General features: G+C 71.4%; 51 protein-coding genes and 1 pseudogene (2 of these 52 cut by a window edge). 26 read left to right on the top strand and 26 right to left on the bottom strand.

What is annotated here, in order from left to right:
• The 6 genes from E4T13_RS22390 to E4T13_RS22365 all read right to left on the bottom strand — a co-directional run.
• A protein-coding gene (locus tag E4T13_RS22390) for an Ig-like domain-containing protein (protein ID WP_137180563.1) crosses the window boundary here: on the bottom strand, positions 1-727 show its 5' end (the start). The gene continues 5,555 nt to the left of window position 1, outside the view; 727 of the gene's 6,282 nt are visible here — the first part of the coding sequence; it begins with the start codon at positions 725-727; the stop codon falls past the left edge of the window.
• Positions 728-959: 232 nt separating this feature from the next.
• Positions 960-1,934, bottom strand: a complete 975-nt coding sequence (locus E4T13_RS22385; protein ID WP_137180562.1) for a tripartite tricarboxylate transporter substrate binding protein — start codon at positions 1,932-1,934, stop codon at positions 960-962.
• A gap of 60 nt (positions 1,935-1,994) precedes the next feature.
• A complete protein-coding gene (locus E4T13_RS22380) occupies positions 1,995-3,071 on the bottom strand; it encodes a BMP family ABC transporter substrate-binding protein (protein WP_240791242.1) in 1,077 nt (358 codons plus the stop codon).
• A 79-nt stretch (positions 3,072-3,150) separates the two neighbouring features.
• Complete coding sequence (locus E4T13_RS22375; RefSeq protein WP_137180561.1) at positions 3,151-4,068, bottom strand: ABC transporter permease; 918 nt, start codon at positions 4,066-4,068, stop codon at positions 3,151-3,153.
• A gap of 250 nt (positions 4,069-4,318) precedes the next feature.
• A complete protein-coding gene (locus tag E4T13_RS22370; protein WP_137180560.1) occupies positions 4,319-5,392 on the bottom strand; it encodes an ABC transporter permease in 1,074 nt (357 codons plus the stop codon).
• Positions 5,392-6,906: an ABC transporter ATP-binding protein gene (locus E4T13_RS22365; RefSeq protein WP_240791241.1), complete on the bottom strand. Its 1,515-nt coding sequence runs from the start codon at positions 6,904-6,906 to the stop codon at positions 5,392-5,394. The genes E4T13_RS22370 and E4T13_RS22365 overlap by 1 nt, the downstream gene beginning before the upstream one ends.
• Before the next feature lie 79 nt (positions 6,907-6,985).
• Between E4T13_RS22365 and E4T13_RS22360 the strand changes: the two are divergent.
• Positions 6,986-7,303 (top strand): annotated as a pseudogene (locus E4T13_RS22360) (YkvA family protein); the annotation flags it as partial.
• A 60-nt stretch (positions 7,304-7,363) separates the two neighbouring features.
• On the opposite strand, the gene E4T13_RS22355 reads toward E4T13_RS22360, so the two are convergent.
• The 6 genes from E4T13_RS22355 to E4T13_RS22330 all read right to left on the bottom strand — a co-directional run bounded on the left by E4T13_RS22355 (position 7,364) and on the right by E4T13_RS22330 (position 12,658).
• Positions 7,364-8,932 carry a TRAP transporter large permease subunit gene (locus E4T13_RS22355; RefSeq protein WP_170985158.1) on the bottom strand — a complete coding sequence of 523 codons (1,569 nt, stop codon included), beginning with the start codon at positions 8,930-8,932 and terminating at the stop codon, positions 7,364-7,366.
• The gene (locus E4T13_RS22350; RefSeq protein ID WP_137180557.1) at positions 8,929-9,411 is read right to left on the bottom strand and encodes a TRAP transporter small permease subunit; all 483 of its coding nucleotides are present in this window, start codon (positions 9,409-9,411) and stop codon (positions 8,929-8,931) included. The genes E4T13_RS22355 and E4T13_RS22350 overlap by 4 nt, the downstream gene beginning before the upstream one ends.
• A 69-nt stretch (positions 9,412-9,480) precedes the next feature.
• Positions 9,481-10,572, bottom strand: a complete 1,092-nt coding sequence (locus E4T13_RS22345; RefSeq protein WP_137180556.1) for a TRAP transporter substrate-binding protein — start codon at positions 10,570-10,572, stop codon at positions 9,481-9,483.
• A gap of 72 nt (positions 10,573-10,644) precedes the next feature.
• Complete coding sequence (locus tag E4T13_RS22340) at positions 10,645-11,406, bottom strand: SDR family NAD(P)-dependent oxidoreductase (RefSeq protein WP_137180555.1); 762 nt, start codon at positions 11,404-11,406, stop codon at positions 10,645-10,647.
• Positions 11,403-12,179, bottom strand: a complete 777-nt coding sequence (locus tag E4T13_RS22335; protein ID WP_137180554.1) for a crotonase/enoyl-CoA hydratase family protein — start codon at positions 12,177-12,179, stop codon at positions 11,403-11,405. The genes E4T13_RS22340 and E4T13_RS22335 overlap by 4 nt, the downstream gene beginning before the upstream one ends.
• Positions 12,176-12,658 carry a MarR family winged helix-turn-helix transcriptional regulator gene (locus E4T13_RS22330; protein WP_170985157.1) on the bottom strand — a complete coding sequence of 161 codons (483 nt, stop codon included), beginning with the start codon at positions 12,656-12,658 and terminating at the stop codon, positions 12,176-12,178. The genes E4T13_RS22335 and E4T13_RS22330 overlap by 4 nt, the downstream gene beginning before the upstream one ends.
• Before the next feature lie 97 nt (positions 12,659-12,755).
• Between E4T13_RS22330 and E4T13_RS22325 the strand changes: the two genes are divergently transcribed.
• From E4T13_RS22325 to E4T13_RS22310, 4 genes are all read left to right on the top strand, one after another.
• Positions 12,756-14,582, top strand: coding sequence for a feruloyl-CoA synthase (locus tag E4T13_RS22325; protein ID WP_170985156.1), 1,827 nt, complete (start codon positions 12,756-12,758; stop codon positions 14,580-14,582).
• Positions 14,579-15,817: a thiolase family protein gene (locus E4T13_RS22320; RefSeq protein ID WP_137180551.1), complete on the top strand. Its 1,239-nt coding sequence runs from the start codon at positions 14,579-14,581 to the stop codon at positions 15,815-15,817. The genes E4T13_RS22325 and E4T13_RS22320 overlap by 4 nt, the downstream gene beginning before the upstream one ends.
• The gene (locus E4T13_RS22315; RefSeq protein ID WP_137180550.1) at positions 15,804-16,238 is read left to right on the top strand and encodes a thioesterase family protein; all 435 of its coding nucleotides are present in this window, start codon (positions 15,804-15,806) and stop codon (positions 16,236-16,238) included. Before E4T13_RS22320 ends, E4T13_RS22315 begins: the two co-directional genes overlap by 14 nt.
• Before the next feature lie 74 nt (positions 16,239-16,312).
• Positions 16,313-16,882, top strand: coding sequence for a hypothetical protein (locus E4T13_RS22310; RefSeq protein WP_137180549.1), 570 nt, complete (start codon positions 16,313-16,315; stop codon positions 16,880-16,882).
• Here the strand turns inward: E4T13_RS22310 and E4T13_RS22305 are convergent.
• Positions 16,879-17,730 carry an amidohydrolase family protein gene (locus E4T13_RS22305; RefSeq protein WP_137180548.1) on the bottom strand — a complete coding sequence of 284 codons (852 nt, stop codon included), beginning with the start codon at positions 17,728-17,730 and terminating at the stop codon, positions 16,879-16,881. The genes E4T13_RS22310 and E4T13_RS22305 overlap by 4 nt on opposite strands.
• A 157-nt stretch (positions 17,731-17,887) precedes the next feature.
• On the opposite strand from E4T13_RS22305, the gene E4T13_RS22300 reads away from it, so the two are divergent.
• Both E4T13_RS22300 and E4T13_RS22295 read left to right on the top strand, forming a co-directional pair.
• The gene (locus tag E4T13_RS22300; protein ID WP_137180547.1) at positions 17,888-18,745 is read left to right on the top strand and encodes an amidohydrolase family protein; all 858 of its coding nucleotides are present in this window, start codon (positions 17,888-17,890) and stop codon (positions 18,743-18,745) included.
• A gap of 29 nt (positions 18,746-18,774) precedes the next feature.
• Entirely contained in the window at positions 18,775-19,785 is a 1,011-nt protein-coding gene (locus tag E4T13_RS22295) for a tripartite tricarboxylate transporter substrate binding protein (protein WP_137180546.1), read from the top strand.
• A 69-nt stretch (positions 19,786-19,854) separates the two neighbouring features.
• On the opposite strand, the gene E4T13_RS22290 is transcribed toward E4T13_RS22295, so the two are convergent.
• The 4 genes from E4T13_RS22290 to E4T13_RS30925 form a co-directional block, all read right to left on the bottom strand.
• Positions 19,855-20,610, bottom strand: a complete 756-nt coding sequence (locus E4T13_RS22290; RefSeq protein WP_137180545.1) for an HpcH/HpaI aldolase/citrate lyase family protein — start codon at positions 20,608-20,610, stop codon at positions 19,855-19,857.
• Between the two features lie 79 nt (positions 20,611-20,689).
• A complete protein-coding gene (locus E4T13_RS22285) occupies positions 20,690-22,483 on the bottom strand; it encodes a hypothetical protein (RefSeq protein ID WP_137180544.1) in 1,794 nt (597 codons plus the stop codon).
• A gap of 119 nt (positions 22,484-22,602) precedes the next feature.
• Entirely contained in the window at positions 22,603-23,724 is a 1,122-nt protein-coding gene (locus tag E4T13_RS22280; RefSeq protein ID WP_137180543.1) for a Hint domain-containing protein, read from the bottom strand.
• Between the two features lie 258 nt (positions 23,725-23,982).
• Entirely contained in the window at positions 23,983-25,533 is a 1,551-nt protein-coding gene (locus E4T13_RS30925; RefSeq protein WP_137180542.1) for a Hint domain-containing protein, read from the bottom strand.
• Positions 25,534-25,680: 147 nt separating this feature from the next.
• Here E4T13_RS30925 and E4T13_RS22270 point away from each other — a divergent pair, with 147 nt between their 5' ends.
• The 5 genes from E4T13_RS22270 to E4T13_RS22250 all read left to right on the top strand — a co-directional run bounded on the left by E4T13_RS22270 (position 25,681) and on the right by E4T13_RS22250 (position 30,550).
• On the top strand, positions 25,681-26,553 hold the full coding sequence (locus E4T13_RS22270; protein ID WP_137180541.1) for a dimethylarginine dimethylaminohydrolase family protein: 873 nt from the start codon (positions 25,681-25,683) through the stop codon (positions 26,551-26,553).
• A complete protein-coding gene (locus E4T13_RS22265; RefSeq protein WP_170985155.1) occupies positions 26,553-27,947 on the top strand; it encodes an FAD-binding oxidoreductase in 1,395 nt (464 codons plus the stop codon). Before E4T13_RS22270 ends, E4T13_RS22265 begins: the two co-directional genes overlap by 1 nt.
• Positions 27,948-28,077: 130 nt before the next feature.
• Positions 28,078-29,289, top strand: a complete 1,212-nt coding sequence (locus E4T13_RS22260) for an MFS transporter (protein WP_170985154.1) — start codon at positions 28,078-28,080, stop codon at positions 29,287-29,289.
• Positions 29,290-29,462: 173 nt separating this feature from the next.
• Positions 29,463-30,293: a universal stress protein gene (locus tag E4T13_RS22255; protein ID WP_137180539.1), complete on the top strand. Its 831-nt coding sequence runs from the start codon at positions 29,463-29,465 to the stop codon at positions 30,291-30,293.
• A gap of 23 nt (positions 30,294-30,316) precedes the next feature.
• Positions 30,317-30,550, top strand: a complete 234-nt coding sequence (locus E4T13_RS22250) for a hypothetical protein (RefSeq protein ID WP_137180538.1) — start codon at positions 30,317-30,319, stop codon at positions 30,548-30,550.
• Between the two features lie 6 nt (positions 30,551-30,556).
• Here E4T13_RS22250 and E4T13_RS22245 read toward each other — a convergent pair whose 3' ends face one another.
• The 3 genes from E4T13_RS22245 to E4T13_RS22235 are packed head-to-tail and all read right to left on the bottom strand — an operon-like array spanning position 30,557 to position 33,449.
• The gene (locus E4T13_RS22245; protein ID WP_137180537.1) at positions 30,557-31,741 is read right to left on the bottom strand and encodes a CaiB/BaiF CoA-transferase family protein; all 1,185 of its coding nucleotides are present in this window, start codon (positions 31,739-31,741) and stop codon (positions 30,557-30,559) included.
• Entirely contained in the window at positions 31,738-32,418 is a 681-nt protein-coding gene (locus tag E4T13_RS22240; RefSeq protein ID WP_137180536.1) for an IclR family transcriptional regulator, read from the bottom strand. The genes E4T13_RS22245 and E4T13_RS22240 overlap by 4 nt, the downstream gene beginning before the upstream one ends.
• Positions 32,400-33,449: a tripartite tricarboxylate transporter substrate binding protein gene (locus tag E4T13_RS22235; protein WP_137180535.1), complete on the bottom strand. Its 1,050-nt coding sequence runs from the start codon at positions 33,447-33,449 to the stop codon at positions 32,400-32,402. The genes E4T13_RS22240 and E4T13_RS22235 overlap by 19 nt, the downstream gene beginning before the upstream one ends.
• 139 nt (positions 33,450-33,588) lie before the next feature.
• On the opposite strand from E4T13_RS22235, the gene E4T13_RS22230 reads away from it, so the two are divergent.
• Genes E4T13_RS22230 through E4T13_RS22215 form a run of 4 tightly spaced genes read left to right on the top strand, consistent with a single transcriptional unit; the run spans position 33,589 to position 38,202 of the window.
• Complete coding sequence (locus E4T13_RS22230; protein ID WP_170985153.1) at positions 33,589-35,112, top strand: ABC transporter substrate-binding protein; 1,524 nt, start codon at positions 33,589-33,591, stop codon at positions 35,110-35,112.
• The gene (locus E4T13_RS22225) at positions 35,100-36,047 is read left to right on the top strand and encodes an ABC transporter permease (protein WP_137180533.1); all 948 of its coding nucleotides are present in this window, start codon (positions 35,100-35,102) and stop codon (positions 36,045-36,047) included. Before E4T13_RS22230 ends, E4T13_RS22225 begins: the two co-directional genes overlap by 13 nt.
• A complete protein-coding gene (locus E4T13_RS22220) occupies positions 36,044-36,814 on the top strand; it encodes an ABC transporter permease (RefSeq protein ID WP_137180532.1) in 771 nt (256 codons plus the stop codon). The genes E4T13_RS22225 and E4T13_RS22220 overlap by 4 nt, the downstream gene beginning before the upstream one ends.
• A complete protein-coding gene (locus tag E4T13_RS22215; protein WP_137180531.1) occupies positions 36,811-38,202 on the top strand; it encodes an ABC transporter ATP-binding protein in 1,392 nt (463 codons plus the stop codon). The genes E4T13_RS22220 and E4T13_RS22215 overlap by 4 nt, the downstream gene beginning before the upstream one ends.
• A gap of 17 nt (positions 38,203-38,219) precedes the next feature.
• Here E4T13_RS22215 and E4T13_RS22210 read toward each other — a convergent pair whose 3' ends face one another.
• Positions 38,220-39,107, bottom strand: coding sequence for an SMP-30/gluconolactonase/LRE family protein (locus E4T13_RS22210; RefSeq protein WP_137180530.1), 888 nt, complete (start codon positions 39,105-39,107; stop codon positions 38,220-38,222).
• 48 nt (positions 39,108-39,155) lie between these two features.
• Between E4T13_RS22210 and leuC the strand changes: the two genes are divergently transcribed.
• The 4 genes from leuC (at position 39,156) to E4T13_RS22190 (ending at position 45,550) form a co-directional block, all read left to right on the top strand.
• Positions 39,156-40,520 (top strand): 3-isopropylmalate dehydratase large subunit, encoded by a 1,365-nt coding sequence (gene leuC / locus E4T13_RS22205; protein ID WP_137180529.1) that lies wholly within the window; start codon positions 39,156-39,158, stop codon positions 40,518-40,520.
• A 3-nt stretch (positions 40,521-40,523) separates the two neighbouring features.
• The gene (leuD, locus tag E4T13_RS22200; protein WP_137180528.1) at positions 40,524-41,114 is read left to right on the top strand and encodes a 3-isopropylmalate dehydratase small subunit; all 591 of its coding nucleotides are present in this window, start codon (positions 40,524-40,526) and stop codon (positions 41,112-41,114) included.
• A 91-nt stretch (positions 41,115-41,205) separates the two neighbouring features.
• Entirely contained in the window at positions 41,206-42,396 is a 1,191-nt protein-coding gene (locus E4T13_RS22195) for an efflux RND transporter periplasmic adaptor subunit (protein ID WP_240791240.1), read from the top strand.
• Positions 42,397-42,406: 10 nt separating this feature from the next.
• A complete protein-coding gene (locus tag E4T13_RS22190) occupies positions 42,407-45,550 on the top strand; it encodes an efflux RND transporter permease subunit (protein ID WP_137180526.1) in 3,144 nt (1,047 codons plus the stop codon).
• Between the two features lie 17 nt (positions 45,551-45,567).
• Here the strand turns inward: E4T13_RS22190 and E4T13_RS22185 are convergent, their stop codons facing one another.
• A complete protein-coding gene (locus tag E4T13_RS22185) occupies positions 45,568-45,966 on the bottom strand; it encodes a hypothetical protein (protein WP_137180525.1) in 399 nt (132 codons plus the stop codon).
• Positions 45,967-46,085: 119 nt separating this feature from the next.
• Between E4T13_RS22185 and E4T13_RS22180 the strand changes: the two genes are divergently transcribed.
• Positions 46,086-48,395 carry a xanthine dehydrogenase family protein molybdopterin-binding subunit gene (locus E4T13_RS22180; RefSeq protein ID WP_137180524.1) on the top strand — a complete coding sequence of 770 codons (2,310 nt, stop codon included), beginning with the start codon at positions 46,086-46,088 and terminating at the stop codon, positions 48,393-48,395.
• A 79-nt stretch (positions 48,396-48,474) separates the two neighbouring features.
• Here the strand turns inward: E4T13_RS22180 and E4T13_RS22175 are convergent, their stop codons facing one another.
• Positions 48,475-48,732, bottom strand: a complete 258-nt coding sequence (locus E4T13_RS22175) for a DUF1127 domain-containing protein (RefSeq protein WP_137180523.1) — start codon at positions 48,730-48,732, stop codon at positions 48,475-48,477.
• Between the two features lie 159 nt (positions 48,733-48,891).
• Between E4T13_RS22175 and E4T13_RS22170 the strand changes: the two genes are divergently transcribed.
• Positions 48,892-50,862: a BTAD domain-containing putative transcriptional regulator gene (locus E4T13_RS22170; RefSeq protein ID WP_137180522.1), complete on the top strand. Its 1,971-nt coding sequence runs from the start codon at positions 48,892-48,894 to the stop codon at positions 50,860-50,862.
• A 114-nt stretch (positions 50,863-50,976) separates the two neighbouring features.
• Here the strand turns inward: E4T13_RS22170 and E4T13_RS22165 are convergent, their stop codons facing one another.
• From E4T13_RS22165 to E4T13_RS22155, 3 genes are all read right to left on the bottom strand, one after another.
• On the bottom strand, positions 50,977-51,855 hold the full coding sequence (locus E4T13_RS22165; protein WP_137180521.1) for a hypothetical protein: 879 nt from the start codon (positions 51,853-51,855) through the stop codon (positions 50,977-50,979).
• Between the two features lie 89 nt (positions 51,856-51,944).
• Positions 51,945-52,550: a hypothetical protein gene (locus E4T13_RS22160; protein WP_137180520.1), complete on the bottom strand. Its 606-nt coding sequence runs from the start codon at positions 52,548-52,550 to the stop codon at positions 51,945-51,947.
• 69 nt (positions 52,551-52,619) lie between these two features.
• Positions 52,620-53,360, bottom strand: coding sequence for a Crp/Fnr family transcriptional regulator (locus E4T13_RS22155; RefSeq protein ID WP_137180519.1), 741 nt, complete (start codon positions 53,358-53,360; stop codon positions 52,620-52,622).
• Positions 53,361-53,583: 223 nt separating this feature from the next.
• On the opposite strand from E4T13_RS22155, the gene E4T13_RS22150 reads away from it, so the two are divergent.
• The 4 genes from E4T13_RS22150 to E4T13_RS22135 form a co-directional block, all read left to right on the top strand.
• Complete coding sequence (locus E4T13_RS22150; RefSeq protein WP_137180518.1) at positions 53,584-54,564, top strand: MBL fold metallo-hydrolase; 981 nt, start codon at positions 53,584-53,586, stop codon at positions 54,562-54,564.
• 91 nt (positions 54,565-54,655) lie between these two features.
• A complete protein-coding gene (locus E4T13_RS22145) occupies positions 54,656-54,901 on the top strand; it encodes a type II toxin-antitoxin system ParD family antitoxin (protein ID WP_137180517.1) in 246 nt (81 codons plus the stop codon).
• The gene (locus E4T13_RS22140; protein ID WP_137180516.1) at positions 54,888-55,208 is read left to right on the top strand and encodes a type II toxin-antitoxin system RelE/ParE family toxin; all 321 of its coding nucleotides are present in this window, start codon (positions 54,888-54,890) and stop codon (positions 55,206-55,208) included. Before E4T13_RS22145 ends, E4T13_RS22140 begins: the two co-directional genes overlap by 14 nt.
• Before the next feature lie 54 nt (positions 55,209-55,262).
• Positions 55,263-55,507 carry the 5' end (the start) of an FAD-dependent oxidoreductase gene (locus E4T13_RS22135; protein WP_137180515.1) on the top strand. The gene runs 1,384 nt beyond the window's last position, so 245 of the gene's 1,629 nt are visible here — the first part of the coding sequence; the start codon lies at positions 55,263-55,265; the stop codon falls past the right edge of the window.

Genomic DNA, 55,507 nt, shown 5'->3' with positions numbered 1-55,507 from the left:
AGTAGGGCGTGTCAGTCGCGCGGCTGAGAAGGTTGCCGTCCGCGTCGTAGATGTTGAAGGACGATGTCAGCCGCAGGATGCCGCCGTCCACGTCCTCGAAGACGGCGAAGCGGCCGTGCAGCTCGGCGAAGGTGCTGCTGATGACGTAACCGCCGCCGGGCAGCGCATCCACCTCCGCCGCGCCGTCCCAGCCGCCGGTGGTGTCCTCGACGCTCACCGGGTCCACCAGCCGCGTGCCGTCGGGGGCGATCTGCACGCGGAAGACCAGCAGGTTGGAGGTGCCGGCAGTGCTGCCATCGGAGTAGCGATTGACGGCGAAGACGATCTCGCCGTTGTCCAGCACGTCGGCGCTGACGCCGGTGTAGTTGCGGTTCGGCGTGGGCGAGGCGGAGGCGACGACCGTGCCCTCGGCGAAGACGCCGTCGCGGGTGATCGGCTTGTAGAACAGCGTGTCGGTGTTGGTGTCCTGGTTGTTCCGGACATACCACATGCCGACATTGCCGTCCTTCAGGGCGACAAGGCCGAATTCGGTGAACACGCGGTCCGTGGGCGCCGTGGCGACGACGAGGTCGTTCTGCAGCTGCGTGCCGTCGGCGGCGTAGATGTCGATGGCCAGGCGATCGTTCTGCCCGGTCGCACGCAGCAGCTTCACCTCGGCGAAGCCGCCGCCTTCCAGGCCGATGGGCCAGCCTTCGACGATCAGGCCGGTGTCGCGCAGGATGCTCATACGTCGTCCCTCTCCACCGTCGGGCGGCGGCTGGCCCGGGAAGAGGGGCGCGGTGACGTCCTGTCCTGCATGCCGCAACGGATGATCGGTGCGGCACCCTTGGCCCGGCCAGCGAAACGATTAAGCGGGAATCGCTGGGCCGTTGCAATCAGTGCGGATGCGTTTTCGTTTTGGGTTGCCGTTCACAACCGATGGTGGCGGATCGCGCGCCGGCGGACGCGTGTACTGGCTGTCAGCCGTCCACCTTGGCGCCGGACACACGCACCACTTCCCGCCACTTCGCGATCTCCTCCGCCAGGAAGGCGCGGAAGCGATCCGTCGGGCGGAAATCCGGCGTGAAGGACTGGCTGCGCAGCCGAGCGGCGAAGGCCTCCTCGGCCACCACCTCGCCGATGGCGCGCGCGGCGGCATTGGCGATCTCCGGCAGCAGGGCGCGCGGGCCGACCACGCTGATCCAGCCGACCGATTCGTAGTTCGCCACCCCCTGCTCCGCGATGGTCGGCACGTCCGGGAAGAAGGGCGAGCGCTGCGCGGAGGTGACGCCGATGGCGCGCACCTTGCCGTCGCGGATCTGCGGGCCGGCCGCAGCGAGCGTGTCGGACATGAAGGCCACGCGCCCGCCCAGCAGGTCGGCCAGCGCGGGCGCGGAGCCGCGATAGGGCACATGCGCCACGCGGACGCCGGCGAGTGCGGCGAACATCTCCACATTCAGGTGCTGCGTCGTGCCGTTGCCGGAGGAGGCGTAGAACACCTCGCCGGGCTTCGCCTTCGCCGCGGCGATCAGGTCGGCGATGCTGCGGATCGGCGAATCCGCGCGCACGATGAAAAGCTGCGGCACGGTCGCCACCAGCGCCACCGGCGTCAGGTCCTTCAGCGGGTCATAGGGCAGGTTCGGGAACAGCGAGGGCGCGATGCCCAGCGGGCCGCTCGCGCCCATGCCGAAGGTGGTGCCGTCCGGTGTCGCGGAGGCGATCTGCTCCGTGCCGACGGTGCCGCCGGCGCCGGCGCGGTTGTCCACCACGAAGGGCTGGCCGAGCTTCTGCTGCAGGCGTTCCGACAGCATGCGGATCAGCAGGTCCGCGCCCTGGCCGGCGGGGAAGGGCACGATCATGCGCGTGGGTCGCGTGGGCCAGGCCTGCGCGGCGGCGGGGCGCGCCAGCGCGGCGGCGAGCGGTGCGGCCAGCAGGATGCGGCGGCGGATCGGCATGATCGTCTTCCCTTCATTCGAAGCCCTCTCTCCCGCGGATGGGGGAGAGGGTTCCTGGTGTCAGCCTGGGATGGTGGCGTCGATCCCGCGATAGAAGAAATTCATCGACTTGATCTGCGCGTCGGTCAGCACCTGGCCGGCGGGGATCACCTCCGTGCCGTCCTGCTTCACGATCGGGCCGGCGAAGGGCTTGATCGCGCCGGACTTGATGCCGGCGACGATGCGCTCGGCCTCCGCGGCTTCCTCGGGCGTCATGTTGGTGAAGGCGGGCAGCCGCAGCATGCCGCCCGCCAGGCCTTCCCAGGTGTCGGTCGGCTGCCAGGTATTGTCGAGCAGGGCACGCGCGCGCGCGATGTAGTAGTCGTTCCAGTCGTCGATGCTGCTGAACAGATGCGCGCGCGGGGCGAAGCGCGTCATGTCGCTGGCCTGGCCGAAGCCGAAGATGCCGCGCTGCTCGGCAAGCTGCAGCGGCGCGGGGCTGTCGGTGTGCTGGCACAGCACGTCGCAGCCCTGGTCGATCAGCGCGCGCGCGGCATCGGCTTCCTTCGGCGGGTCGAACCAGGTGTTGGCCCAGACCACGCGCACCTTCATCGCGGGATCCACGCTCCAGGCGCCGCGCATCAGCGTGTTGATGCCGTGGATCACCTCGGGGATCGGGAAGGCGGCGACATAGCCGATCTGCTTCGTCTTCGACTTGCGCGCGGCGACCACGCCCTGGATGTAGCGGCCTTCGTAGAAGCGCCCGTCATACACCGCGACATTCGGGGCGCGCGGCGCCGTGCCGGTGCAGCTTTCGAAGCGGATGTTGCCCATGCGCTGGGCGGCCCGAAGCGTCGGCTGGAAATAGGTGAAGCTGGTGGTGAAGATCAGCCGCGCGCCGTTGCGCGAGAGCTGCGTCACCACGCGGTCGAAATCCGGCGGCGCCACGGATTCCACCACGGTGGAGGAGATCCGGTCCTCGCCGACGGCGCGCATCATCGCCTGGCGGCCCTGGTCGTGCTGGTAGGACCAGCCGAAATCGCCGACGGGGCCGACGAGGATGAAGCCGATATTGGGCTTCGGCGCCTGCGCCTGCGCGGCGGGGACAAGCGCCGCGGTGCCGGCGGCGCCGAGGAGATGGCGGCGGGTGAGCATCATGCGGGCGGGCTCCTCTTCGGGCGTCGGTGCTGGGCAACCGGCTAAGCGAAACGCGTGCCAGAGTCTACGGGTTGGGTGTCTAGCGGTCCGGCACGAAGGGCGTTGCCAGCGAGGCCGGCGCCGCGGAGCCGCCGCGGCGCGCCCGCATGATCAGCACCAGCACCAGGATCGTGACGAGATAGGGCATCGCCGCCAGGAGCTGGGAGGGCAGTCGCACGCCCATGCCCTGCGCATGCAACTGCAGGATGGTGATGCCGCCGAACAGATACGCGCCGAGCACGGCGCGCCAGGGCTTCCAGCTTGCGAAGACCACGATGGCCAGCGCGATCCAGCCGCGGCCGCCGGTCATTCCGCTGCTCCAGAACGGCGTCAGCACGAGCGAAATATAGGCGCCCGCCAGCCCCGCGCAGGCGCCGCCGAACAGCACGGCCAGCAGGCGGATGCGCAGCACGGGATAGCCCAGCGCATGCGCCGCCGCGTGGTTCTCGCCGCAGGCGCGCAGCACGAGGCCCGTGCGCGTGCGGGAGAGGAACCAGGCGACGCCGATCACCAGCGCGAAGGCGGCGTACACGAAGGGGTCCTGGCGGAACAGGATGGGGCCGAGGACGGGGATCTCGGAGAGGAACGGGACTTCCAGCTTTCCGATGCCGGCGCGCTGCACGCCGACGAAGCCCGATCCGATCACGCCGGACAGCCCCGTGCCGAAGATCGCGAGCGCGAGGCCGGAGGCCACCTGGTTCGCCGCGAGGCCGAGGGTCAGCGCGGCGAAGAGCGCGGCCATCGCCATGCCCGCGGCGACGGCGGCGGCGACGCCGATGGCGCTCGATCCGGTGGTGATCGCGGCGGCGATGCCGCAGGCCGCGCCCATGATCATCATGCCCTCGACGCCGAGGTTCAGCACGCCTGACCGTTCGACAACGAGCTCGCCGATCGCGGCGAGCAGCAGCGGTGTGGAGGCGGTGATGATGGTGAGCAGGATGGCTTCGGCGAGGGTCATGGGGCGGGTGCGCCCTTGCCTGTGCACGCGGAGCGATTCGGCGTCAGATGGGCGCGGTGGGTCGCGCCCCCACCCACCCTCGCTGCGCGAGGGTCCCCTCTCTCCCGCTGTCGCGGGAGAGGGCATGACGCGCGCCGAATGGCCCTCTCCCGCGACAGCGGGAGAGGGAGGGGCCCGGCCGGAGGCCGGGAGGGTGAGGGCGCGACCGACCTGCGAGACCGTGATGCGATAGCGCCGCCTGCACCGGACATCACGCCGCCGCCCCCCGCACGATCCGCGGCCGGTAGGTCAGCAGCGTGTCGCAGGCGAGCACGTAGAACAGCAGCATGCCCTGGAACACGCGCGTCACGTCCAGCGGCAGTCCCAGCACGATCTGCGCGTTCTCGCCGCCTATGAAGGTGACGGCGATGAACAGCCCCGCCACCAGGCAGCCCACCGGGGTCAGACGGCCGAGAAAGGCGACGATGATCGCGGTGAAGCCGTAGCCGGGCGACAGGCCGGGTTGCAGCATCTGCACCGTGCCCGCGGCCTCCAGTATCCCTGCCAGCCCCGCCAGCCCGCCGGAGATGGCGAACACCGCCCAGGTCATGCGTCGCGTGCTGAATCCGGCGAAGCGCGCGGCGCGCGGCGCCTCGCCCACCAGGCGGATGCGGAAGCCGGCCAGCGTGTGGCGCAGCACCAGCGTCATCAGCAGCACGACCAGCAGCGCGATCGGCGCGCCGATGCCGAGCCGCCCGCCCTCGATCAGCGGCGGCACCAGCGCCTCCGGCTCGAAGCCGACCGTCACCGGCATGTTGAAGCCCTGCGGGTCGCGCCAGGGGCCGCGCACCAGCCAATCCAGCAGCAGCTCCGCGACATAGACCAGCATCAGCGAGGTCAGGATCTCGTTGGCGCCAAAGCGCGTCTTCAGCGCCGCGGGGATCAGCGCATAGAGCGCGCCGCCCAGCGCGCCGAGCAGCAGCATCGCCGGCAGCAGCCACGGCCCGTCCGGCGCGCCATGCGTCGCGATGGCCAGCCAGCCGCCGGCCATCGCGCCCGCCAGGAACTGGCCTTCGGCGCCGATGTTCCAGTTGTTCGAGCGGTAGCAGAGCGACAATCCGCAGGCGATCAGCACCAGCGGCGTCGCCTTCACCGCGACTTCCTGCAGCCCGTACGCATCCGACACCGGCGCGACGAAATAGACGCGCAGCGCCTCCAGCGGATCGAGGCCGAGCGCGAGAAAGACCAGCACGGCGGAGACCACCGTCAGCGCCACCGCAAGCAGCGGCGCGGCGAGCCGCAGGACGAGGCCGGTGCGTTCGCGCGCTTCCAGCACCAGGCGCATCAGGCGGCGTCCTGCGCGAAGCCGGCGCCACCCATCAGCAGGCCGAGCGATTCGCGCGTCATCCCCCGGACCGGCTGCGCGGGAGAGAGGCGGCCGTGGAACATCACGGCGATGCGGTCGGCAATTTCCAGCAGCTCGTCGAGGTCCTGGCTGATCGCCAGAACCGCCGCGCCTTCCTTGGCCAGGTCCACCAGCGCCTGGCGGATCAGCCGCGCCGCGCCGGCATCCACGCCCCAGCTCGGCTGCGCCACCACCAGCACGCCGGGCCGGCGCAGCACCTCCCGCCCCACCACGAATTTCTGCAGGTTGCCGCCGGACAAAGCGCGCGCCTGCGGATCGCGCGTGCCCTTGCGCAGGTCGAAGCGCGCGGCGACGGCATCGACCTGCGCGAGCATGCGCCGGCGGTCGAGCAGCAGCCGGCGCACGAGCCCGCCCGTGGCATGGCCGGAGACCAGCAGGTTCTCCGACAGGCTGAGGCGCGGCGCGGTGGCGTGGCCGAGGCGTTCCTCCGGCACGAAGGCCGCGCGGCGGCGCCTGCGCGCCGTAATGCCCTCATGCCCCACCGGCGCGCCATCCAGCAGGACGTGGTCGGCGCGCGGCGCACGACGCTCGCCGGAGAGCACGGCGAACAGCTCGTCCTGCCCGTTGCCGGCGACGCCGGCGATGCCCAGCACCTCGCCGCCATGCAGGCGCAGCGTGATGTCCTTCAGCGCGACGCCATGCGGTTCGGCCGGCGGCAGGGAGAGGCCGGCGACCTTCAGGCGCAGGGGCCCGCCGCCGGCCGCCTCGGCATGGCGCACCGCGCCGACATCGGCGCCGACCATCATGCGCGCGAGGCTCGCAGCACTTTCCGCACGCGGATCGCAGCGCGCCACGACCTTGCCGTGGCGCAGGATGGTCGCAGCCTCGCAGATACGGCGGACTTCCTCGAGCTTGTGCGAGATGTACAGCACCGCCCGGCCCTCGGCGCGAATCTGCGCGAGCGTGGCGAACAGCCCCTCGGCCTCCTGCGGCGTCAGCACGGAAGTCGGCTCGTCCAGGATCAGCAGGCGCGGGTCCTGCATCAGGCAGCGCACGATCTCCACGCGCTGCCGCTCGCCGACGGAGAGCTGCCAGACCTCCCGCCGCGGATCGAGCGGCAGGCCATAGGCGCGGCTTGTCTCCGCCAACCGGGCGGCGACGCGCGGCAGCGTCTCGGCGGTGTCGAGCGCGAGGGCGACGTTCTCCGCCACCGTCATCGCCTCGAACAGGGAGAAGTGCTGGAACACCATGCCGATGCCGAGATGCCGCGCCTCCCGCGGGCCATGCAGCGCCACCGGCGCGCCCTGCCACAGGATCTGCCCGGCATCCGGCTGCAGCAGGCCGTAGAGCATCTTCACCAGCGTGGACTTGCCTGCGCCGTTCTCGCCCAGCAGCGCGTGGATCTCGCCTTGCATGACCGCAAGGTCCACCTGATCGTTCGCGACCAGCGCGCCGAAGCGCCTGGTGACGCGCCTGGTCTCGATCAGGGGCATGGGCGGGGGCATCCGTGTGGCATGCTCAGCGAAGTCGCCCGGGCTGACAAGGCACGGGAGGAGCGGAACGATGTGGCGTCGAGCGCGGGCCTGGGCGCGCAATCTGAAGCGGGATGTCCATGCGGTGTGGCTGGCCGCGCGGCATCCCGGCACGCCCTGGCATGCGAAGGCGCTGGCGCTGGCCGTGGCGGCCTATGCGCTCTCGCCGATCGACCTGATCCCGGACTTCGTGCCGGTGCTTGGCTATCTCGACGACCTGCTCATCGTGCCGCTCGGCATCCTGGCCGTGCGGCGGCTGATCCCGCCGGATGTGCTGGCGGAGTGCCGCGCAGACGCGGACGCGGCGGCGCGCCGCCCGCGGAGCCTCGCCGGCGCCACGGCGATCATCCTGCTCTGGCTCGGCGCGGCGGCGCTTATGCTGTGGTGGCTGTGGCCCGCTGGCGGCTGGTAGGGCGGATCAGAACAGCACGCCGGGCAGCCAGGTGGCCAGCGCCGGGAAGGTCATCACCAGCCCGAGCGCCAGCAACTGCAGCAGCACGAAGGGAATGACGCCGCGATAGATGTCGCCCGTGCCGACCCATTTCTGCGCGACGCCGCCGAGATAGAACAATGAGAAGCCGAAGGGCGGCGTCAGGAAGCTGGTCTGCAGGTTCAGCGCGATCAGCACCGCCAGCCAGATGGGATCGATGCCCATAGCCAGCAGCACGGGCCCGACGATGGGGACGACGATGATGGTGATCTCCACGAAGTCCAGGAAGAAGCCCATCACGAACATCACCGCCATCACCGCGATCAGCGCGCCCCATTGCCCGCCGGGGATCGCCGAGAGCAGCTCCTTCACCGTCTCCTCCCCGCCCAGGCCGCGGAAGACCAGGCTGAACAGGGTCGCGGCGATCAGGGTGGCGAAGATCATGGCAGTGATCGTCATCGTGGTGTGCGACACGGCCGAGAGCACGCCGGCGCCGTAGCAGCGCCACAGCGCGACGATCACGCCGAAGGCCAGCCCCAGGCACAGCACCGCCGCGCCCGCCAGCGCGATGCGGTCCGCCAGCGGCGGCTGCGCGCGGCCCAGCCGCAGATCGAACAGCATGCCCAGCAGCACCACGCCGACGGCGCAGAGCGCGCCGAGATGGATCGGCCAGGCGCGGCCCTTCTGGCGCAGCCCGGCCAGCATCGTCGCGCCGATGGCGCCGACCGCCGCGGCCTCGGTCGGCGTGGCGACGCCGCCGAGGATCGAGCCGAGCACGGCGACGATCAGCACGATGGGCGGGACCAGGGCGTTCAGCAGCTCCCGCGTCGAAATCCGCGCCGCTTCCTCGCGCGGGATGGCGGGCGCGAGTTCGGGGCGGAGGAAGGCGATGACGAGCTGGTAGAGGATGTAGAGGCCGACCAGCATCAGCCCCGGGATCATCGATCCCGCGAAGAGCTGGCCGACCGAGACCGTCTCCACCGAGAACTTGCCCTGCGCGAGCTGCGCCTGCTGGTAGGCGGCGGCGATCACCTCGCCCAGGATCACCATCACGGTGGAAGGTGGGATGATCTGGCCGAGTGTGCCGGCCGCGCAGATGGTGCCGCAGGCGAAGCGCTTGTCGTAGCCGCGGCGCAGCATCGCCGGCAGCGCCATCAGCCCCATCGTCACCACCGTCGCGCCGACGATGCCGGTGGAGGCGGCCAGCATCGCGCCGACCACCGAGACGCTGATGGCAAGCCCGCCGCGGACCGTGCCGAACAGCCGGCCCATCGCCTCCAGCAGCTCCTCTGCGATGCGGGAGCGTTCGAGCATGATGCCCATGAAGACGAAGAGCGGGATGGCGACCAGCGTCTCCGTCGTCATCGTGCCGAAGATGCGCTGCGCCAGCGCGGCGAGCAGGAAGCTGTCGAAGACGCCGAAGAGGATGCCGAGCCCGCCGAAGACGATGGCGCAGCCGGTCAGGATGAAGGTGACGGGCACGCCGGTGAGGATCAGCAGGCAGAGCGTGCCGAACATCAGCAGGTCCAGCGCCTGCCCGATCGCCAGGTTACTCATGCGCTGCCCGTGTGGGCGCGCTGCGGGAAATGCGTCTCCGCCGCGCCGGTCAGCACCGCGACGCAGCGGATCGCGATGGAGACGGCCTGCAGGGCGAGCAGGATCGCCATCAGCGGGATCAGCGACTTGAGCGCGGGCACCAGCGGCACGCCGCCATAGGCCATCGGCCCCTCATCCTGCCACCAGGACGCCGCCGCATAGCCCCAGGACGCCCAGACCACCAGCGCGCAGAAGGGCAGCACGGCGACGATGATGGAAACCAGGTCCACCGCCGCCTTCTTCCGCATGGACCAATGCGCGTAGAGCACGTCCACCCGCACATGCTGGTCCACCAAGTAGGTGTAGCCGATCGCCAGCATGAAGAGCGTGGCGTGCAGGTAGATCACGCTCTCCTGGATCCACACGAAGGAGGAGCCGAAGGCGTAGCGCAGCACGACCACGACGAACTGCACCAGCACCACGGCCAGCGCCAGCCACATGACGCGGCGCGCGAGCCAGGTGCTCGCCGCGTCATGGGCGTCCGCGATCTTGAGGAGGAGGTGCAGCGCCTAGCCCCAGCGGATCGGCAGCGCGCGCGCCTGGAAGTTGGCGCCGTAGGACATCATCATGTAGCCCTGGCTGCGGTTGCGGAACTCCGCGTAGCTGTCGGCCACCTTCTTCACCTGCGGGTCCTGGTGCGCGCGGAACTCCGCCAGGATCTCGCCGGCGGAATTGCCGAGCGCGATCAGCACGTCGCGCGGCACCTCCTTCGGCGTCACCCCATGGCGGGAAACCAGTTCGGCCAGCGCGCGCGGATGGTTCGCGTCGTATTCGGTGGTGATCTCCTCCGCCACCGACTGGCAGGCGAAGCGCACGGCGGCCTTGAGGTCGTTCGGCAGCGCGTTCCACTTGCCCATGTTGATGCCGATCTCCTCGGCGGAGGAAGGCTCCTGCACGCCGGGCCAGTAGTAGTTCTTGGTGACCTGGTAGAGGCCGAGCGGCGCATCGCTGAAGGGGCCGAGGAATTCCGCGGCGTCGATCGTGCCCGATTGCAGCGCGGCGAAGATCTGGCCCGCCGGCAGCGTGACGACGGACGCGCCGGCGCGGCGGAACATCTCGCCGCCGAGGCCGGCGGTGCGGAAGCGCAGGCCGCGGAAATCCTCGATGGAGTTGATGTCCTTGCGGAACCAGCCGAACCATTGCGGGCCGCTGTCGCCGGTGTTGAAGGGCTTCACGCCGAACTTGCCGTAGACCTCGTCATACAGCGCCTGGCCGCCGCCATGCATCATCCAGGCCTGCCGTTCATACACGGTCATGCCGAAGGGGAAGCTGCCGAAGAAGCCGATGGCCGGCGACTTGGAGATCCAGAAGGCGGGGACGCCGTGGTAGAGATCGGCCGTGCCGGCCGCCACCGCATCGAAGGCGCCGGGGGCGGGCACCACCTCGCCGGCGGCGAAGAGGCGGACATTGATGCGGCCGGCAGTGACGGCGCCGATGCGGTCGGCGACCTTCTGCGCCGCGACACCCGGGCCGGGCAGGTTGCGCGGCCAGAGGGTGACCATGCGCCACTCGATGCGGCCCTGGGACAGGGCCGGGGTGGCCAGGGTTGCGGTGGCGAGCCCGCCCGCGGCGGCACCCCCGATCAGTCCACGGCGATTCATGCGCCTGCCTCTCCCGTTCGTGTTCGGAAGGGGGTCTTGTCGCAAGCGGCGTGTCGCCGCGCAAGCGGCCCGTCAGGCCGGCGGCAGCCGCAGCGCGCCGTCGAGGCGGATGGTCTCGCCATTCAGCAGCGGGTTCCCGGCGACGGCCAGCACCATCGAAGCGAACTCGTCCGGGCGGCCGAGGCGCTGCGGGAAGAGCGGCTGCTTCCCCAGGCTCTCCCGCGCTTCCGGCGTCAGCCCGTCCATCAGCGGCGTGTGGATCAGGCCGGGGGCGATGGTGACGACGCGCACGCCGAAGCGGGCCAGCTCCCGCGCCGCCGGCAGCGTCAGCCCGACGACGCCGCCCTTGGAGGCCGAATAGGCCGCCTGGCCGATCTGGCCTTCATAGGCGGCGATGGAGGCGGTGTTCACCACCAGCCCGCGCTCGCCATCCTCCAGCGGGTCGTTCGTGGTCATCCGTGCCGCGGCCAGGCGCAACAGGTTGAAGGTGCCGACCAGGTTCACCCGGATGACGCGTGCGAACAGGTCGAGGTCGTGCGGCCCGTTGCGGCCCGCCACGCGCGCGGCCGGCGCGATGCCGGCGCAGGAGACGGCGATGCGCAGCGGCGCCAGCGCGGCCGCCTGTTCCACGGCCGCGGCCACGGGCGCGTCCTCCGCCACGTCGCCCACCGCCGCGACGCCACCGATGCGCGCGGCGACGGCCTGCGCATTGGCCGCGTTGATGTCGAGCACCACCACCTTCGCGCCGGAAGCGGCCAGCGCCTCCGCGGTCGCGGCGCCCAGGCCGGAACCGCCACCCGAGACGACGGCGGATGCGCCGTGCAGTGACTTCATCGGTCCTCTCCCGCCTTGGGCGCGCGCTTCTCGAGGAAGGCGGCGAGGCGCGCCTGCGCTTCCGGCCCGGTCTGCGCCAGCGCCGCCACCAGGCTCTCCACGAACAGACCGTCGGCTTCCGCCATGTCCTGGATGCGCGGCAGCGCCTGCAGCACGCCGAGCACGGTCAGCGGCGCCGCCTGCGCGACCTTGGCGGCAAGCGCCTGCGCCTTCGCCAGCGCGGCGCCCTCGGCCTCGACATAGGTGACGAGGCCGGCGCGTTCCGCCGCCGCGGCATCCAGCGCGCGGCCCGTCAGCATCATGTCCGTCATCCGCGCCGCGCCGAGCAGCCGCGCGACATGCACGCTGGCGCCGCCGCCGACGAAGATGCCGCGCGTGCCCTCCGGCAGGGCGAAGAAGGCGGTGCTGTCGGCCACGCGGATGTGGCAGGCGGCGGCAAGCTCCAGCCCGCCGCCGACGCAGGCGCCGTGGATCGCCGCGATGGCGGGCACGTCGCCCTCGCGGATCCTGCGGAACACGCGATGCCAGCCGCGGGAATGGCGGAAGACCTCCTCGGCGCTGCGGGCCTTGTGCTCGGCGAGGTCGAGGCCGGCCGAGAAGCAGGGGCCGATGCCGTGGATGACGAGCGCGCGCGCCTCGCGCTGCGCCTGCACCACCGCATCCTCCAGCGCGGCGAGCAGCGCGTCGCTGATCGCGTTGCGCTTGGCGGGGCGGTTCAGCGCAATGGTGGTGATGGCGCCGTCGCGCGCGACGGTGAGCAGCGGCTCGGTCATCCGCCGGCGATCCGTCGCAGCGCGGCCAGCAGCGCGGTGCGGTCCTGCGCGTCCATGCCGTCGCAGAGCTCGGCTTCCACCAGCGCCTCCTGCGCCTTGGCGCGCCTGAGCAGGGCGCGGCCGGCCGGCGTCAGGCGCAGCAGGTTGACGCGGCGGTTCTGCGTGTCCTCGACGCGGCGGATCAGGCCCTCGGCCTCCATGCCCGCCAGCAGCACCGCCAGATTGGGCGGCTTCACGCGCAGCGCCTCCGCCAGCGCCGACTGGCGCATCGCCGGATGGGCTTCCAGCAGCAGCAGCGCGCCGAGCCGGCCCGGCGTCAGGCCGAGCGGCGCCATGGCGCGGTGGAAGGCGTCGAAGGCGGTCTGCTGCGCCAGGCGGAGCCAGAAGCCCAGCCGGTCGTCGAGCGGCGGCGGCACCGGGGTGGCGGCGACGCCGGCGGCAGGGGGCAGGGTCTCGGCGCGGCGACGGAGCGTGGACATCCGTGGCAGTATGCGAAGCGCCGCGTGCTCTTGGAAGGGGGGCGCGCCCATATTATTATGCCCCATAACGATTGCGCTCGCCGCGCCGGAGGGATGGATGTCCGCGCTGACCAAGCCTGACGCGACCCGCAAGCCGCTCGGGCCGGGGCCGGTGCGCTTCGAGCGGCGGGCGGATGGCGCGCTGCTGGTCACGCCGCTCGGCACGCTCGGCGCCTATCCGCGGCGGCTGACGGAGCGGCTGGAGCATTGGGCGGCGGTGGCGCCGGACCGCACGCTGATCGCAAAGCGCGACAAGGCGCTGGGCGGCGACTGGCGGCGCATCTCCTACGCGGAGATGCTGGGCAAGGTGCGTGCGGCGGGGCAGGCGCTGCTGGACCGCGGCCTGTCGGCGGAACGGCCGCTGGCCATCCTATCCGGCAATTGCCTCGACCAGTTCGTGCTGACGCTCGCCGCGCTGCATGTCGGCGTGCCGGTGGCACCGGTCTCGCCCTCCTACGCGCTGCTCGCCACCGACTACGCCAAGCTGCGGCATTGCCTGTCGCTGCTGACGCCGGGCCTGGTCTTCGCCAATGACGGCGCGCGCTTCGCGAAGGCGATCGCGGCGGTGGTGCCGGCGGGGACGGAGGTGGTGGATTCGCGAGGCTTCGCCAATCTCCTCGCCACGACGCCGACCGAGGCCGTGGACCGCGCCGCCGCCGCGGTGGACCCGGATGCGCCCGCAAAGATCCTGTTCACCTCCGGCTCGACCGGGCTGCCCAAGGGCGTGATCAACACGCAGCGCATGATCTGCTCCAACCAGCAGATGATCCGCGAGGCCTTCCCCTTCATGGCGGAGGAGCCGCCGGTGCTGCTGGACTGGCTGCCCTGGCACCACACCTTCGGCGGCAACCACAACACCGGCATCGCGCTCTACAACGGCGGCACGCTCTACATGGATGATGGCCGCCCGGTGCCCGGCGGCTTCGACGAGTCGCTGCGCAACCTGCGGGAGATCGCGACCACCATCTACTTCAACGTCCCCCGCGGCTTCGAGGAGGTGGTGCACCACCTGCAATCCGACGCCGCGCTGCGCCGCATCTTCTTCTCGCGCGTGCGGATGATGTTCTACTCGGCGGCGGGGCTGCCGCAGCACATCTGGGACGCGCTCGACCGGATGGCGCTGGCGGAACGCGGCGAAAAGATCCCGATGATCACCGGGCTCGGCGCGACGGAGACGGCGCCCTTCGCGCTCTGCGTGCGGGAGGATTTTTCGGCGTCCGGTGTCGTCGGCCTCCCGGTGCCCGGCGTGGAACTCAAGCTCGCGCCGGTGGGCGAGAAGATGGAGGCGCGGGTGCGCGGCCCCTCCATCACGCCGGGCTACTGGCGCAACCCCGATGCCACGCGCGCCGCCTTCGACGAGGAAGGCTTCTACCGCTTCGGCGATGCGCTGGTGCCGCTCGATGCCGCCGACCTGCACAAGGGTTTTCGGTTCGACGGTCGGATCAACGAGGATTTCAAGCTCTCGACCGGCACCTGGGTCAGCGTCGGCCCGCTGCGCGCGAAGCTGGTCGCGGGTCTCGCCCCCTATGTGAAGGACGTGGTGATCGCCGCGCCCGACCGGGACGAGCTCGCCGCCATCCTGCTGCCGGAGCCCGAGGCCGTCGCGCGCATCGTGCCACAAGGCGAGGATGCCGCGACGCATCCGGGCCTGCGCGCGGAGATTGCGGCGAAGCTGGCGGCGCTGGCGAAATCGGCGACCGGGAGCAGCCAGCATGTCGCGCGCGCCACGCTGCTGACCGCGCCACTGTCGCTCGATGCCGGCGAGATCACCGACAAGGGCAGCGTGAACCAGCGCGCCGTGCTGGCGCGCCGCGCCGCGCTGGTCGAGGAACTCTTCTCGAACGAACCGCCGCCGCACGTCATCACCATCGGAATTACGCCATGACCGCGCTGCACACGTCCTGGGACGATGCCTGGCTGCTCGCCGGGGCGCGCACGCCCTTCGCGGACCTCTCCGGGCCGCTCGCACAGATCTCGCCGATCGATCTCGGCATCAAGGCGGCGCGGGCGGCGCTGGAGAAGGCGGGGGCGACGGGCGCGGAGATCGGCTACATCGCCGCGGGCTCCGTCGCGCAGGCCAGCTTCGATGCCTACATGTTGCCGCGCCATATCGGGCTGTATGCGGGGGCGCCGGTGGAGGTGCCGGCGCTGCTCGTGCAGCGCGTCTGCGGCACCGGGATCGAGGCGATCATCCAGGCGGCGAATGCGGTGGACCGGCAGGGCGCGGGCCTCGCGCTCGCCGTCGGCGCGGAGAGCATGAGCCGCAACCCGATCGCCGCCTACACGCATCGCAGCGGCTTCGGCCTCGGCGCGCCCGTGGAGTTCAAGGATTTCCTGTGGGAGGCGCTGCTCGATCCCGGCTGCGGCCTGACCATGGGCGGCACGGCGGAGGAACTGGCAAAGCGCGGCAACATCAGCCGTGCCGAGGTGGACGCCTTCGCCAGCCGCAGCTTTGCGCGCGCGCTGGCGGCGCGCGAGGCGCGCTTCTTCGACGACGAGATTTCTCCGGTCGTGACTGAAATCTTCGCACGCGAAGGCATGCAGGACCGCGGCATCGTCCTGCCGCGCAAGGTCGAGAGCGTGGCCGCCGACACGCATCCGCGGCCGTCTCCGGTGGAGGCGTTGGCCCGGATCAGGCCGGCCTTCGGCGGGGTGCAGACTGGCGGCAATTCCTCGGCCGTGGTCGATGGCGCGGCCGCTGCCATCATCGCTTCCCGTGCCGGGGCGAACGGAAGAAAACCGCTGGCGCGCCTCGTCGCCGGCTGCGCGGTGGGCTGCCCGCCGGAGATCATGGGCATCGGCCCCGTCCCCGCGATCCGCGCGCTGCTGGACCGCACCGGCCTTGCCCTGCACGACATCGCGCTGGTCGAGATCAACGAGGCCTTCGGCGCGCAGGTGATGGCCTGCGCCCGCGCGCTCGACCTCGACGAGGCGCGGCTGAACGTGAATGGCGGCGCCATCGCCATCGGCCATCCGCTGGCGGCGACGGGCGTGCGGCTCTCCGTCACCTGCGCGCGGGAATTGCGCCGGCGCGGCGCGCGCTACGGCATCGCCTCGGCCTGCATCGGCGGCGGGCAGGGCATCGCGCTGCTGCTGGAGAATCCCGATGCCGCTGCCTGAGCCCAGGCTGGTGCACCGCCGCCCGGTCACCATCGAATGGGGCGATTGCGACCCCGCCGGCATCGTCTTCTACCCGCGCTACTTCGCGATGTTCGATGCCTCCACGGCCTTCCTGTTCCAGGCCGCGCTGGGGATGCCGAAGATCGCCTGGACGCGGAAATTCGGCATGCTCGGCATTCCCATGGTGGACACCCGCGCGACCTTCAGCATCCCCAGCGCCTATGGCGACGAGGTTATCATCGAAAGCCGCGTCACCGCCTTCCGCCGCTCCGCCTTCGATGTGCAGCACCGGCTGCTGAAGGCGGATGGCGCGCTAGGCGTGGAAGGCTTCGAGACGCGCGTCTGGACGGTGCGCGACCCGGAGAGCGGGCGCATCCGCTCCGCGCCGATCCCGGAGGCGGTGATCGCGGCATTCGCATGAAACTGCCCGCCGCATGACTGGAATCGCGCGCCGCGCGACGCCATCATGGCCGTGACGGCAGAGGAGGTTCCGACATGTCCGACGGCATACTGAGGGGGCGCGAGCGCGCGCTCGAGGAAGCGTTCTTCGCCCAGCAGGAGGAGGCGCTTGTGCGCCGCCTGCGCGAGGCGGACCGCAACAAGTCCCGCAAGGAGGCCATCGCCGCCGCGCTGCCGATCCGCGACGAGGCGCTGCTCGACCGCCTGGTGGAGCTGGAGCTTGGCCCGCAGAGCGTGGCGGCGCTGGCGCTGGCGCCGCTGGTCTTCGTCGCCTGGGCCGACGGCTCGCTGGAACCTTCCGAGAAGGAAGCGGTGCTGCGCGCCGCGCGGGAAGCCGGCGTTGCCGACCAGCCGGAGGCGATGGCGCTGCTGGAGCACTGGCTGAAGACGCCGCCTTCGCCGAAGCTGCACGACGCTTGGCGGAACTACGCCACGGCGATCGTCGCCACGCTGCCGGCGGAATCGCGCGCGACGATGGCGCGCAACACGATCGGCCGCGCCCGCACGGTCGCCGAAGCCGCCGGCGGCTTCCTCGGCCTCAGCAGCCGCATCTCGGACGCCGAGAAGCGCGTGCTGGCGGAGCTGGAGAAGGTGCTCGCCGGCTAGGCTGCCGCCAGGCCGAGGCCGAGCAGCGCATCGGCGTTGCGCCAGAGGATGCGCTCGCGTGCCTCGGCCTTCAGCGGCAGGCGCATGAACCGCTCGACATAGGGCTCGAGCGGGCAGAACGGATAGGCGGTGCCGAACAGCAACTGCTCCGCCAGGAAGCTGTTCGCCGCGCGCAGGTAGTCGTCCATCCCCGGCAGGTCGATCAGATACATGTCCGGGCAGAGGAACAGGTTCGGCCGGCGGAACGCGACGGAGACCATCTCCTGCACCCATGGCCAGCCGCCATGCGAGCAGATGACGGTGAGCTTCGGGAAATCCGCCAGCATCCGGTCCAGGCATTCCGGCGCGGTGTAGGTGATGTCCGGCCCGGCGCCGCCGCCGGCCATGATCACCAGCGGCATCGCCGTGTCCTCGCAATGCGCGTAGATCGGATAGAGCCGCCGGTCGTCGGCGCGGAGCGGCGGGTCCATCACGCCCGGCTCGAGATTGACCATCGCAAGGCCGAGCCGCCTGCATTCCTCGATCATCGCCACGGCGCGGTGCCGGTCCGTGGTGTCGGCGGAACCGACACCGACGAAAAGGCCGGGATGATCCGCGACGATCGCGGCGACATCCTCGTTCGGCACGCTGCCGAGCGTCGCCGTGGTGCGGCCGACGACGACGCCGCGCGTCACCCCCGCCGCCTGCATCTCCGCCACCAGCATGTCCATCGACTGCGCCTGCACCGATGGCGCGGGGTCGAAGCCGAGGCGGCGGGTGTAGCGGTCGCGGTTCGCGGCGTTGGCGTAGATCTTGGTGCCCAGGAAGCCGCGCGCCGGCGGGCGCAGCCGGAAGTCGATGATCGGCATGCGATACGCTCCTTCACTCTGCGATGTGTTCGGCGACAGGCCGTACAGGTCAATCACCTAGCGATCATGCCGGTTGACACGCCCTGCGAACAGGTGTGCGATCCGCGTACAAGAAAGATCATGTCGCAGCGATGCGCGACGGGGCAGGAGAGCGTGCATGATCATCGACTTCCGGGTGCGTCCACCCTTCGGCGCCTTCACCTCCACCGCCATCTACAATCCGCGCCCGGCCAATCCCGACCCCGCCGCGGCGCGCCCGCTGCAGATGAACATGCCCTACTACCGCTCCTTCGCGGAGCGTTCGATGGACGCCTTCATCCAGGAGATGGATGCCGCCGGCATCGGGCTTGCCGTGGTGATGGGCCGGCAGTCGCCGCCGCAATACGGCTCCGTGCCGAACGAGGACATCGTCGAGCTGCTGAAGCAGCATCCGAAGCGCTTCCTGGCTTTCGGCGGCATCAATGGCAGCGACCCCGCGGCTGCGATGGCCGAGATCGAGAAGTGCATCGGCTGGGGCTTTCGCGGCGTCGCCTTCGACAATGGCTGGTGCGACCCGCCGCTCTATGACGACGACGAAAAGCTGATGCCTCTGTATGCGCGCTGCGCCGAGGCCGGGCTGATCGCGTCCTTCACCTCCTCCATCTTCGTCGGGCCGGACCTGACCTATTGCGATCCGGTGCACATCCAGCGCGTGGCGCGGCGCTTCCCGAACCTGAAGATCGTCGTGCCGCACGCGGCCTGGCCCTACACGGTGCAGATCTGCGCCGTCGCCTTCCAATGCGCGAACGTCTACCTCGTGCCGGATTTCTACGGCCACATCCCGAACACGCCGGGCGCCGATGAATACGTGAAGGCGGCCAACTACTATCTCGGGCATCGCCTGCTGTTCGCCAGCAGCTATCCCGTGCGCCCGCTCGGCCAGAGCGTCGAGCAGTTCCGCGCGCTGCCCTTCGACTCCGAGGAGATCCGCTCGCGTTGCCTGGGCGGCAACGCGGCCAGGCTGCTCGGCCTGTAGCGTCCGTCACGAGAGAGGGGGATCACCGCATGACCACCAGCGATTCATCCCGGCGGTTCGGCCGGCGCGATGCGATGGCGCTCGGCCTTGCCGCGGGCCTCGGCGGGTTGGCGGCGCCGGCCCTGGCGCAGGGGAGCTTTCCGACGCGACCGATCCGCCTCGTCGTGCCCTTCCCACCGGGCGGATCGAGCGACCTGCTCGGTCGCCGCGTCGCCGCGCAGCTCTCCCAGCGCCTCGGCCAGCCGGTGGTGGTGGAGAACCGGGCCGGCGCCGGCGGCACGGTGGGCATCCAGTACGTCGCGCGCGAGCCGGCGGATGGCTACACCATCGCGCAGGGCGCCATCGCGAGCTTCGCCTTCTCGCCGCAGCTGATGAGCCCGCCGCCCTACGATCCGAACACGGTGCTGACGCCGGTCGCCTTCGTCGGCAGCGACTACAACGCGCTGTTCATCAACGCGTCGATCCCCGCGCGGACCATGGCGGAGCTCGAAGCCTGGATCAGGGCGCAGCCGAACCCGGTGCCGTACGCCTCCGCCGGCATCGGCACGCCCGCGCATCTCGGCATCGCGATGTGGGCGAAGGCCCGCAACCTGCCGATGACGCATGTGCCCTATCGCGGCGCGGCGCCGGCCATCACCGATGTCGCGGCGGGCAATGCGGCGATGATCTTCACCGGCGCCATCGCCGGCCGCAGCCTGGTGGAAGGCGGCAAGCTGCGCATGCTGACCGTCAGCGCGCGGCAGCGCATGCCGGACACGCCGGACGTGCCGACGGTGCAGGAAGCCGGCGTGGCGGAGATGGAGCTGCTGGTCTGGTACGGCTACTTCGTGCATCCGCAGACGCCGCGCCCGATCCTGCAGCGCTACCACGCCGTCTTCATGGACATGCTGCGCGACCCGGCCTTCCTGGCGGAGCTGCGCGCGGGAATGATGGAGCCCTTCCCGGCAGACCAGAAGCTGGAGGACGGGCCGAAGCTTGTGGCGGATTCGGTCGCCGATGTGCGCCGCCGAATCGAGGCGGCGGGCGTGAAGATCGAGTAGCGCGTGGTCGTCGCGTGACCCGCGCGCGGTGACCTGCCGGGCATCGGCAGGTCACGGTACGCAGTCAGGTCAGCCGCGCGCGATGCCGACCTGCGCGCGGGCGGCCGTCAGCATCAGGCCGCTGTCGTTCATGATCGTGGCCAGGTTGAAGCCGCGCTCGAACATCTCCTTGGTGTACTGGCCGGTCATGGTGTGGATGCCGACCTTCACGCCGTGCTTCTGCGCCGTGGTGCGGATCTGGTCGAGCACCTTCAGGAACTCCGGCTCGCGCCGGTCCTGCAGCGGGGCCATGCCGAGCGAGAGCGAGAGGTCCGACGGGCCGATATAGATCGCGTCCACGCCCGGAACGCTGACGATGGCTTCCAGGTTGTCGAGCGCGGTCTTGGTCTCGATCATCGGGATCACCAGCACGTCGTCATTCGCGGCCGCGGTGTCGGCGGCGGCGCCGTAGATGCCGCTGCGGATCGGGCCGAAGCTGCGCGCGCCCTTCGGCGGATAGCGGCAGAAGGAGACCAGGTCGCGGGCTTCCTTCTCGGTGTTGACCATCGGGCAGATCACGCCCTTGGCGCCGCCATCCAGCACCTTGCCGATGATGCCCGGCTCGTTCCAGGGAACGCGCACCATCGGCGTCACGCCATGTGGCTGCATGCCCTGGAAGCAGGCGACCATGGACATGTAGTCCTGCACGCCATGCTGGATGTCCACGGTGAGGCTGTCGAAGCCTGCCTGGGCCATGACCTCGGCGCTGAAGCCGTTGGGGATGGCGAGCCATCCGTTCACCACGGGCTTGCCTGCAGCCCAGGCAGCCTTCACGCCGTTCGCCATCGCGTTCCCTTCCCATCGCTTCTGCGGGATGGCTGGACGCTAGGCGTGGCGCCGGGGAGCGTCAACGCGCGCGCGGCCGCTATTGTTCGGCGGCTGCCATGAGGTCCGCGGTGCTCGCCGGGCGGTCCGTGACGTTCGCGCGGGCGAGGATGAAGCCGATGACCGTGTCCTCCAGCGCGCGGGCGCTCACCGTCTCCTCCGCGGCGCCGGGACCGAGCGCGGTGGCGGCGGCGCGCAGCGCGGCGGCGTCGGGCGACAGCGCGTGCCGGCGTGCCAGCGCCGCGACCAGCAGGCCGATGCGCAGCCGGCGCGCGGCCAGCGCGGCGGCCGCGGCGCGGTCCGGCGTCTCGTTGCGCTGCGCTGCGGCGGCGGCGAAGCCTGGCCAGAGTGCCGCGATCTCCGTGGCGATGGCTTCCTCGGGCAGGGGGATCTCGCCGGCTTCCTGCAACAGGGCCTGCAGCGCGGCGCGGCGAAGCTGCGCGCGCTGCAGCCGCGCGACGCGGTCGGCCAGGCGGGCAGCGATGCCGGCGCGCAGCGCGGCGAGGTCGGCGAAGCCTGCGGCCCGGGCCAGCGCATCGTCCACCGGCGGCACGGCGCGGCGCAGCACCGCCTTGGCGCGGACCAGGAAGCGCGCTTCCCGCCCCACCAGGGCGCGGTCGGCCATGCTGTCCGGCAGGCGCAGCGTGATGTCCCGCGCCTGCCCAGCCTCCAGCCCCACAAGCCGCGCATTCAGCCCCGCGCGATCCGCGCTGCCGGCGCCGAGAAGCTGCGCGGGGCCGGTGAGCGCGGCCAGCGGCGCCGTGCCCTGCTCGCCCAGATCCAGCCCCTCCACCAGGCGCGGCGCGCCGATGTCGCAGGTGAAGTCCACCGCGCCGGCGGCGTGGTCGAACAGCAGCGGCATGCGGAGGAAGGCGGTCGCGGCCTCCGGGAATTTCTCCGAGACGTAGCAGCGGACGAAGCCGCCATCGCCGGCGAGCAGCGCGGCGTCCTTGCGGCGCAGCCGGCCATCCGCGGTGGCGTCCTGGCTCTCCAGCCGCAGCTTGGCGCCGCGCAGGCCGATGGGCGTGCCGACGGGGCGCAGCGCGACGGAGCCGACCCAGCTGCTGTCGGGCTGCGCGGCGATGCGGCCGGGCAGGTGGAAGATGACGTAGCTCTGCCCGTCCTGCGTGGTCGTGCCGTGCACGCGCAGCCGGATATGCGGCGGGCTGGCGCCGGGCTCGATGGCCAGCACCTCGATCGCCAGGCCGGCGCCGTTGTCGCCGAAGGTCCAGTCCTGCGGCAGGTGGCCCGGGCGGCCAGGGCGGGCGCCGATCACGTCGGGCTGGGGGATGTGGTTGCGCGCGGGCAGCAGCGTGGCGGTCACGTCGCAGACCAGCCGGTCCTCCGCCGTTGCCGGCGTGCCGGGCGGCAGCGGCTGCCAGGTGCCGCGGCGCTGCGCCAGCGCCTCGAGCTCCGCATCGATCTCGGTTTCGGCCGGCGTGGCGACCAGACGGTCGAGGCGCAGCCTCGCGGGATCGGGCGGGGCGATCTCGGGCAGCGTCGGGATGTCCGCGCGCAGGATCAGGTCGCTGGCGGGCGGGCTGGCCAGCGCCTCGATCCGCGCCGGGCCGACCGGGGCGAGGCCGAGGCTGCGCAGCATCGCCGCCACGGCATCGCGCCCGGCAAGCTCGATGCATTCGGCCAGGCTGGAATCGAGGATGCGGGCGAGCGCGGGGCGGCTGCGGCCGGCTTCCTCGGCCACGGCGGAGAGGCCGATCGCCTGCAGCCGTTCGGCATGCTGGCGCATCACCTCGTCGCGCGGCACGACGAGGAGGAAGCCGCGGCGCAGCCGGTCCGGCGTCAGGGCGATAAAGCGCGGCTGCGCCTGCGACATTGCGCCTTCGGGTCGGAGTGGGTCGGGAATGGATTGGTGCCGGGCCGGGCGGAAAAGACAAGCCCGGCTGCCTCCACGGAGGCAGCCGGGCTCGGCAGGCGCGGTTCGGCGCGCGCCGGTCAGGCGGCGGCGCGGTTCTCTTCGGCGGCGGCGCGTGCGGCGATGGCCTGGCGGATGGCGGCCAGCTTCTCGCCGCCATGCAGAAGCGGCGCGCAGGCGCGGTTGGCGTCCCAGCCGGTGCCGGCTTCGGCGAGCGTGCCGGCGACGGCGAGCTGCGCCACCGGCGCATTCTCGAACCAGCCGCGGTTGTCGCAGTCGAGCCAGCTTTCCGCGGCCGCGCCCTCGGCCAGCAGCACGTCGTGCTGCTCGAGCTCGACATGGAAGTAGGTGACCTCCGGCATCCCGTGCTCGACGGCGATGCTGCTGCCGTTCACCAGCAGGCGGGCGGGGACCAGCGCGCCGTCGAGGAACATGCAGTGGTCGGGCGAGACCAGCAGGTCGCGGCTCGGCGTGTTCTCGGCCAGGGCGCCGGCGCGGATGCGGATCGGCGCGATGGCGTCGGCGTTCGGATGGCCGGCGAGCACCACGCGGCGGCGGCCCATCCACAGCACCGGCTTGAAGGGCGCGCCCTGGCCGGAGACGGTGGCGACGCGGTCGCCGGCGCGGAGATCCTCCACCGCGACCTCGCCGCGGTCGGTGCGGATGCGCGTGCCGGTCGCGAAGCAGACCAGGAAGCTGCCCGCGCCAAACACGCTGTCGCCGCCCGCGCCGCTGATGTAGTCCATCGTCTGGACGGTCGTGGTTTCGCCATTCGGCCCCGTGACGGTGTAGAAGCCGCTGTTGCCCTCGGTGATCGTGTAGGTGCCGGCCGTGCCGAAGGTGATGCCGTCATTGCCGCCGCCGCCGATGACGGTGTTGTTCGACCCGCTGACGAGGAAGAAGTCGTCGCCGGCATCGCCGTTCAGGCGGTCGCCGCCATCGCCGATGAGCGTGTCGTTGCCCGAGCCGGCTTCGAGCCGGTCGGCGCCGGGGCCGCCATCCATCGAATCGCTGCCGGGGCCACCGAGCAGCGTGTCACCGTTGTCGCCGCCGAGAAGGGTATCGTTGCCGCTCGCGCCGCTGAGCGAATCTGCGCCGCCCAGGCCGACGAGGCTGTCGGCCCCGCCCAGGCCGGCAGCGGTGTCGTTGCCCCCCGTGCCAGGGAAGGTATCGGGACCGGAAGTGCCGACATAGCTCGACATGAGTACCCCCTGTGCACGCCTGCAAAGGCCCGGCGGGCTCTATGCCTGCCAGGCTGGAATGCGCATCCTGCGCGAAAATGGCGGGCCTGCGCGCGACCTACCGCGCTGCCAACTCACCCGGCCTCCCCATCGCGAAGGTTGATAGTATATTCGCCGTATGTCCCGCAAGTCTTGTTCAAGTAGCTTGACTCTGAGGCATGACGACACCAACGCCGTTCAACACGGAAATGTGAGCGCAATGCCCTGAGCCGCCGCCGCTCAGGCGGCGGCGCGGGTCTCTTCGGCGGCGGCGCGTGCGGCGATGGCCTGGCGGATGGCGGCCAGCTTCTCGCCGCCATGCAGCAGCGGCGCGCAGGCGCGGTTGGCGTCCCAGCCGGTGCCGGCATCGGCGAGCGTGCCGGCAACGGCGAGCTGCGCCACCGGCGCATTCTCGAACCAGCCGCGGTTGTCGCAGTCGAGCCAGCTTTCCGCGGCCGCGCCCTCGGCCAGCAGCACGTCGTGCTGCTCGAGCTCGACATGGAAGTAGGTGACCTCCGGCATCCCGTGCTCGACGGTGATGCTGCTGCCGTTCACCAGCAGGCGGGCGGGGACCAGCGCGCCGTCGAGGAACATGCAGTGGTCGGGCGAGACCAGCAGGTCGCGGCTCGGCGTGTTCTCGGCCAGGGCGCCGGCGCGGATGCGGATCGGCGCGATGGCGTCGGCGTTCGGATGGCCGGCGAGCACCACGCGGCGGCGGCCCATCCACAGCACCGGCTTGAAGGGCGCGCCCTGGCCGGAGACGGTGGCGACGCGGTCGCCGGCGCGGAGATCCTCCACCGCGACCTCGCCGCGGTCGGTGCGGATGCGCGTGCCGGTCGCGAAGCAGACCAGGAAGCTGCCCGCGCCAAACACGCTGTCGCCGCCCGCGCCGCTGATGAACTCGATGTTGCTGACCGTATTGGTCTCGGAGCCCGGGCCGGTGATCGTGTAGGAGCCCGGTCCACCGGTCACCACATAGGTGCCGCTGGTGGCGAAGGTGATGACGTCGCCGGTCCCGTCGCCGCCATCCACCAGGTTGTTGCCGCCGGTCAGCACGAAGCTGTCGCTGCCCGCGCCGCCGTTCAGCGTGTCGTCGCCGCTGCCGATCAGCACGTCGTTGTCGTTGCCGCCCGACAGCGAATCCGCGCCGCCCAGGCCATCCAGCGTATCGTTGCCGACGCCGCCCGAGAGCACATCGTCGCCCGCGGCGCCGCTGATGGACTGGTCGCCCAGGCTGCCGGTGAGGGTGACGTCGTTGGTGAGGCTCGGGTCGAGCACGCCGATGCGCTCGATCGAGGCGAAGAGGCTCTGCGAATAGGAGGTGGTCTGGTCGGAGGCGACGAGGACGGTGTCCGTGCCCTGGCCCGCGGTTTCCTGGATGACGTCGGAGCCGGAGGTGACGACATAGGTGTCGTTGCCGTCGCCGCCCACCAGCGTGTCGGCGGAGGTGCCGTCATTGGTCGCGGTGACCGTGACGTTGCCGGTGGTCAGCGAGCCCGTGACGGTGGCGTTGCCGCCGATGAGCGTATCGGCCCCGGCTTCGCCGAGCAGGTAGTCGCGGCCGGTGCCGCCGACCAGCACGTCATTGCCGTCCCGGCCTTCCAGCGTGTCGTTGCCGCCACGGCCATTGCCGAAATCGTTCTGGTCGCCGAGCGCGAAGGTGACGCCCGTGCTGCCCCCGTAATAGGCGATGTTGGTGTCGGCGATAGGCGTTGTGACCCAGGCCGAGCCATTCCAGTACTGCGTGTTAGCCCCGGTGCCGAGCGAACCGGGAATAGTCGCGTCGCTCATGGAATCCCTCGCCAGTGCATCGCCAGGTTGTGATCATAATAAAAAATACGTGTTTCGCAAGAGCAAGGGTTAAATCATAGGTTGAGATGATCCGGAGCCTTTTGGGCGAGCCTTGCCTCGCTCCTGCGCCCGGCGCAGGGTGGCCGCATGCCGCGCTTCGCCGTGGCGAGCGAGACGGGCCGGCTGCGCGAGGTGCTCGTCTGCCCGCCCGATCATTACCGCTGGATCCCGACCAATGCCGTGGCGCGCCGCACCCTGGCGGAAGGCGCGGCGCCGGACGCCGCCGCCTTCGCGGCGCAGCACCGCGAACTGGTCGCGGCGCTGGAACAGGGCGGCGCCAGGGTGCATGCGCTGCCCGCCGCCCCCCATCTGCCGTACATGGCCTATACCCGCGACCAGGCGGTCACGACGCCCTGGGGGCCGGTGCTCTGCCAGCTCGAACGGCCGCAGCGCCGCGGTGAATACGCCGCCGTGCTGGATTGGCACGCCGCCCAAGTGGCGGATGGCGGCAGCGCCTTCTGGCGCAAATCCAGCGCCGGCACGCTGGAAGGCGGCGACATCCACCTGATCCGTCCCGGCCTCGCCGTGATCGGAGTCTCCGGCGGCCGCACCGACGAGGCCGGCGCCGCGCAGCTTGCTGCCTGGCTCGAGGCCGAAGGCTGGGAATGCCGCCTGCAGCCCTTCGACGAGCATTTCCTGCATCTCGACCTGCTGTTCTGCATGGCGGCCCCGGGCCTGGCGCTGGCTTGCCCGGAGGCGCTGGACGACGGCTTCCTGGCCTGGCTGCGCGGGCATGGCATCCGCTGGATCCCCTTCGGCTACCGCGAGGCGATGGCGCTTTCCGGCAACATCCTGGCGCTGGGCGACGGACGCGTGATCTCGTCGCGCGGCAGCACGCGGATCAACGCGGCGCTGCGCGCGGAGGGGCTTGCGGTCCTCGACCCGGATCTATCGCTTTTCGCAGCTGGCGGCGGCGGCCCGCACTGCCTCACCTGTCCGCTCCTGCGGGAGGACCCCTGATGGATACGCCTACGATGCGTCCGGTGGACGTGGTGATCGCCGCGGCGCGCGGCTTCCTCGGCGACCGCCTGTCCACCAACGCCACGGTGCGCGAGCAGCACAGCCATGGCGAGGACAGCTCCCCGCCGACCCTGCCCGATGCCGTCGCCTTCGTGGAGACGACGGAGGAGGTGTCGCGCCTGCTCGCCCTCTGCAACCGCCACGGCGTGCCGGTGGTGCCCTTCGGCGCGGGCACCTCGCTCGAGGGCCATGTGAACCCGGTGCGGCAGGGGATCAGCCTGGATCTCTCGCGCATGACGGCGATCCTGGAGGTGCACGCCGAGGACATGGACTGCCTCGTGGAGCCGGGCGTCACGCGCCAGCAGTTGAACGACCATCTGCGTGACCAGGGGCTGTTCTTCCCGGTGGATCCCGGCAGCCATTGCACGCTCGGCGGCATGGTCGCCACGCGCGCCTCCGGCACCAATGCGGTGCGCTACGGCACGATGCGCGAGAACGTGCTGGGGCTGGAGGTGGTGCTGGCCGATGGCCGCGTGATCGAGACCGGCGGCCGCACCCGCAAGGCGGCCAATGGCTACGACCTGACGCGGCTGTTCATCGGCAGCGAGGGCACGCTCGGCGTCGTCACCAGGGTGCGTCTGCGCCTGCACGGCATCCCCGAGGCGATGAGCAGCGCCGTGGTGCAGTTCGAGACGCTGGAAGGCGCGGTGCGCAGCACCATCGAGGTGATGCAGATGGGCATCCCCGTCGCCCGCATCGAGCTGCTGGACGATGACATGATGGAAGCCGCCATCGCCTATTCGAAACTGGAGCACCTGCAGCCGCGCACCACGCTGTTCCTGGAATTCCACGGCACCGAAGCCGGCGTGCAGGAACAGGCGGCGACGGTGGAGGCGATCACCGCCGGCCATGGCGGCGCCGGCTTCCGCTGGGCGACCGATCCGTCCGAGCGGGCGAAGCTGTGGAAGGCGCGGCATGACAGCTACTGGGCAGGCGTCGCCTGGAAGCCCGGCCACAAGGCGCTGACCACCGATGTCTGCGTGCCGATCTCCCGCCTCGCCGAGGCGATCCTCGGCGCGAAATCCGACGCGAAGGAACTCGGCCACGCGACCTGCATCGTCGGCCATGTCGGGGACGGGAACTTCCACCAGATGGTGCTGTACGATCCGTCCGTGCCGGGCGCGCTGGAGCGCGCCTGGGACATGGACAAGCGCATCGTCGCGCGCGGGCTGGATCTTGGCGGCACCTGCTCGGGCGAGCATGGCATCGGCCTCGGCAAGCGCGAGTTCCTGGAACGCGAGCATGGGCCGGAGGCGCTGGCGGTGATGCGCAGTCTGAAGGCGACGCTCGATCCGAACGGGATTCTGAATCCGGGGAAGATGTTCAGGAATTAGGGCTGGTGTTTCCCCCACCCAACCCTCCCCCGCAACAGCGGGGGAGGGCTTCGCGAGCGCGTCCACTCCTCCCTCCCCCGCTGTTGCGGGGGAGGGTCGGGGTGGGGGCACGCCCGCCCGAGCCATTCACGTGAACCCCGTCACCACCGCCATCCTCGTCCTCTGCCTCGGCCATGTGTTCTCGAACGCCGTGCGCACCATTCCCGCCATTGCCGCGGATGTGCTGCAGCGGGACCTCGGCGTGACGGCCGAAGGGCTTGCGCAGATCACCAGCGCCTTTCCCTTCGCCTTCGCCGCCGTGATGATCCCCGTGGGCATCGGGCTCGACCGCTACGGCGTGAAGGCCGTCTCGCTCACGCTGCTGACGGTCGCGGGCTGCGGCGCGGCGCTCGGCGCCATGGCGACCGGGCCCTATTCCATGCTCGCGGCGCAGATCGTGCTCGGGGCCGGCTGCTCGGGCATGCTGATGTGCCCGATCACCTTTGCCGCCCGCGCGCTCTCCACCAGCCGCTTCGCCTTGTGGTCCGGCATCATCCAGGCGGTCGGCAACACCGGCATGCTGCTCTCCGCCAGTCCCCTCGCGCTGCTGGTGGAGGTGACGGATTGGCGCGCCGGCTACTGGTCCTGCCTGATGCTCGCCCTCTTCGCCATCGCCGCCGTCGCGCTGCTGGTCCCGGCGGCACGGCCGGAGGCGCCGCCCTCCCGCGGGCTGCTCGCCGACATGCGGGAGGTGCTGGGCATGACGCGGCTGCCGCGGCTGCGCGCGGTGATGGTCTTCGTCTTCGCCTCCTTCGCCGCGGTGCTCGGCGTGCGCGGCCTCTGGGGCGGGCCGTGGCTGATGGAGGTGAAGGGGCTGGACCGCATCGCCGCCGGCAACATCCTGCTGGCCTGCACGGTCGCGCTGACCATCGGGCCGGCGCTGGCTGGGTGGGTGCTGCGCCGCTTCGGCCATGGCGCGATGCTGCTGGCCGGCAGCCACCTGCTCTCCGCGCTGCTGATCCTGCTGCTGGTCGCGGGCGGCCCGGGGGGCCTCGCCTCGCGCGCCTTCGGCGTGGCGATGCTGCCGCCTTCCTGGGACGTGGCGCTGCTGGTGCTGTTCGGCCTGCTGATCTCATTCCAGATCATCGCCTTCTCCCTGGTGCGGGAGGCGGTGCCGCCGGCCCAGGCCGGGCGGGCGCTCTCGGCCGCCAACCTGTTCTACTTCCTGGGCGCGGCGGTGCTGCAGATGGTCTCCGGCGCGATGGCATCGGTCGGCGGCGTCTCGGCGGCGCTGGCCAGCTTCGCGGCGGGGCTGGCGATCTGCACCACGGGCTTCCTGCTGCTGCTGCCGAGGCGGGGCTGACCCCGGCGGCCCGGCTGGGCTAGAGCACGTTCCGATCGACTGGAATCAGTCGATCGGAAGGTCGTGCTCTAGGAAACTCGATTCTAGAGCAGCTTATGCCCGTTCGGCGGAACCGCGGAGCGGTTCCACGCGAACGGGCGCTGCTCTAGGCTGTCCGCCGAGGAGGAGGCCCCATGCTCCGCAGCATCCTGGTGGCGCTGGACGACGCGCCGAGCGCCGTCGCCGCGCGCGACCTGGCGATTTCCTACGCGCGCCGCACCGGCGCGAAGCTGACCGTCGCCGTCGTGCTCGACCGTCCCCACACGCGAAGCGACCACGAGGCGGTGCCGCTCGGCGCCGGCGCGTTCAAGGAGCATCGCGACGCGATGCTCACCGCCCAGGCCGAGGCCGAGGCGCAGAAGGCACTGGCCGACTGCGCCGCGGCGGCGCATGGGCTGGACTACACGGTGCTGCGGCTGGAGGACGCGCCGGCGCCCGCGTTGGCAAAGGCCGGTGCCGCGCATGACCTGATCGTGCTGGGACGCGACTGCACGCTGGGGCGGGAGCAGGCCGATGGCGGCGTCGCGCCGGTGATCGAGGACCTGCTGCGCGACGGCGCGCGGCCGCTCGTGGTGGTGCCCGCGGGCTGGCAGGCGCCGGGCACCGGGCCGGTGATCTGCGCCTATGACGGCTCCGCCCCGGCGCGCGAGGCGTTCCACCTGTTCGCGCTGCTGGACCTCGCCGGCGATGCGCCGGTGCGCGTGGCGGCGCTGGGCGGGTCCGAGGCCGATGCGCGCAAGCTGGCGGAGGAAGGCGTGACCTGCCTGCGCGGCCTGAAGGCCGAGGCCGTGCCGCTGACCGGCAACGACGTGGCGGAGGCGGTGCTGGGCGAGGTGCGGCGCAGCGGTGCGCGCGCGCTGGTGATGGGCGCCTTCGGCGGATCGAGCTTCATCCGGATGCTGGTCGGCAGCACCACGGATGTGCTGCTGCGCGACTGCCCCGTGCCGATCTTCGTTGCCCGCTGAGCGGCCGAAGGGGGAGGCGTGGCATGGCCTGGTGGCTGAACGTCTTCTTCCTGATCAACGGCATCTGGGTGCCCGGTTACGAGCTGCAGGGCTGGGCGCCGCGCGAATACCCCACCGAGGCCGCCTGCATGGAACGCCGCGCCTTTGCCGAGCGCGAATGCCGCGCCTATCCGCTGGCGCATGAATCCCGCTGGATCTGCTCCGAGGGCGAGCCGCTGCGCACGATGCCGGCCGAGATCGGCGAGCGCGCCTGCTGAGGCCGGCTATCCCGTGATCACGCCCTTCTCCCGCAGCGCCGCGATCTCTGCCTCGGAATAGCCGAGCTCGGCCGCCACCGAGGCGCCATCCGCGCCCGGCGCGCGCAGGTCGCCGGTGCCGCCGGGGCGCGCGCCGTCGAGCGAGACCGGCAGCGCCGGCAGCGCGATCTGGCGCCCGTCCGGCAAGGTCATCGGCACCAGTCCGCCGGAGCCGTTGAGATGCGGGTCGTCGAACAGGTCGGCGGGCTTGCCGATGGGTGCGAAGGGCAGGCCGAGCGCCTCGCATTTCGCCATCAGGTCGGGCTTGGTCCAGCGCTTCAGCACGGCGGCGATGCGCGGCAGGGTGCGCTCCCGCGCCTCCACCCGCTGCTGCTTGGTCGCGAGCGTCGGGTCGCTCGCCATATCCGCAAGATCGAAAGCGTTGCAGAAGGCCGGCCATTGCGTGTCGGTCACCACGCCGACGAAGACCTGGCCGCCATCGGCGGTGTCGAAGATGTCGTAGACCGGCCAGGCCGGCAGCCGCACCGACATCGGCCGCGGCGCGGTGCCGGTGATGCGCGTCTGCGCCATGTGCTGCGCCATCAGCAGCGCCACCGTCTCGAACAGCCCGGCCTGCACCTCGCCGCCCTGGCCGGTGGTGTCGCGCTCGCGCAGCGCGGCGAGGATGCCGATCACGGCGGAAAGCCCGCCCATGATGTCGATCACGCTGGACCCGGCGCGCAGCGGCCGTCCCTCCAGCCCGGTCATGTAGGCGAGTCCGCCCATCATCTGCACGACCTCGTCGAGCGCCGTGCGATGCTCGTACGGCCCTGGAAGAAAACCCTTGCAGGAGCAGTACACCAGCCGCGGATGTCGTTCCGAAAGCTCCGCATAGCCGAGCCCGAGCTTCGCCATCGCGCCCGGCCGGAAATTCTCGACCAGCACATCGGCCCGCGCGACCAGGCGCTGCACCAGCGCCATGCCCTCGGCCGTCTTCATGTTCACCGCGAGACTGCGACGCCCGCGCCCGAAGGCGGCGTAGAAGCCGGTGCCGGAGCCTGTCAGCCGGCGCGTCGTGTCGCCCTCCGGCGCGGGCTCCACCTTCACCACCTCGGCGCCGAGATCGGCCAGCGTCATCCCCACGGTCGGCCCCATGACCATGTGGGTGAACTCGACGACGCGGATGCCCTTGAGCGGCGTGGGCGATGTCATGCAAGCACTCCCAGATCGCCGCCGAGACGTCGGGTAAGGTCGGCGGCGGCCGACGCCACGGTGGCACGATGCGCGTCTTCGCGCGAGGCAACGCGCTCCCGCGGCCCCGAAATGCCGAGCGCGCCGGCCAGCCCCTGCGTGCCGAACACCGCGCAGGCGATCGCGGCCGTCTCCGGATTGCGCTCCCCGAAGGTCGCGACCACGCCGAGCGCGCGCGGATCGGGCGCCACCAGCACGCGACCGCCGGCGCCGGCGGGCAGCGCCAGCAGCACGCCCTCCGCCAGGTCGTCGCGGATGGGGGAGGGGGCGCGCACGCGGGCGAGGCAGAGCCGCTGCTCGCCATGCCGCACCCAGAAGCTCGCCGTCTCCCCGCTTTCCGTCGCCAGCGCCTGCAGCGCGGCGGGCAGCAGGCGCTCCACCGGCTGCGCGCGGGCATAGAGGCTGCCCCAGTGGAACAGCATCGGCCCCAGCGCCCAGCGCGCATCCGCCTGCCGCTCCACGCAGCGCCCCTGCTCCAGCGTGCCGAGCAGCCGCAGGATGGTGGATTTGTAGAGGCCGGTGCGCGCGGCGAGCTCCGCCAGAGACAGCGCCGCCTCGCCCTCGCGGAAGGCGCCGAGGATCGCCAGCGCCCGCCCGACCGCGGCGACGCCGTTCTCCATCAGCCGGCGCGGAGCCATTCGTCTTGCGCGATGCCGCCCGCCAACCCATCGCGCCGGTGCGGTTTCGCGTTGCTCAACCGCACGCCCGCCTCGCGCAGGATCACCGCCCATTTCGCCATCTCGGCCGCGACGAAGGCCTGCGCCTCGGTCGGCGTGTTGCCGACGATCCGCTCCGCGCCGAGCTCGGCCAGGCGCGTGCGCGTGGCGGGCTCGGCCAGCACCGCCGCGACCTCGCGCTGGATGCGCGCGACGAGCGGGTCTGGCGTGGTGCCCGGCGCGAAGATCGCCTGCCACACCATGAAGGTGGCGTCCCGAAAACCGAGCTCCGCCATGGTCGGCACATCCGGCATCACCGGGCTGCGCTGCGGGCCGGAGATCGCGAGCGCCCGCGCCCGCCCGCCCTGCGCCAGGCCGAAGCCGGTCAGCCCCGCATCGTAGAGCATGTCGAGCGACCCGTTCGCGAGATCGAGCGCCGCCGGCGCGCCGCCGCGATAGGGCACCTCCGTCATGCGGATGCCGGCGGCGCGGAGGAACAGCAGCGAGACGAGTTGCAGGGCGCCGCCGCCGCCCGTGCTGCCATAGGTCAGCCGTTCGGGGTTCGCCTTCGCGAAGGCGACGAAGTCGGCGAGGGTGCGGTGCGGCGAATTCGGCGGCACCAGCAGCACCATCGGGCTTTCCGCCACGACCGTGACGGCCTTCAGGTCCGTGGCGGGATCGTAGTCGATCTGCGGATAGAGCGCCTTCGTCACCGCATGGCCGATGTTGTGGAACAGCAGGCTGTAGCCGTCGCCCGGCGACTTCGCGACGTTCGACGCGCCGATGGAGCCGCCCGCCCCGGTCCGGTTCTCCACCACCACGCGCTGCGGCAGGCGCTGGGACATGCGGTCCGCAATCAGCCGGCAGATCACGTCGGTCGCGCCGCCAGCGGCATAGGGCAGCACCATGCGGACCGGCCGCGTGGGCCAGTCGCCCTGGGCGCGGGCAGGCGCGGCGGCGAGCAGGGCAGGAGCGAGCGGGGCGGCGGCGAGCAGGGCGCGGCGGGGCAACATGACGGGACCTCCCTTTGTTCTGTCAGATAGAACGATGTTCTATTCTGCCACCGATTAGCGCCGTTGGCCATCGCCCTGATCAAGTCGCGCGCCCCTCGTCGGGATGGTCGGGCGCATTGGAATGTTATACTATCGCCTCATGCAGAGACGCCCCCTCCTCGCCTTCGCCCTCGCGGCCCCCGCCCTGGCGCGCGGCGCCAATGCCCAGCCCGCCCGCGTGCTGCGCGTCGTCGCGCCCTGGGAGATCGGCGGCCTCGACCCGGCCCGCTCTGGCTACGTCTTCCAGCGCATGCAGATCGCCGAGACGCTGGTCGGCACCGACGAGCGCGGCGCCCTCGTGCCGTCCCTCGCCCGGGGCTGGCGGCTGCTGGACGACCGGGTGACCTGGCGCATCGCGCTCCGCGCCGGCGCCACCTTCCACGACGGCACGCCCGTCACCGCAGCGGCCGTGGCCGAGTCGCTGCGCCGCGCCCGCGGCGGTCCCGGCCCGCTGGCGCAGGTGCCGATCGAGGGCATCGCGGCGGAGGCCGGCGAGGTCGTGCTGCGCACCGCGCGGCCCTTCCTCTCGCTGCCCGCCTTCCTGGCGCACAGCAGCACGGTCATCCTCGCCCCGGCGGCCTACGATGCGGGCGGGGCGGTCCGCGCGATCATCGGCACCGGACCCTACCGCCTGACCGACCTGCTCGCCCCGCAGCGCCTGGATGCCGAGCGTTTCGCGGGCTGGTGGGGCGTGGCGCCCGCCATCGAGCGCGTCTCCTACCTGGCCGTCACACGCGGCGAGACGCGGGCGGCCATGGCCGAGGCCGGACAGGCCGAGATCGTGACGACGCTGGCACCCGAGACCGTCGCGCGGCTCCGGCGCAATGCGCGGCTGAGTGTGGAGGTCGTGCCGATCCCGCGCACCCGCGCCGTCAAGCTGAACGCCAGCCTGCCGATGTTCGCGGATGTCCGCACGCGCCGCGCCTTCAGCCTGGCGATCGACCGCGCGGGCATCGCGACGGCGCTGCTGCGCAGCCCCGAATCCGCGGCGACGCAGCTCTTCCCGCCCGGCCTCGGCGACTGGTACGACGCCGACCTGCCGCCGCTGCGGCGCGACCTGGCCGAGGCGCGGCGGCTCCTGGACGAGGCCGGCTGGCGGCCCGGCCCGGACGGCATCCGCGCCAAGGATGGCAAGACCTTCCGCGCCACGCTCCGCACCTTCTCGGATCGCCCGGAACTGCCCGGCGTCGCAACCGCCATGCAAGCGCAGCTGCGCGAGGCCGGCATCGACCTGCAGGTCGCGGTCATGAACAGCGGCGAAATCCCGGCCGGCCACCGCGACGGCACGCTGGAAGCCGCTCTCTTCGCCCGCAACTTCTCCCTCGTGCCCGACCCGATCGGGACGCTGCTGCAGGATTTCGGCCCGCAGGGCGGCGATTGGGGCGCCATGGGCTGGTCCGACCCGGCGTTGGTCGCGGCCATGGAGCGCCTGACCGCGGAGCCCGACCCGGCGACGCAGACGCAGCTGCGCCGGCGGATCGCCGCGATCCTGCAGGCCGAACTGCCGGTGATCCCGGTCGCCTGGTACGACTACCCTGTCGCCTTCAGCCGCCGCGTCGCCGGCGGCAGCGTGGATCCGCTGGAACTCTCCTACCGCATCGCCGGCATGCGATGGGCGGACTGACCCGCGCGCTGGCCGCCCGTGCGGTCCAGGCGCTGCTGGTCGCCCTCGTCGTCGGCATCGCGTGCTTCGCCATGGTCCGGCTGCTGCCGGGCGACATGGCCTTCCGGATTGCCGCAGGTCGCTACGGCATCGACCTCGTCTCCGGCGCGGCGGCCGACGCGGTGCGGGTGGAACTCGGCCTCGACAGGCCGTGGTGGCAGCAGCTCGGCGCGTGGCTGGGCGGCCTGATCCGGTTCGACCTCGGCGTGTCGCTCGTCAGCGGTGATCCCGTGGTGGACGAACTGAAGACCTATCTCGGCCATACCATCCTGCTGGCGGTGGTCGCGCTCGGCATCTCCGTGCTGGTCGGGCCGCCGCTCGGCGCCTGGCTCGGCGCGCGGGCGGGGTCTGCGGCGGACCGGGCGGGGCTCGTCGCTTCCGCCGTGCTGCGCGCGCTGCCCGCCTTCGTCGTCGGCATCGGGCTGATCCTGGTCTTCGCCGTCGGCCTCGGCTGGCTGCCGGCCGCCGGCGTCGGCGGCTGGCAGGAGGTGGTGCTGCCCGCCGTCACGCTGGCCCTTGGCCTCGCCGCCGTCTCGAGCCGCGTGGCGCGCGATGCCGTCGCCGCCGCGCTGCATGCCGAGCCGGCCGAGTTCGCGCGCCGGAAGGGCCTGCCGGAGGGCGCGGTGCGGCGCCGGCACGTCTGGCGCAACGCGGCCGTGCCGGTCGTCGCCTATCTCGGCGTGCAGCTCGTCGCCCTGATCGAGGGCGTGGTGATCGTCGAGACGCTCTTCGCCTGGCCGGGCATCGGCCATGCGCTGGTGCATGCGGTGGTCGCGCGCGACGTGCCGATGGTGCAGGGCACCGCGCTGGTCATGGGCCTGCTCTTCGTCGCGCTGAACGCGCTGGTGGACCTGCTGACCCTGCTGATCGATCCGCGCCGGCGGAGCGCCGCGTGACCGCCGCCCGCATCGGCTGGGCCCTGCTGGCCGCCATTGCCGCCTTCGGCATCCTCGGCCCGCTGCTGGCGGGCGACCCGCTGCGGCAGGACCTTTCGGCGACGCTGCAGGGGCCGGGTGCTGTGCACCCGCTGGGCACGGACCAGTTCGGGCGCGACATGCTGGCGCGGCTCACGCACGCCACGCGCCTCTCGCTCGGCTTCGCCGCGGTGGCGGCGGTCGCGGCGGCGGTGCCGGGGATCGCGCTCGGGCTCATCGCCGCCTGGCGCGGCGGAATCGTGGAGCGCGCCCTCGTCTCGCTGGCGGATGCCGTGATGGCGCTCCCCGGGCTGCTGCTCGTCGTGCTCTTCGCCGCCTTCGCGCCGGGCGAGTTCCTGCCGCTCTATCTCGGTCTCTCGCTCGCGCTCTGGGTCGAGTATTTCCGCCTCACCCGCGGCGTCGCCGCCTCGCTGCTCGCTCGGCCGGCGGTGGAGGCGGCGCGGCTCTTCGGCTTCGGGCCCTGGCATGTGCTGCGCCACCACCTGCTGCCGGAGCTCGCGCCGATGCTGGTGACGCTGCTCGCCTTCAGCGCGGCGGCGGCGGTCACCGCCATCTCCGCCCTCGCCTTCGTCGGCATCGGGCTGCGGCCGCCGACGCCGGAATGGGGGAGCATGATGACGGAGCTGCTGCCCTACCACGCGGAGGCGCCGCTGCAGGTGCTGCTGCCCGGCCTGCTGCTCGCGCTGACCGTGCTCGGCCTGCAGCTCGTCGCGGGCGCGCGGCGATGAGCGACCTCGTGCTGGACGGCGTGACGGTGGACGGGCCGCAGGGCCGCATCGTGCATCCCACCTCGCTGACGCTGCGGCCGGGCGTGCCGCTTGCCCTGCTGGGCGAGACGGGGTCGGGCAAGTCGCTGCTGATGCAGGCGGTGATGGGCACGCTGCCGCCCAGGCTTTCCGCGGGCGGCTCGGTGCGCCTCGACGGCACCGACCTGCTGCGGCTGGACGCGGCGGCGCGTCGTGCGCTGTGGGGCCGGCGCATCGCCATGCTGCCGCAGGAGCCCTGGGCCGCACTCGACCCGCTGATGCGCGCCGAGGCGCAGGTTGCCGAGGTGCCGCGCTTCCTGAACCGCGCCCCCTGGGCCGAGGCGCGCCGCCGTGCCGGGGAGGCGCTGGCCGCGCTCGGCCTGGCGCGCGGCGAGCGGCGCTATCCCTTCCAGCTCTCAGGCGGCATGTGCCAGCGCGTGGCGCTCGCCGCGACGCGCGTCGCGGGCGCCGGCGTGCTGCTGGCGGACGAGCCGACCAAGGGACTCGACACGGCGCTGCGCGACGGCGTCACGGCGCTGCTGCGCGCAGAGGCCGAGGCCGGACGCATCCTGCTCGCCATCACCCATGACGTCGCCGTCGCCCGCGGCCTGGGCGGCGAGGTCGGTGTGATGCTGGAGGGCGAGGTGGTGGAATCCGGCCCGGCCGCGGCGGTGCTCGCCGCGCCGCGCCACGCCTATACGCGCCGCCTGCTCGCCGCCGAGCCCGCCGCCTGGGCGCCCTGGCCGCGCGCCGAGACCGGCGGCGTGCTGGTGGAGGGGCGCGGGCTCGCCAAGCGCTTCGGCGCGCAGCGCCTGTTCGAGGGCGTGGATGTCGCGCTGCGCGCGGGCGGGCGCGTCGCGCTGTTCGGGCCGAGCGGCTCGGGCAAGTCCACCCTCGGCAACCTGCTGCTCGGCCTGCTCCGGCCCGATGCGGGAGAGGTGCGCCGCGCGCCGGGTCTCGTCGCGCCCTTCGTCCAGAAGCTCTACCAGGACCCCGTCGCCGCCTTCGCGCCGCGCCGCACCGTCGGCCAGGCGATCGAGGCGGTGGTCGCGCGCCACCGCCTGGATGCGCGCGCGACGACCCGATGGATGGAGGCGCTGCGCCTCTCGCCCGGGCTGCTCGCCCGGCGGCCGGACGAGGTCTCGGGCGGCGAACTCCAGCGCTTTGCCCTGCTGCGCGCCATGCTGCCGGGGCCGCGCGTGCTCTTCGCCGACGAGCCGACCTCGCGCCTCGATCCCGTGACGCAGCAGGAGGTCATGGACCGGCTGCGCGACGCGCTCGCCGCCAGCGGCGCGGCGCTGCTGCTCGTCACGCATGACCGCGACATCGCCGGGAAGGCGGCGAAGGATGTCCTGGCGCTCGGGGGATAGCGCGCGGGAGCCGCCGCTCAGCCCGGCGGGATCTCCGCCGCCAGCAGGCAGCCCGACTCGCTCTCGCTGATCACCAGCGTCCGTCCATCCGGCGCCAGGGTGCAGTTGGTCGGCATCCGCCCGAACGCGGTGCAATCCACCCGATGCGTGCAGACCCCATGCGGGTCCACCACCCAGACCTGCCCATGCCCCGGATTGCTGACGAACAGCCGGTCCTGCGCGTCCAAGCACATCCCATCCGGCCCCGAGGTCCCCGCCGGCACCCGGAAGAAAAGATTGGCCTTCCCCACCACCGCATCCGGCCGCAGCGCGAAGCGCCAGATCTCGCAACTGCGCGTCATCGCCACCATCAAGTGAGTCGCAGCGCGGTTGAGCACCAGCCCGTTCGGGCTCGGCCCGTTCCCCAACAGCCGGTCCAGCCGCCCGTCCGGATGCAGCCGGAACACCCGCCCCGTCGGGTCCTGCAGCCCGGTCTGCCCCTGGTCCGTGAACAGCAGCGACCCGTCCGGATGCACCACCACGTCGTTCAGCCCGCGAAACCCCTCGGACAGCATCGTCTCCAGGATCGGCGCCATGGCGCCGTCGCGGGGATCGAGGCTCAGCAGACCGTGGCGGTAGTCTGCCACCACCAGCCCGTCCTCGCGCGCCGCCAGCCCGTTCGGCCAGCCCTCGTATTCGGCAACTGTCTCCCAGTGCGCCCCGTTCACGCGGAACACCCGCCCATGCGGGATGTCCACGCAGAAGAGATTCCCGGCCGCATCGAAGCACGGCCCTTCCAGAAACGAATCAATCGGCGCGCCCCCGCGATTGGCCTGCGCCCAGGCCGAGGGTTTCGGGCGCCGCAGGGCGTCCGGCAGGCGGGAGAGCAGCGTGGCCGCGATGGGCCGGGGCGGGTCGAACCACATGTCCCACCCTTGCGGCGCTCCGCCGCGCGCCGCAAGTTCCCCCGCGCCATGCCACGCACGCTGTTCGAAAAAATCTGGGATGCCCATGTCGTCCATCGCCGCGATGACGGGCTCTGCCTGCTCTATGTGGACCGCCACTATTTCCACGAGGGCAGCTTCCACGCCTTCAACATGCTGCGGGCCAAGGGGCTGAAGGTCCGCCGCCCGGACCTCTCCTTTGGCTTCGGCGACCATTATGTTCCCACGCGCGGCCGCAACACGGCAGCGATTCCGGACCCCGAAATCCGTGGCATCGTCGAGACCTTCGAGAAGAACGCGCGCGAAGCCGGCATACAGGCCTTCGAGATCGCCGATCCCCGCCAGGGCATCGTGCATGTCGCCGGCCCCGAGCTCGGCCTGACCCTGCCGGGGATGACGGTTGTCTGCGGCGACAGCCACACCTCCTCGCATGGCGCGCTCGGCGCGCTCGCCTTCGGCATCGGCGCCAGCGAGGTCGCGCATGTGCTGGCGACGCAGACCATCTGGCAATCCAGGCCACGGCAGATCCGCATCGCCTTCGACGGCACGCTGCCGCCCGGCTCCACCGCGAAGGACATGGCGCTGGCCTTGATCGCGGAGATCGGCACCGGCGGCGCGCTCGGCGGCGCCATCGAGTTCATGGGCAGCGCCGTCCGCGCCCTCTCCGTCGAGGCGCGCCTCACCCTCTGCAACATGGCCATCGAGGCCGGCGCCCGCACCGGCATGGTGGCGCCGGATGCGACCACGCTCGCCTGGCTCCAGGGCCGCCCCTTCGCCAAGCCGGTGGACATCGCGACGCTGCGCAGCGACGACGGCGCCGCCTTCGACGCCCAGGTGACGCTGGATGCATCGCGCATCACGCCGATGGCGACCTGGGGCACCAGCCCCGAGGAAGCCGTTCCCCTCTCCGGTCGCGTCCCGCGGCCGGAGGAGGCGCCGGACGAATCCCGGCAAAAAGCCTGGCGCGGCAGCCTGGACTATATGGGCCTCTCGGGCGGCGAGCGCCTGGCCGATGTGCGCGTGGACCGCGTCTTCCTCGGCTCCTGCACCAATGCGCGGCTGGACGATCTGCGCGCCGCCGCCGCGGTGCTGCAGGGAAGGCGCATCGCCGTGCCGATGCTCGTCTCGCCCGGCTCCACCGCCATCAAGCGCGAGGCCGAGGCCGAGGGGCTGGACCGCATCTTCCGCGAAGCCGGCGCCAGTTGGGAGGAGAGCGGCTGCTCGCTCTGCGTCTCCATGAACGGCGACAGCGTGGCGGAAGGCGAGCGCTGCGCCTCCACGTCCAACCGCAATTTCCGCGGGCGGCAGGGCAGGGGCGCACGCACGCATCTCGTCTCGCCAGCCTCCGCGGCGGCCTCCGCGCTCGCCGGCCGCCTCGTCGCGGCGGAGGGCTGAACGATGCCCGAGCCCTTCACCACGCTGACGGCCATCGCTGCGCCGCTCGACATGTCCAATGTGGACACCGACCAGATCATCCCTGCGCGCTTCATGCGCCGCCCGCGCGACGAACGCTACGCGCAATACGGTTTCCACGATTTGCGCTTCACGCCTGAGGGGGAAAGGCGCCCGGACTTCGTGCTGAACCAGCCGCCCTTCGACCGCGCCGGCATCCTGGTGGCGTCGCGCAACTTCGGCGTGGGGTCCTCGCGCGAGGCGGCGGTGTATGCGCTGCTCGCGCTCGGCATACGCAGCGTGGTGGCGTCGGGCTTCGGCGACATCTTCTTCAGCAATTCACTGAAGAACGGCCTCTTGCCCGTGCGCCTTCCGGAAGATGTGTGCGCCGCGCTACGCGCGCATCTCGCCGCGCATCCCGGCGCGACGCTCTCCGTGGACCTTGCGCAGAACATCCTGACCGATGCAGCCGGCGTCGCGCACGGCTTCTCCATCCCACCCTTCGCGCGCGACTGCCTCTTGCGCGGCCTGGACGAGATCGGCATGACGCTGACCCTGCTGCCGGAGATCGAGGCCTTCGAGACCGCGCGCGGCTGAGGCGCGGCCGGCGCAAGGCTGGCCGACGCGCCGCTTGACGCCGCGGGCGCGAAAGGGCTGGTGTGCGGCCATGCCCCAGAACGGGATTCCGATGCTTCGTGTGCTGCTTGCGGCCCTGCCGCTCCTGCTCCTGTCGGCCCTGCCGGTCCAGGCGCAGTTCGGCCCGCAGGGGCCGCCCGCCGTCGGCGTCATCACCGCCGAGAAGCGGCCGGTCACGGAAACCACCGAATTCATCGGTCGCGTCGAGGCGATCGACCGCGTGGACCTGCGCGCCCGCGTCACCGGCTTCCTGGAGGAGCGGCTGTTCCGCGAAGGCCAGGAGGTGACGGAGCGCCAGCCGCTGTTCCGCCTGGAGCGCCCGCCCTTCGAGGCGCAGGTGGCCCAGGCCCAGGCCCAGGTCGCCGCCGCGGAGGCGGAGCTGAACAACGCCACCATCGCGCTGAACCGCGCGCGGGAGCTGGTGCGCAGCCAGGCCGGCACGCAGGTGCGCGTGGACGATGCCACCGCCAACCAGCGCACCGCCCAGGCGCAGCTTCTGGGCGCGCAGGCGCAGCTGCGCGTCGCGCAGATCAACCTCGGCTACACCGAGATCACGGCCCCCTTCGGCGGCAAGATCGGCCGCTCCAACTTCTCGCCGGGCGCGGTGGTCGGGCCGGATTCCGGCCCGCTGGCCACCATCGTCAGCCAGGACCCGATGCGCGTCGCCTTCCCCGTCAGCCTGCGCGCCGGGCTCGAGCTGCGCGACCGCTACGAGAGCCGCGGCGGCGTGGAGGCGGTGCAGGTGCGCATCCGCCTCGCCAACAACCAGATCTTCAGCGAGACCGGCCGCATCGAGTTCATCGACACCCAGGTGAACCGCGACACCGACACGCTGCTGATCCGCGCGCGAATCGCCAACCCGCCGCGCAGCCAGCCCGGCGGCACCGGCGACCCCGAGCGCCAGCTCATCGACGGCATGTTCGTCACCGTCTTCGTGGAAGGCGTGGAGCCGGTGCAGGCGGTGGTGATCCCGCGCGCGGCGGTGCTGCAGGACCAGGGCGGCAACTACGTGTTCACGGTCGGCGCGGAGAACCGCGCGCAGCGCACCAGCGTCACCCTCGGCCGCAGCCTGGCCGACCAGGTGGTGATCGAGGGCGGGCTGCAGGGCGGCGAGACGGTGATCACCCAGGGCGTGCAGCGCGTGCGCGCGGGCCAGCCGGTGCAGCCCAACCCGGCGACGCCGCCCGCGGTGCGCGAAGGCGCCTCGCCTTCACCTGCCGCGGCACCGGCGCAGCGGAACTGAGCGCGCGCCGATGATTTCCTCGGTTTTCGTCGATCGCCCGCGCCTGGCGATCGTCATCTCGATCCTGCTCACCCTGGCGGGCGGGCTGGCGATGCTGCGCATCCCGGTCGCGCAGTTCCCGGACATCGTGCCGCCGCAGGTCTCGGTGACCACCAGCTATCCCGGCGCCTCCGCCGGCGTGGTGGAATCCACCATCGCGCAGGTGATCGAGAGCGCGGTGAACGGCGTGGAGGGCATGATCTACATGTCCTCCAACAGCGCCAATGACGGCACCTACAGCCTGTCGGTCTCCTTCGCCCTCGGCACCAACCCCGACATCGCGACGGTGAACGTCAACAACCGCGTGCAATCCGCGCTCGCGCGATTGCCGCAGGAAGTGCAGCGCCAGGGCGTCACGGTGCGCAAGCAGTCCTCGGCGGTGCTGCAGTTCATCGCGATGACCTCGGACAACCCGGACCATGACGGGCTGTTCATCTCCAACTACATCACCATCAACATGCTCGACCGCCTGGCGCGCGTGCCCGGCATCGGCTCCGTCTCGATCTTCGGCGCGATGGACTATTCCATGCGCATCTGGTTCGAGGTGGACCGGCTGATCAGCCTGAACCTCACGCCGTCCGACGTGATCCAGGCGATCCAGTCGCAGAACGTGCAGGCGGCGGTCGGGCGCATCGGCGCGCAGCCGATCTCCCAGGACCAGCAGTACCAGATCAACCTGCAGACCCAGGGACGGCTGACCACGCCCGAGCAGTTCGGCGCCATCATCATCCGCGCCAACCCCGATGGATCGGTGCTGCGTGTGCGCGACGTCGCGCGCGTCGAGCTCGGCGCGGCGCGCATGGACACGGAAAGCCGGCTCAACGGCCGTCCCGCTGTGACGCTCGGCACCTATCTCTCGCCGGGCGCCAACGCCGTGACCACCGCGGCCAACCTCTCCCGCACGCTGGAGGAGCTGTCCCGCCGCTTCCCCGAGGGGCTGCGCAGCACGGTGTTCTACGACACCTCGGTCTTCGTCGTGGACACCATGCAGGAGGTCATCAAGACCCTGCTGGAAGCTTTCGTGCTGGTGGTGATCGTGGTGCTGCTGTTCCTCGGCAATGTCCGCGCCACCATCATCCCGGTCATCGCCGTGCCGGTCAGCCTGATCGGCACCTTCGCGGTGCTGCTGGTGCTCGGCTTCTCCGCCAACACCGTCTCCCTGCTGGCGATGGTGCTGGCCATCGGCATCGTCGTGGACGACGCCATCGTCGTGGTCGAGAATGTCGAGCGCGTGATGGACGAGGAGCCCGACCTCACCCCGGCCGAGGCCACCAAGAAGGCCATGGCGCAGATCACCGGGCCGATCATCGCGATCACGCTGGTGCTGCTCTCGGTCTTCGTGCCGGTGGGCTTCATCCCCGGCCTCTCGGGCGTGCTCTTCGCGCAGTTCGCGGTGACCGTCTCGGTCGCCATGGTGATCTCCGCGATCAACGCGCTGACGCTCTCGCCCGCCCTCTGCGCGGTGTTCCTCCGCCCCCATCACGGCCCGCGGCGCGGCGTGCTGGCGACCGTGATGCGCGGCATCGACTGGGTGCGCGACCGCTACGGCGACATCGTCGCCCGCCTCGTGCGCATCTCCGTCATCTCGCTGCTGCTCACCGCGGTCTTCGCCGGCGGCACGTACTGGCTGTCCAACCGCACGCCGCAGGGCTTCCTGCCGGAGGAGGACCAGGGCGCCTTCTTCGTGCAGACCCAGCTGCCGCAGGGTGCGAGCCTGTCGCGCACCCGCGCCGTGGTCGAGCAGATCGAGGAGATCATCCGCCCGACGCCGGGCGTGGACCGCATCCTCTCCATCGTCGGCTTCAGCCTGGTGGACAACGGCGCGCAGTCCAACTCCGCCTTCATCGTCGTGCGCATGAAGCCCTTCGAGGACCGCACATCGGCGCAGGAGAGCGTCTTCGCCGCCATCGGCCGCGTCTTCGGCGCGACGCAGCAGGTGCTGACGGCGAACACCTTCGCCTTCAACATCCCGCCGATCATCGGCCTCGGTACCGGCGCGGGCTTCCAGTACCAGCTGCAGAACCTGGAAGGCCGCCCGCCGGAGGAGATGGCGAGCGTGATGCTCGGCCTGATCGTCGCGGCGAACCAGGACCCGCGGCTGACGCGCGTGTTCTCCACCTTCGCGGCGAACACGCCTTCGCTCTATCTCGATGTGGACCGCGACAAGGCGCAGACGCTCGGCGTGCGGATCAGCGACATCTTCACCGCGCTGCAGACCACGCTCGGCGGCTTCTACGTCAACGACTTCAACCTGGCCGGACGCTCCTGGCAGGTGAACATCCAGGGCGAGGCGCAGGACCGCGACGACATCCCCGACCTCTGGCGCATCCATGTGCGCAACCAGCGCGGCGAGATGGTGCCGCTGCGCGCCATCGCCGACGCGCATATCGTGCTCGGGCCGCAGACCATCAACCGCTACAACAATGTCCGCTCCGTCTCGGTGAACGGCGCGCCGGCGCCGGGCGTCTCCTCGGGCGACGCGCTGGCGGCGATGGAGGAGATCTCGGACCGCGTGCTGCCACAGGGCTACAGCTTCGAATGGACCGGCACCGCCTTCCAGGAGAAGCAGGCCGCGGGGCAGACCGCGATCATCCTCGCGCTGGCGGTGCTGTTCGCCTATCTGTTCCTGGTGGCGCTCTACGAGAGCTGGGTGATCCCGATCCCCGTGCTGCTCTCCATCGCGGTGGGCGTGCTGGGCTCCTTCGTGGCCATCGTGATCGCCGGCCTCTCGCTCGACATCTACGCCCAGGTCGGCCTGGTCGTGCTGATCGCGCTGGCGGCGAAGAACGGCATCCTCATCGTCGAATTCGCCAAGGAGCAGCGCGAGGCCGGCAAGCCCATAAGAGAGGCCGCGGTGATGGGCGCCCGGCTGCGCTTCCGCGCTGTCATGATGACCTCGGTCGCCTTCATCCTCGGCCTGGTGCCGCTGATCGTCGCCACCGGCGCGGCCTCGGCCTCCCGCCGGGCGGTCGGCATGCCGGTCTTCGGCGGCATGCTGGCGGCCTCGCTCATCGGCATCTTCATGATCCCGATGCTCTATGTGGTGTTCCAGTGGCTGCGGGAGACGACGAAGGCGCGTTTCCGGCGGAAGGACGCGACGGCCAAGGCGGAGTAGGGGGGCGGGGTCCGCCCCTACCCGCCTTCGCTCCCCGTCTCCGCCCCGCGCAGGGCCGGCAGCGTGCCCAGCGCCTCCCCGGCGGCGTCGCGGGCCGCCGAGGGGTCCACCTGGTCGGCGCGCAGCGTCTCCATCGCCTCGGTCACCTCCTTCACCGCCGTCTGCCAGGGCGCGCCCTGGCGGGACTCGGCGGGCATCCGCAGCATGGCGCGCTCCACCTCGTTCAGCGCCTGACGCAGGCGTGAAACCCCCATCGAATCGCCCAGGCTGCCCTCGTCCATCCGGCGCAGCGTGTCGCGCAACTCGCTTTCCGCCGCCTGCAGGGCGCGGGCGGCCGCCGCCATCGCCTGCGGCTGCGCCAGGGCCGGGCCATAGGCCAGCAGCCCCACCGCCAGGGCGGCACGGATGCCTCGCATGTCGCTCTCCTTGATCGCCGGCGCGTGAACGCGGGCCTTGCCCGGCGGTTGCCCCCTTCACGAACCGCCCGAAGCCGTCAGATGATGCGGGACGGACATAGCGGGGGAAGGGAAGCCAGATGGCGAAGTTCGGATTGAGCCAGTCGGTGCGGCGCGTCGAGGATCCCCGGCTGCTGACCGGCAGGGGCCGCTACACCGACGACATCTCCATGCCCGGCCAGGCCTTCGGCGTGGTGCTGCGCAGCCCGCACGCCCATGCCCGCATCGAATCGCTGGATGTGGCGGCAGCGAAGGCCACCCCCGGCGTGCTGGCGGTGATCACCGGGGCCGACATGAAGGCCGCCGGCCTCGGCGAGCTGCCCTGCATGATCCCGCTGAAGAGCCGGGACGGGACGCCGCGCACCAACACCCCGCGCCTGGCGCTGGCCACCGACACGGTGCGCCATGTCGGCGACCCCGTCGCCTTCGTGGTGGGCGAGACGTTGCAGGCCGCGCGCGACGGCGCCGAGGCGATCATGGCGGAATACGAGGTGCTGCCCGCCTCCACCGACCTCGCCACCGCGCATGAGGCCGGCGCCGCGCTGGTCTGGCCGGAGGCGAAGAGCAACATCTGCTTCGACTGGGAAGCCGGCGACAAGGCGAAGACCGATGCCGCCTTCGCGCGTGCCGCGCATGTCACGCGCCTGACGGTGGTGAACAACCGTGTCGTCGTCGCCTCCATGGAGGCCCGTGCCGCGGTGGCGGCGTGGGAGGGCGACCGCCTGACCCTGCACACCAACACCCAGGGCTCCTGGCAGGTGCGCAACATGCTGGCGGACATCGTGCTGAAGATCCCGCAGGAGAAGATCCACGTCCTGACGCCCGATGTCGGCGGCGGCTTCGGCATGAAGCTGTTTCTCTATGCCGAGCATGTCATGGTGGCCTTCGCCGCGAAGCAGGTCGGCCGCCCCGTGAAGTGGGCGTCCGAGCGCACGGAAGCCTTCCTGTCGGACACGCATGGGCGCGACAACATCACGCTGGGCGAGCTGGCGGTGGACGCGAACGGAAAGTTCCTCGCGCTGCGCACGAAGAACTGGGCGAACATGGGCGCCTATCTCTCCAACTACGCGCCCTTCATCCCCACCGGCGCCGGCACCAAGGTGCTGGCCAGCGTCTATGGCTTCGAGGCGATCCACGCCAATGTCCTCGGCGTGCTGACCAACACCGTGCCGGTGGATGCCTATCGCGGCGCCGGCCGGCCGGAATCCAACTACCTGGTCGAGCGCCTGATCGACACCGCCGCGCGCGAGCTGAAGATCGACCGCGTCGAGATCCGCAAGCGCAACATGGTGCCGCAATCGGCCATGCCCTACGTCTCCGCGATGGGGCAGCGCTACGACAGCGGCGACTTCGCGCAGCTTCTGGACGCCGCGCTGAAGAAGATGGACTGGGCCGGCTTCGAGGCGCGGCGCGCGGACGCTGCGAAGCGCGGCAGGAAGCGCGGCATCGGCATGGCCTACTACCTGGAAGCCACCGGCGGCGGCCCGACGGAGAACGCCAAGGTCGTCTTCGCCGAGGACGGCATGGTGGATGTCTATGTCGGCACGCAATCCACCGGCCAGGGCCATGAGACGGCCTATGCCATGCTCACCAGCCACGAGCTTGGCATCCCCATCGACAAGATCCGCGTGAAGCAGGGCGATTCCGAGACGCTCCCCGATGGCGGCGGCACCGGCGGCGCGCGCAGCCTCTATTCCGAAGGCCAGGCGATCCTCGTCACCACCGCCTCCGTCATCGAGAAGGGCAAGCAGGCCGCGGCCGAGAACCTGGAAGCCGCGATCGGCGACATCGAGTTCGTTGCCAAGGACGGCCGCTTCGGCGTGGTCGGCACCGACCGCGGCATCGGCATCCTCGACCTCGCCGCGGCGCAGCGGAAGCGCGTGGCGGCCGGCCAATCCGCCATCATCCTCGACACGATGGAGACGGCGAAGATCGACAGCCACACCTTCCCCAATGGCTGCCACATGGCCGAGGTGGAGGTCGATGCCGAGACCGGCGTCGTCACCGTGCCGCGCTACATCGTGGTGGACGATGTCGGCCATGCGCTGAACCCGCTGATCGTGCGCGGCCAGGTGCATGGCGGCGTGGCCCAGGGCGTCGGCCAGGCGCTGATGGAGCGCACCGCCTATGACCAGGGCAGCGGCCAGCTCCTCTCCGCCAGCTTCATGGACTACGCCCTGCCGCGCGCCGAGGACCTGCCGGACATCGACGTGGACCTGATCGAGGTGACCTGCGAGACCAACCCGCTCGGCGTGAAGGGCGCGGGCGAGGCGGGCGCCGTGGGCTCGCCGCCGGCGGTGATCAACGCGCTGGTCGATGCGCTCGGGGGCAAGGTCGTGGACATGCCGGCGACGCCCGAGAGCGTGTGGAAGGCGCTGCGGGCGGCGTAGCCGCCCGAAGCGGGGCGCATGGCGTCCGCGGGGGTCCGGGGGGCGCCGGCCCCCCGGGGGGTCGAAACCGCACGCGCCCTTACCGCAGCGCCATCAGCCGGCGCATCATCGCGCCGTCCACCTCGGTCGGCGCCTGACTCCGCGCCGAGGCACCGATATCCGCCCGCTGCGCGTCATCGAGCGCAGCGAGGGCGGCGTCCGTCGCCATCGTTGCGCGCCACTCCCTCAGCCGGTTGCGCAGCGCCAGGGCCGGGCGGCGCAACATGGCGTGCAGCCAGCCGGGCGGCGTCGCTCCGCGTGCCAGGGTGGAGGTGGCGGGGGACAGGATCGGCGTCATCGCTGCTCTCCTTGGTGCGGGAGGCAGCCTGCGGCCGCGCCGTTCAACCGATGTGCGAGCGGGCGTGAAACCGCCGGCCGTGACGGCGCGGGGCGCGTGAAATCAGCGTGAAATCGCCCGCGATCCCTCTAGGATGCGGCAGGACGCGGCGGAGGCGACGTGCGGATCCGCATTCTCGGCGGTCTCGAACTGCGCGCCGCCTCGGGCGAGCCGCTGCACCTGCCGACCCGCAAGACGGCGCTGATCCTGGCCGCGCTCGCGCTCGCCCCGCGCGGGTTGCGGCGCGAGGCGCTGTGTGGCCTGTTCTGGCCCGACCGCGCCGAGGCCCAGGCACGCAGCAGCCTTCGCCAGGCGCTCACCGCCCTTCGCGGCGCCTTCCCCGAGACCGATCCCGCCATCCGCATCGAAAGCAACCTCGAGACCGTGCGCCTCATCGCGTCGGCGGAGGCGGTGGATGCCCGCCAATTCGAGGCGGTCTCCGTCGCGGGCTCGCCTGGTGCGCTCGCCGTGGCGGCAACGCTCTACCAGGGCGACCTGCTCGACGGGATTGCGTTGCCCGAGCCGCTCGATGCCTGGATCGCGCCGCATCGCCAGGCGCTGCGGCGCGACGCGCTGCTGCTGGTCGAACGCCTCGCACGTCTCGCCGGCGCCGCCACGCCGGAAGCAGGCTCCGCCTGCGAGGCACTGGCGCAGCGGCTGCTCGCCGGCGATCCGGCGGCCGAGGAGGCGCATCGCGCGCTGATGCGCCTGTGGCTCGGCGCGGGCCGCGCCAATGCCGCGCTGCGCCAGTTCGACCTCTGCCGCGAGGTGCTGCGGCGCGAATTGCAGGCGGAGCCGGAGGCGGAAACGCTGGCGCTGCGCGAAGGCGCGCTCGGCCGCTCGGCGCCTGTGGCTCCGCCGCCCGCCGCGCCGCCGGCCGCGCCGGCGCGCGACCAGGCGCAGCCTGGGATCATCGTCATGCCCTTCGACAACCTCAGCGGCGCGGCCGACGAGTATTTCGTGGATGGCGTCGTGGAGGAGATCACCGGCGCGCTGTCCCGCGTGCGGGAATTCTTCGTCATCGCGCGGCAATCCGCCTTCACCTACAAGGGCCGCTTCGTCGATGTGCGCGAGGTGGGGCGCGAGCTCGGCGTCAGCTATGTTGTCGAGGGCACGGTGCGGCGCGGCGGCGACCGGCTGCGCATCTCGGTGCAGCTGGTGGACGCCGCGACGCGCGCGCAGCTCTGGTCCGACCGCTATGAGGGCGCGGCGACCGACGTCTTCGACTTCCAGGATCGCATCGCGGCCCAGGTCGCCGGCGCGATCCAGCCCGCCGTGCGCAATGCCGAGATCGCGATCGCCGCGCGCAAGCCGACCGGGAGCCTGCAGGCGCACGACCTGCTGCTGCGCGCCTATCCGCGCATCTGGAGCCACGAGGCGGCCGACAATGCCGAGGCGATCGCGCTGCTGGGCGCCGCGCTGGCGGCCGATCCGCGCTACGGGCGCGCGCATGCGCTGAGCGCCTGGTGCCACTCGCAGGACGTCGTCTATCTCTGGTCGACCGACCCCGAGGCGAGCCGCGAGGCCGCGCGCGAGGCAGTTGAGACCGCAGCGGGGTTGATCGCCGACGATCCGATCGCGCTCGCGGCGGTCGGCGCGGCGATCAGCCAGTGCCTCGGCGACCTGCCGCGCGCGGGCGCCCTCATTGAGACTGCCCTCGCGCTCGATCCGAACAATGCCTGGGCCTGGGCGCGCTATGCCTGGCTCGCCATCTACGAGGAGGTGCCGGACGCCGCGATCCCGCGCTTCGAGCGCTCGCTCGCGCTCAGCCCGCTCGATCCGCTGGCCTTCAACCTGCGCATCGGCATCGCCTCGGCGCTGTCGCATCGGGGCGACTACGCCGAGGCCGTGCGGCGCCTGCAGGCGGTGCTCAGCCGCCATCCGAAAGTCACCTGGGCCTATCGCATCATGGCCTATTCCGCGGCACTCGGCGGCGACATGCCGACCGCGCGCGCAGCGGTGGCGAAGCTTCTGGCGGCCAATCCGCACGCCTCGATCGCGCTGATGCGCCGCAGCCACCCTTCCCGCGGGCGCGCCGCCTTTGCGCGCATGGTCGAGGGCTGGCGGCTTGCCGGGCTGCCGGAGGGTTAGGACGTTCTCAAAGCGAGCGGAATCGCCCGGCGACTCGGAAAGCGCGACAAGACAGGGACTGGACCCGTTTCATCGCGCTTGGACGTGGCGAGACGAACCCGGCGCCGCGCGCTGTCAGATCAGCTGCAGGCGGCAGAGGATGCGCGGAGGGAGCCGGGCGGGCGGCGCGGAAAGTCGCACGACGTCTTGCAACGACTGTCGCAGCGGCGCCAGGCCGAGCGCCTCGCAGACCGCGCGGTGATCGTCCAGCAGGGGCCGCAGCGCGTCGCCTTGCAGCACGAGGTCGCGCGTGAAGGACTCGCCGAGCCGCAGGAAGGCGGCGGCTTCTTCCGGCGTCGCATAGGCCTGGATCTCGCTGCGTTCCTCCGCCACGAAGACCAGCGCGCGCGGCGGCACGCGATAGCGGGCGCCATCCTGCTCGAAATGCAGGCCCTGCGCGCCGCCATAGAGATAGCCGGGCACGAAGCCGCCGCGGTTGATCACCTGCGTGCCGTCGAACGGCCCGAGCTCCGCCCCCAGCACCGCGCCAAGCTCTGCCCGCAGCCTGCCGTCGAACAGCGCGCCCATGTGCCAGCCGTGGCAATCCGCGCCGAACACCCGCTTGAAGCCGGCGACCGCCGGCGCGCGCGGGCGCAGGTAGCGAGCCATCACCGCCGGATCGTCCAGCGAGAAGCTGCGCGGCCGTTCCTGGCGCCGCCAGCTCGGCCGGCCGATGGTGGATTTCAGCTCGTGCAGGTAGTGCGAGAAGAAGGTTTCCAGGGGATCGCGCACCAGGATCGCGATGGTCACGGCATCGCCGGCCAGCACCTCCCGGATGCGCTCCGCCGCGTCGTCGCGGTTCTGGATGTAGGAGGGCGAGGCATCCAGCAGGATCTTGCGGTGATCCTCCGCCGGGAAGCGCGACAGGTAGGAGGACCGGCCGCGCAGCTTCACCTGGCCGAAGAAGTTCACCTCCTTCGTGCCGGTGCTGGCGAACAGGTCCGGCCGGCGCATCAGGTTCTCGAACAGGAAGCTGGTACCGGCCTTCGCCAGGCCGGGGACGATCAGGTGCCGTGTCGGCCCGCGGTAGCGGCTGCCTGCGCTCAGCGGAACACCATGTTGACGATGCGGCAGGTGTCCTGGGCGCGCCGTTCCTCGCTGCGCCCATCCATCCAGACCACGCGGATGTCGTTCACGCAGTCGCCCGAAACCAGCCGAACCGCCAGGTGCTCGCCCGGGTTCATGGTGCGCGGCAGGCGCTGCCGCCCCCAATCCTGTTCGCGGACGGAGGAGACATAGACCTCCCGCATCGCCTGGCTGCCGTGATTCACCAGGTTGAATGAGGGGTTGCCGTCCTGCGTCGCGCCGGATTGCGGCGGCGGGCTGCTGCCGAAGACCATCTGCGTGATGCGGCAGGTGTCCTGGTTGCGGCGTTCCTCCGGCTGGCCATTCGCATAGACCACGCGGATGTCCTGTCGGCAGCCCGCACCGGGCGCCAGGCGCACCGCGAAGGCGCGGCCATCGGGCAGCACGGTCTGGCCGAGCAGGTCATGGCCCCAGGTCTGCTGCGCGACCGGCGAGACATAGATCTCCCGGATCGGCTGCCCGCTGCGGTTCACCAGGTTGAAGGAAGGGTCCACCTGCGCCAGCGCCGGCAGGGCCGGCGCCAGCCAAGCGAGGAGCGCGAGCAGGACACGGCGCGGCGGCATCTGGCGGCGTTTCACCCCGGGCTGAACCGCCGCAAGGCTACCGCAACCGCGGGAGTGTGGCGATTCCCGTCAGCCCGCGATGCTGCGTGGCACCAGCGGCTCCGTCGTGGCGGGGCCGTCCCAGCCGGCCACCTCCTCCAGCGCGCCGCGGTCGAGGATGTCGAGCCGGCCCTTGGCCAGCGTCGCCACGCCATCCTTGCGCAGCACCGCCAGCGCCCGATTGGCGTGCTCCACCGAAAGTCCCAGCGCATCGGCCAGATGCGCCTGCTTCAGCGGCACCGGCGCGCCGCGGGCATCGCCGCCGCCCCGACGCTGGATACGGGTGTGGATCTCCAGCAGCAGATGCGCCACGCGCCCCACCGCGTCGCGCCGGCCAAGGCTGGTGAGCCTTTCGCGCAGGCGGGCGCGGTCGCGGCTCAGTCCCTCCGCGTAGGACAGCGCAAGGCCCGGGTCGCGGCCCATGAAATCGCAGAGCCGGTCGCGCGCCAGGATGCAGAAGGAGGCATCGGTCAGCGCCTCGACCTCGGCCCCGTCCTCGGTGCGTTCGACCAGGTCGCCGGGCAGGTGGAAGTCCAGGATCTGGCGGCGACCATCCGGCGTCGCCGTCCAGGAGAAGGCCCAGCCGGCGTAAAGGGTGAAGATGCCGTCGCGGATCGCCTCGCCGGCGCGAACCAGGCGGACGCCGGAGCGCACCTTCGCGATCTCGCCGACGCGCGCCTGCGGTATCACCCGGAACAAGGCGAAAGGGCGTACGGCGCACGCGGCGCAGGCGCCGGGCAGCGGCGTCAGGGTCGTTGTGCTGCGCGTCATGATCGCTTGTGTTCCCCAACCTCGCCGGACCCGCCGCCGCGGGAAGCCTTCCGACACAGGCAAGCTAGCGCCTGCGCCCGATCAATGGAATGCGATTTTGCTTAAACTCATGAAACTCTCCCCGTAGTTGATGCGCAAGCCTCGCAGATCAATGGCTTGGCTGCGCCAGCTTGCCCCGCGCTGGCGACATGGCAGGGTGGCGTGAGATCAGGGAAGAATCGCGATGTCTGGTTTTGCCTCGACGCATGATCTTGCGGACAAGGTTGTTTCCTTCGACGAGCTGGGGCCTGGCCTCTACGCCTACACGGCGGAGGGCGACCCCAATTCCGGCGTGCTGGTCGGGCCGGATGGCGTCGTCGTGGTGGACGCGCAGGCGACGCCCGCCATGGCGCAGGACGTGATCGCGCGCGTGCGCGGCGTGACGGACAAGCCGGTGACGCAGGTGGTGCTGAGCCACTACCACGCGGTGCGTGTGCTGGGTGTCTCCGGCTATGGGAAGCCTGTCGTCATCGCCTCGGACGCCACGCGCGAGCTGATCGTGGAGCGCGGGCAGCAGGACATGGACAGCGAGATCGGCCGCTTCCCGCGCCTGTTCCGCGGCAAGGAGACGATCCCGGGCCTCACCTGGCCGACCCATACCTTCGAAGGCTGCATGACGCTGTGGCTCGGCGACATGGAGGCGCAGGTCATCCATATCGGCCGCAGCCACACCGCGGGCGACACGGTGGTGTGGTGTCCGAAGGAGAAGGTGCTGTTCGCCGGCGACACGGTGGAGTTCGGCGCAACGCCCTATTGCGGCGACGCGCATTTCGCCGACTGGCCGGCGACGCTGGATGCGATCAGCGAACTCGGGCCGGAGAAGATGGTGCCGGGCCGCGGCCGCGCACTGCTGACCAAGGCCGACTGCGCCGAGGCTATCGCGGGCACCCGCGCCTTCACCAGCGATCTGTTCGGCCGCGTGCGGCAGGGCGTGGCGAAGGGCTGGGAACTGAAGGACATCTACGACGACGCGATGGGCTTCATGCGGCCGAGATACGGAAGCTGGGTGATCTTCGAGCACTGCATGCCCTTCAACGTCACGCGCGCCTTCGACGAGGCGAAGGGCCTGGACCACCCGCGCATCTGGACCGCGGAGCGCGACGTGGAGATGTGGAAGGCGCTGGAACAGGGCGCGCCGATGAAGAGCGCGGAGGTGCGGGGCTGACCGGCAGACCGCTTGCGGCTTGGCAAGATTTGCCATCATATTTGACAGATGCTGTCATCGCCGACTATGGTCGGCACGACAGGAGCCGCCCATGGCCACGATGAATGTCTCGCTGCCCGAGGCGATGAAGGCCTGGGTCGAGCGCCAGGCCGAAAGCGGCCGCTACGGCAATGCCAGCGACTACATCCGCGACCTCATCCGCAAGGACCAGGAGCGGAAGCAGGCCGTCGCCGCGCTGCAGGCCGCCATCACGGAAGGCGTTGAGAGCGGCACGCCGCGACCCTTGGACGCTCGGGCGTTCAAGCTCCGCATGCGGGAGAAGCATGTCATCCGATAGGGTGGCGGCGTATCGGCTCTCGCCGCGCGCGCTTGCCGATCTCGAGGACATCTGGCGCTACTCGGCGGAAACATGGTCCATCGCGCAGGCGGACGAACAGGTGGACACCCTCGTCCGCCTGTTCGAGACGATCGCCGGCATGCCCGGCCTCGCGCGGGAGCGGCATGAGTTCAGCCCGCCCGTGCGCATCCATGTCCATGACAGCCACCTGATGGTCTATGCGCTGTCCAGGGGGCGCGTCGTCATCCTGCGTCTGCTCGGGACCCGGCAGGACTGGCTGTCCATCCTGAAGGCGGCCGACCTGTAGGGACGCACACCCTCGATTGCTGCCGCCCGGTCGGCCGCGATAGCCTTCTTCACCATGCCCTCCACCTACGCAAACCCGCGCTACCCCGCCGCGCCCACGCCGCATGGCGCGGAGCATCGTCCGGTCGTCATCGCCGGCGCCGGGCTGGTCGGGCTGACGCTGGCGCTCGACCTTGCTCGCCACGGCGTGGCGGTGACGGTGCTGGACGAGGACGACACCGTCTCCTTCGGCTCCCGCGCCATCTGCTTCGCCAAGCGCACGCTGGAGATCTTCGGGCGTCTCGGCATCGGTGCGCGCTT

The sequence above is a fragment of the Roseomonas sp. AR75 genome (assembly GCF_005222815.1).
In the GTDB taxonomy this organism is placed as follows: Bacteria; Pseudomonadota; Alphaproteobacteria; order Acetobacterales; family Acetobacteraceae; genus Falsiroseomonas.
The sequence above is the reverse complement of the archived record's forward strand: the minus strand, read 5'-3'. Positions and strand labels throughout refer to the sequence as shown.

Coding starts and splice junctions, on each gene's coding strand:
- E4T13_RS22385 (WP_137180562.1), bottom strand. CDS start 1,934: ATGCCGATCCGCCGCCGCATCCTGCTGGCCGCACCGCTCGCCGCCGCG.
- E4T13_RS22380 (WP_240791242.1), bottom strand. CDS start 3,071: ATGATGCTCACCCGCCGCCATCTCCTCGGCGCCGCCGGCACCGCGGCG.
- E4T13_RS22375 (WP_137180561.1), bottom strand. CDS start 4,068: ATGACCCTCGCCGAAGCCATCCTGCTCACCATCATCACCGCCTCCACA.
- E4T13_RS22370 (WP_137180560.1), bottom strand. CDS start 5,392: ATGCGCCTGGTGCTGGAAGCGCGCGAACGCACCGGCCTCGTCCTGCGG.
- E4T13_RS22365 (WP_240791241.1), bottom strand. CDS start 6,906: ATGCCCCTGATCGAGACCAGGCGCGTCACCAGGCGCTTCGGCGCGCTG.
- E4T13_RS22355 (WP_170985158.1), bottom strand. CDS start 8,932: ATGAGTAACCTGGCGATCGGGCAGGCGCTGGACCTGCTGATGTTCGGC.
- E4T13_RS22350 (WP_137180557.1), bottom strand. CDS start 9,411: ATGTGGCTGGCGCTGGCCGTGGTGCTGGTGCAGTTCGTCGTGGTCGTG.
- E4T13_RS22345 (WP_137180556.1), bottom strand. CDS start 10,572: ATGAATCGCCGTGGACTGATCGGGGGTGCCGCCGCGGGCGGGCTCGCC.
- E4T13_RS22340 (WP_137180555.1), bottom strand. CDS start 11,406: ATGAAGTCACTGCACGGCGCATCCGCCGTCGTCTCGGGTGGCGGTTCC.
- E4T13_RS22335 (WP_137180554.1), bottom strand. CDS start 12,179: ATGACCGAGCCGCTGCTCACCGTCGCGCGCGACGGCGCCATCACCACC.
- E4T13_RS22330 (WP_170985157.1), bottom strand. CDS start 12,658: ATGTCCACGCTCCGTCGCCGCGCCGAGACCCTGCCCCCTGCCGCCGGC.
- E4T13_RS22325 (WP_170985156.1), top strand. CDS start 12,756: ATGTCCGCGCTGACCAAGCCTGACGCGACCCGCAAGCCGCTCGGGCCG.
- E4T13_RS22320 (WP_137180551.1), top strand. CDS start 14,579: ATGACCGCGCTGCACACGTCCTGGGACGATGCCTGGCTGCTCGCCGGG.
- E4T13_RS22315 (WP_137180550.1), top strand. CDS start 15,804: ATGCCGCTGCCTGAGCCCAGGCTGGTGCACCGCCGCCCGGTCACCATC.
- E4T13_RS22310 (WP_137180549.1), top strand. CDS start 16,313: ATGTCCGACGGCATACTGAGGGGGCGCGAGCGCGCGCTCGAGGAAGCG.
- E4T13_RS22305 (WP_137180548.1), bottom strand. CDS start 17,730: ATGCCGATCATCGACTTCCGGCTGCGCCCGCCGGCGCGCGGCTTCCTG.
- E4T13_RS22300 (WP_137180547.1), top strand. CDS start 17,888: ATGATCATCGACTTCCGGGTGCGTCCACCCTTCGGCGCCTTCACCTCC.
- E4T13_RS22295 (WP_137180546.1), top strand. CDS start 18,775: ATGACCACCAGCGATTCATCCCGGCGGTTCGGCCGGCGCGATGCGATG.
- E4T13_RS22290 (WP_137180545.1), bottom strand. CDS start 20,610: ATGGCGAACGGCGTGAAGGCTGCCTGGGCTGCAGGCAAGCCCGTGGTG.
- E4T13_RS22285 (WP_137180544.1), bottom strand. CDS start 22,483: ATGTCGCAGGCGCAGCCGCGCTTTATCGCCCTGACGCCGGACCGGCTG.
- E4T13_RS22280 (WP_137180543.1), bottom strand. CDS start 23,724: ATGTCGAGCTATGTCGGCACTTCCGGTCCCGATACCTTCCCTGGCACG.
- E4T13_RS30925 (WP_137180542.1), bottom strand. CDS start 25,533: ATGAGCGACGCGACTATTCCCGGTTCGCTCGGCACCGGGGCTAACACG.
- E4T13_RS22270 (WP_137180541.1), top strand. CDS start 25,681: ATGCCGCGCTTCGCCGTGGCGAGCGAGACGGGCCGGCTGCGCGAGGTG.
- E4T13_RS22265 (WP_170985155.1), top strand. CDS start 26,553: ATGGATACGCCTACGATGCGTCCGGTGGACGTGGTGATCGCCGCGGCG.
- E4T13_RS22255 (WP_137180539.1), top strand. CDS start 29,463: ATGCTCCGCAGCATCCTGGTGGCGCTGGACGACGCGCCGAGCGCCGTC.
- E4T13_RS22250 (WP_137180538.1), top strand. CDS start 30,317: ATGGCCTGGTGGCTGAACGTCTTCTTCCTGATCAACGGCATCTGGGTG.
- E4T13_RS22245 (WP_137180537.1), bottom strand. CDS start 31,741: ATGACATCGCCCACGCCGCTCAAGGGCATCCGCGTCGTCGAGTTCACC.
- E4T13_RS22240 (WP_137180536.1), bottom strand. CDS start 32,418: ATGGCTCCGCGCCGGCTGATGGAGAACGGCGTCGCCGCGGTCGGGCGG.
- E4T13_RS22235 (WP_137180535.1), bottom strand. CDS start 33,449: ATGTTGCCCCGCCGCGCCCTGCTCGCCGCCGCCCCGCTCGCTCCTGCC.
- E4T13_RS22230 (WP_170985153.1), top strand. CDS start 33,589: ATGCAGAGACGCCCCCTCCTCGCCTTCGCCCTCGCGGCCCCCGCCCTG.
- E4T13_RS22225 (WP_137180533.1), top strand. CDS start 35,100: ATGGGCGGACTGACCCGCGCGCTGGCCGCCCGTGCGGTCCAGGCGCTG.
- E4T13_RS22215 (WP_137180531.1), top strand. CDS start 36,811: ATGAGCGACCTCGTGCTGGACGGCGTGACGGTGGACGGGCCGCAGGGC.
- E4T13_RS22210 (WP_137180530.1), bottom strand. CDS start 39,107: ATGTGGTTCGACCCGCCCCGGCCCATCGCGGCCACGCTGCTCTCCCGC.
- leuC (WP_137180529.1), top strand. CDS start 39,156: ATGCCACGCACGCTGTTCGAAAAAATCTGGGATGCCCATGTCGTCCAT.
- leuD (WP_137180528.1), top strand. CDS start 40,524: ATGCCCGAGCCCTTCACCACGCTGACGGCCATCGCTGCGCCGCTCGAC.
- E4T13_RS22195 (WP_240791240.1), top strand. CDS start 41,206: ATGCTTCGTGTGCTGCTTGCGGCCCTGCCGCTCCTGCTCCTGTCGGCC.
- E4T13_RS22190 (WP_137180526.1), top strand. CDS start 42,407: ATGATTTCCTCGGTTTTCGTCGATCGCCCGCGCCTGGCGATCGTCATC.
- E4T13_RS22185 (WP_137180525.1), bottom strand. CDS start 45,966: ATGCGAGGCATCCGTGCCGCCCTGGCGGTGGGGCTGCTGGCCTATGGC.
- E4T13_RS22180 (WP_137180524.1), top strand. CDS start 46,086: ATGGCGAAGTTCGGATTGAGCCAGTCGGTGCGGCGCGTCGAGGATCCC.
- E4T13_RS22175 (WP_137180523.1), bottom strand. CDS start 48,732: ATGACGCCGATCCTGTCCCCCGCCACCTCCACCCTGGCACGCGGAGCG.
- E4T13_RS22165 (WP_137180521.1), bottom strand. CDS start 51,855: ATGCGCCGGCCGGACCTGTTCGCCAGCACCGGCACGAAGGAGGTGAAC.
- E4T13_RS22160 (WP_137180520.1), bottom strand. CDS start 52,550: ATGCCGCCGCGCCGTGTCCTGCTCGCGCTCCTCGCTTGGCTGGCGCCG.
- E4T13_RS22155 (WP_137180519.1), bottom strand. CDS start 53,360: ATGACGCGCAGCACAACGACCCTGACGCCGCTGCCCGGCGCCTGCGCC.
- E4T13_RS22150 (WP_137180518.1), top strand. CDS start 53,584: ATGTCTGGTTTTGCCTCGACGCATGATCTTGCGGACAAGGTTGTTTCC.
- E4T13_RS22145 (WP_137180517.1), top strand. CDS start 54,656: ATGGCCACGATGAATGTCTCGCTGCCCGAGGCGATGAAGGCCTGGGTC.
- E4T13_RS22140 (WP_137180516.1), top strand. CDS start 54,888: ATGTCATCCGATAGGGTGGCGGCGTATCGGCTCTCGCCGCGCGCGCTT.